The sequence below is a fragment of the Vibrio sp. T9 genome, from assembly GCF_003123985.1.
GTDB classification, from domain to species: Bacteria; Pseudomonadota; Gammaproteobacteria; order Enterobacterales; family Vibrionaceae; genus Vibrio; species Vibrio diabolicus.
In genome coordinates this window covers 802,822-860,492 of record NZ_NIGY01000001.1, presented here as the reverse complement: position 1 = coordinate 860,492, position 57,671 = coordinate 802,822, and the positions used below count along the sequence as shown (strand labels likewise).

Sequence of the window (57,671 nt, the reverse complement as noted above, 5' to 3'; positions counted from 1 at the left end):
AGACGCATTACTCGTTCATCACGGCTATTTTTGGAAAGGTGAACCTGAGCCAATTCGTGGTATGAAAGGTAAACGAATTCGTAGTCTGATCAAAAACGATATCAACTTATATGGTTATCACCTTCCTCTGGATATTCACCCAGAGCTAGGCAACAACGCCGAATTAGCTCGCTTACTTGAAATCGAAGTAGAAGGTGGACTTGAAGGACATCCTCAATCAGTAGCCATGTTTGGACGCTTGAAAAAACCGATGTCTGGTGCTGAGTTTGCGAGCAAGATCAATCAAGTTCTTGATAGAGAACCACTGCATATTGCGCCAGAGAATACCGATAAGATGATTGAGACGGTCGGTTGGTGCACTGGTGGAGGGCAGGATTTTATTGAGCTTGCTGTACAACACGGATTAGATGCGTTTATCTCTGGCGAAATTTCTGAGCGTACAACCTATACTGCGCGAGAAATGGACATTCATTACTTTGCTGCAGGTCATCATGCTACTGAGCGTTATGGTGTTCAGGCTTTAGGAAAATGGCTAGCGGATGAATACGGCCTACATGTCGAGTTTATCGATATTGATAATCCGGTTTAGTGTTCGCTATTCATATCGTGAAACGCTGAAAAGAAAAAAGGGTTGAGACAAAATCTCAACCCTTTTGTTTATCTTCTAACTAAAAAGATCATTCACGTTCGTGAAGTGGAGAAAACTCACGCTGTGTCTCACCAGTGTATAGCTGACGAGGACGACCGATGCGGTTCAGTGGATCGCTGTGCATTTCGTTCCAGTGAGCAATCCAGCCGATGGTACGAGAAATCGCGAAGATAACCGTAAACATAGAAACTGGAATACCAATCGCTTTAAGAATGATACCTGAGTAGAAGTCTACGTTCGGGTACAGCTTCTTAGAAACGAAGTACTCATCAGAAAGCGCAATGCGCTCAAGTTCCATTGCTACATCTAGTAGAGGGTCTTGAATGTTTAGCTCTTTGAGAACTTCATGACACGTTTCGCGCATTACTGTCGCACGTGGATCGTAGTTTTTATAAACGCGGTGACCAAAGCCCATTAAGCGGAATGGGTCATCTTTGTCTTTCGCGCGGTCTACATACTCAGGGATGTTATCGACGCTGCCAATCTCTTCTAGCATTCTCAAGCACGCTTCGTTTGCACCACCGTGAGCAGGTCCCCAAAGTGATGCAATACCAGCGGCAATACATGCAAATGGGTTAGCACCAGAAGAGCCAGCTAGACGTACAGTTGACGTCGACGCATTCTGTTCATGATCCGCGTGTAGCGTGAAGATTTTATCCATTGCACGAGCAACGACAGGGTTTACTTCATACTCTTCGCAAGGGTTTGCGAACATCATGTGTAGGAAGTTTTCTGCGTAGCTCAAATCGTTGCGTGGGTAGATAAATGGCTGACCGATAGAGTATTTGTAACACATTGCAGCCAGTGTCGGCATCTTCGATAGCAGACGGTACGCCGCGATCTCGCGGTGCTCGTCGTTGTTGATGTCAAGAGAGTCGTGGTAGAAGGCTGCAAGTGCACCGACTACACCACACATTACTGCCATTGGGTGAGCATCACGTCGGAAGCCATGGAAAAAGCTTGCGATTTGTTCGTGGACCATAGTATGACGCGTTACGGTCGTCTTGAATTGCTCGTATTGTTCTCGGGTAGGGGCTTCACCATAAAGAAGGATGTAACATACTTCTAAGTAATCTGCGTTATTGGCTAATTGATCAATCGGGAAACCGCGGTGCAAAAGAATACCTTTGCCGCCATCGATGTACGTGATTGATGATTCACAAGATGCAGTGGCAAGAAAACCTGGGTCAAAAGTAAAGTAACCATTGGCTCCCAGCTTACGAACGTCAATTACAGGTGTACCTAGCGTACCGTCCATAATTGGCAGTTCGATTGGCGCTTGACCTTCAACATGAAGGGTCGCTTTCTTATCCGCCATAACAATCTCCTTTGTTTATTATTTAATCCGTCCAGGATGTTTATGTGCCATTTTTGTACTGTTGTTAAAGCTTAAAGTCAATTTTTCTCCATCTTTGTGTGCACTTGTTATGATTTTTCTCATGAAAATCGTTAAAAATCTGTTCTATGTAGCATAATTTGTTACACCAATTGTATTAGAATGTTGCTCGCCGTATATTGGCTAAGAAAATTTTAGTTAAATCCTTATAAATTCGGGGCTAGAAACAAAGAGTGAGGTTTGTTGCTGGACTCCGATTGTTAACAAGTTGTTTACAATTATCTGGGTGGTTACTCGCGATATTTGTTAAATAGATGTTAACTTTTGTACGTTTGGAAGCTGAAATTGGTTATAACAATAAATGCTCAATGGAGCTGAGTGAGCAAGCCCGTGAAAGAAAGAAAGTCAAGACCTGTTAATTTAGATTTACAGACCATCCACTTTCCTATCACAGCAATCGCATCCATCCTACACCGTGTGTCTGGGGTAATTACGTTTGTTGCGGTGGGTATACTACTGTGGTTACTGTCCATTTCTCTGTCATCCCCAATGGGTTTTATGGAAGCCGCTGACATCGTCGATAGCTTCTTCGTAAAATTCATCCTGTGGGGAATTCTTACTGCACTTGCCTACCACATTGCAGGTGGTATCCGTCACTTGTTGATGGATCTAGGTCACTTTGAAGAGCTAGATTCTGGCACGATGAGCGCTAAAGTCGCGTTTGGTGCAACAGCAGTATTATCATTATTGGCGGGGATCTTGGTATGGTAAAACACGTATCTTCATTTGGTCGTAATGGTGTACACGATTTCCTACTGATTCGTGCAACTGCAATCATTATGACGCTATACACGATTTATCTGATTAGCTTCTGTGCATTTTCAGATATCTCTTACGCATCTTGGACCCAATTCTTTGGTGGTACCTTCACTAAAGTATTCACCATGTTGGCACTTGTCTCGATCCTGATCCACGCATGGGTCGGTTTATGGCAGGTATTAACGGATTACATTAAGTGCGCGAAACTTCGTGGCGCACTGCAACTTGGTGTTATTGCCGTGCTATTCGGCTATGTCTTCTCTGGTCTATTTATTCTGTGGGGTGCGTAAGTGTCTATTCCAGTTCGTGAGTTTGACGCCGTAGTAATCGGCGCTGGTGGTGCAGGTATGCGCGCTGCACTACAAATTTCAGAACAAGGCCTATCATGTGCTTTGTTGTCAAAAGTATTTCCAACACGTTCTCATACTGTGTCTGCACAGGGCGGTATTACCGTTGCTCTGGGTAACTCGCACAAAGACGATTGGCAATGGCACATGTATGATACCGTTAAAGGTTCCGATTACATCGGTGACCAGAACGCGATTGAATACATGTGTAAAAATGGCCCTGAGTCCGTTATCGAACTAGAAAAAATGGGTCTTCCATTCTCTCGTTTTGATAACGGTACTATCTACCAACGTCCATTCGGTGGTCAGTCAAAAGAATTTGGTGGTGAGCAAGCTGCACGTACAGCAGCAGCTGCGGACCGTACAGGTCACGCGCTTCTGCATACGCTTTACCAACAAAATGTGAAACACAAAACCACCATTTTCTCGGAATGGTATGCACTAGACTTGGTGAAAAACCAAGACGGCGCCGTAATGGGCTGTACTGCGATTTGTATGGAAACAGGCGAGATTTGTTACTTCAAATCGAAAGCAACGATTCTAGCAACAGGTGGTGCAGGTCGTATTTACGCGTCGACCACTAACGCACACATCAACACTGGTGACGGTGTAGGTATGGCATTGCGTGCGGGTGTACCTATGCAAGACATGGAAATGTGGCAGTTCCACCCAACGGGTATCGCTGGTGCAGGTGTTCTTGTAACAGAAGGTTGTCGTGGTGAAGGTGGTTACCTTCTAAATAAAGATGGCGAACGCTTCATGGAGCGCTATGCTCCTAACGCGAAAGACCTTGCAGGTCGTGACGTAGTTGCACGTTCAATGATGATCGAAATTCGTGAAGGCCGTGGTTGTGATGGTCCTTGGGGTCCACACATTAAGCTGAAGTTGGATCACCTTGGTAAAGAAGTGCTTGAGTCACGTCTGCCTGGTATCTGTGAGCTGTCTCGTACTTTCGCGCACGTTGATCCAGTGAAAGAGCCAATTCCAGTAATTCCAACCTGTCACTACATGATGGGTGGTGTACCGACTCAAGTGTCTGGCCAAGCAATCAAGCAAAAGGCTGACGGCAGCGAGATGGAAGTACAAGGTCTATATGCATGTGGTGAGATTGCTTCTGTATCAGTACACGGAGCAAACCGTCTAGGCGGCAACTCATTACTAGACTTGGTCGTGTTTGGTCGCGCGACTGGCTTGCACCTTGGCGAAACGCTCGCAGCGCAAGCTGAGGCACGCCCTGCAACTGAATCTGATATTGAAGCATCTCTAGCGCGTACCATGCGTTGGGAAAATAGTACTGGCGGTGAAGATCCAGTTCAAATCCGTAAAGACCTACAAGCTTGCATGCAAAACAGCTTCTCGGTATTCCGTGAAGGCGATGCAATGGCAACGGGTCTAGAAGAGTTGAAAGTGATTCGCGAACGTCTGAAAGATGCACATCTAGCGGACAAGTCTTCTGAATTCAACACGCAACGTATTGAGTGTCTAGAGCTAGACAACTTGATGGAAACAGCATTCTCTACAGCCGTAGCGGCTAACTACCGTACTGAAAGCCGTGGCGCACATGCTCGTTTCGATTTCCCTGAGCGTGATGATGAGAACTGGCTATGCCACTCTATCTACAACCCGGAAACAGAAGCGATGACTAAGCGTGATGTGAACATGACGCCAACGCATCGTGAAGCTTTCCCGCCGAAAGTACGTACATACTAAAGGGAGGATACGACTATGAAATTGAACTTCTCTTTATACCGTTACAATCCGGATGTGGATACCAAGCCTTACATGAAAGAGTATACCCTTGATGTAGACGAAGGCTCAGACATGATGGTGCTTGATGCATTGATTCTGCTAAAAGAGCAAGATCCAAGCATCGCGTTCCGTCGCTCATGCCGTGAAGGGGTATGTGGTTCTGATGGTTTGAACATGAATGGTAAAAATGGTCTAGCGTGTATCACACCGTTATCTGCTCTACAAGGCGATAAGATAGTTATTCGTCCACTGCCAGGGTTACCTGTCGTGCGCGATCTTATCGTTGACATGACACAATTCTATGATAACTATGCGAAAGTTAAACCATTCTTGATTGATGATGGTGCATTACCACCATCACGCGAGAACCTACAATCACCTGATGATCGTGCTCATTTAGATGGATTGTACGAATGTATCATGTGTGCATGTTGTACAACGTCTTGCCCATCATTCTGGTGGAACCCTGACAAATTCATCGGTCCAGCTGGTCTTCTTGCGGCGTACCGTTGGCTAATTGATAGTCGCGATACGGCAACAGATGAACGTTTGTCTGATCTTGATGATGCATTTAGCGTTTTTCGTTGCCATGGCATCATGAATTGTGTAAGTGTTTGTCCTAAGGGATTAAATCCGACGAAAGCCATCGGCCATATTAAGTCGATGCTGGTTAATCGCTCGGTTTAATTTACTCGCTCTTAGGAATGTCGCAGTGTTGCGGATCACCCGATATGACCGCTTCACTGCTTCAAGAATATTTCGAGTAAAGAATACAAAAATTGCCGACTAGTTCTGGTCGGCTCTTATAGCTCGGCAAAGACCGAAGCAAACGTGAAAACTACTGGTTAAGGGAAAATATGCACAACGGCGTGATGAAGGCATGGCTCGAGTCTTCACACTTGGCTGGCGCCAATGCAACGTATGTAGAGGACCTCTACGAACTGTATCTAAGTGATCCCGATCTGGTAAGTGAGGAGTGGAAACGTGTTTTTGAAGGCTTACCTAAGCCGTCAGAAGAAGTGGCAGAACAACCACATTCACGTGTCCGTGACTACTTCCGTCGACTCGCTAGAGAAACAAAGCATTACAATGTCCAAGTTAGTGACCCAGATGTCGATGCAAAACAAGTAAAAGTTCTACAGCTAATCAACGCATACCGTTTCCGCGGACATGAAGCTGCAGAATTAGACCCACTAGGTCTATGGCAACGCCCAACCGTGGCGGAGTTAGACCCTGCTTTTCATAATCTTACCGAAGATGACTTCGAAGAAACTTTCAACGTAGGTTCTTTTGCTGTTGGGCAAGAAACCATGAAGTTGAAAGACATCTATGAAGCCCTCAACAAAACTTACTGCGGTTCCATCGGTGCTGAATACATGCACATGACTGACACAGAGCAAAAACGTTGGATCCAACAACGTCTTGAGTCTGTCGTAGGCCAGCCATCATTCAACAAAGATGAGAAGCGCACATTCCTAGAAGAGCTAACAGCCGCTGAAGGTTTGGAGCGTTACCTCGGGGCGAAATTCCCAGGTGCAAAACGTTTCTCTCTAGAAGGTGGTGACGCACTGATTCCGATGACGAAAGAGTTGATCCGTCACGCGGGAACAAGTGGGATGCGTGAAGTGGTTATCGGTATGGCTCACCGTGGTCGTTTGAACATGCTGGTGAACGTGCTTGGTAAGAAGCCTCAAGATCTGTTCGATGAGTTTGCCGGTAAACACGACGAAACTTGGGGCACCGGTGATGTGAAATATCACCAAGGTTTCTCTGCCGACTTTGCTACCCCAGGTGGTGATGTTCACTTAGCTCTTGCATTTAACCCATCGCATCTAGAAATCGTCAACCCAGTAGTCATGGGGTCGGTGCGAGCACGTCAAGATCGCTTGGGTGATAATCAAGGTAGCAAAGTGCTTCCTATCACTATTCACGGTGACTCTGCAATCGCTGGTCAGGGTGTGGTTGCCGAAACGTTCAACATGTCACTGGCTCGTGGTTTCCAAGTCGGTGGTACGGTGCGTATCGTTATTAACAACCAAGTTGGCTTTACGACGTCTAACCCTCGTGACACGCGTTCAACGATGTACTGTACAGATATCGCGAAGATGGTTCAGGCGCCAATCTTCCATGTGAATGCCGATGACCCAGAAGCGGTTGCTTTTGTTACTCGTATTGCTTTGGATTACCGCAACGAGTTCAAGCGCGATGTCGTGATTGATTTGGTGTGTTACCGTCGCCACGGTCACAACGAGGCCGATGAGCCAAACGCGACTCAGCCTTTGATGTACCAAAAAATCAAAAAACACCCTACACCACGCAAATTGTATGCGGATATTCTGATCGATAAAAACGAATCAGATATCGAGACAGCGACTCAGTTAGTCAATGAGTACCGCGACGCATTAGACCGCGGTGAAGTGGTGGTTAAAGAATGGCGTCCAATGGCGTTGCACTCTGTAGACTGGTCCCCTTACTTAGGGCATGAATGGGATATGGAGTGGGATTCAAAATATGACAAGACGCGTCTTATCGAGTTGGGTAATCGTCTTTGTCAGTATCCAGAAAGCCATAAACTGCAAAGCCGTGTTAATAAGCTTTACAACGATCGCCTAGCAATGATGACCGGTGAAAAAGCAATCGACTGGGGTATGGCCGAAACATTGGCGTATGCAACATTAGTTGATGATGGTAAGCGTATTCGCCTTTCTGGTCAGGATTCGGGTCGTGGTACTTTCTTCCACCGTCACTCGGTTCTTCATAACCAAACAGATGCAAGTACGTACATTCCATTAGCGAATATTCATGACAATCAGGGGCCATTCCAAGTGTTTGACTCAGTACTGTCAGAAGAAGCGGTATTGGCATTTGAATACGGTTACGCAACAGCAGAGCCAGGTGGTTTGACTATCTGGGAAGCGCAGTTTGGTGACTTTGCCAACGGCGCGCAGGTTGTGATTGACCAATTCATCTCGTCAGGTGAGCAGAAATGGGCACGCTTGTGTGGTCTCACAATGCTTCTACCTCACGGTTACGAAGGTCAAGGCCCTGAGCACTCCTCTGCACGTCTAGAGCGTTACCTTCAGTTGTGTGCTGAGCAAAATATGCAGGTTGTAGTTCCTTCAACACCGGCTCAGGTATACCACATGATTCGTCGTCAAGTTGTACGCCCAATGCGTCGACCTCTGATTGTTATGTCGCCAAAATCTTTGCTGCGCCATCCTCTATGTACTTCGACAATTGAAGACTTAGCGGACGGTACATTCCAATCTGCAATTCCAGAAGTAGATGATTTAGACCCAAGCAAAGTAAAACGCGTCGTGTTCTGTTCAGGTAAGGTTTATTTTGACCTACTGGAGCAGCGCCGTAACAACGAGCAAGACGATGTCGCTATCGTGCGTATCGAGCAGCTTTATCCATTCCCGATGGAAGAAGTACAAGCAGCGATTGCTCAATACACTAACGTTGAAGACTTCGTGTGGTGTCAGGAAGAGCCTCAGAACCAAGGTGCTTGGTACTGTAGCCAACACAACTTCCGTGCCGCTATTCCTGCAGGTGCAGATCTTAAATACGCAGGTCGCCCAGCTTCTGCTTCGCCAGCAGTTGGCTACATGTCGGTGCACTTGAAACAACAAAAAGCGTTGGTTGAAGACGCTCTGAACGTGAACTCAAAAACTTCGAATTAAGAACTAGAAGTTAAAGGAAGAAACAGATATGACAATTGAAATTCTGGTTCCAGATTTACCTGAATCAGTTGCTGATGCAACCGTAGCGACATGGCACAAACAACCAGGCGACGCAGTAGAGCGTGACGAGGTTTTGGTTGACATCGAGACAGACAAAGTCGTGCTAGAAGTGCCAGCTCCGGAAGCAGGCGTTTTGGAAGCTATCGTTGAAGAAGAAGGTGCGACAGTACTTTCTAAACAAATCATTGCTAAATTGAAGCCAGGTGCAGTTGCAGGTGAGCCTACCGCAGACAAAACAGAAGGTACGGAAGCATCTCCTGATAAACGTCATAAAGCTGCGCTTAGCGAAGAAAGCAATGATGCACTAAGCCCAGCAGTACGTCGTTTATTGGCTGAGCATGGCTTAGAAGCAAGCCAAGTGAAAGGCACTGGCGTTGGTGGTCGTATTACGCGCGAAGATATTGAAGCGCATCTTGCGAACGCTAAAACTGCGCCAAAAGAAGAAGCACCAGCAGTGGTTGACGTGCCGGCAGCGGCTCGTAGCCAAAAACGTGTTCCAATGACTCGCCTGCGTAAGACAGTCGCTAACCGTCTGCTAGAGGCGAAGAACAACACGGCAATGCTAACGACGTTTAACGAAGTGAACATGAAACCAATCATGGACCTTCGTAAGCAGTACAAAGATCAGTTCGAAGAGCGTCACGGTATTCGTTTAGGCTTCATGTCTTTCTACGTGAAAGCTGTAACAGAAGCGCTTAAGCGTTACCCAGAAGTAAATGCTTCGATTGATGGTGATGACATTGTTTACCACAACTACTTCGACATTAGCATGGCGGTATCAACGCCACGTGGTCTAGTTACACCTGTCCTAAAAGACTGTGACAAGCTTGGTTTCGCTGATGTTGAAAAAGGCATCAAAGAACTGGCTATCAAAGGTCGTGATGGCAAGCTAACGGTAGACGAGCTAATGGGCGGTAACTTCACTATCACAAACGGTGGTGTGTTCGGTTCACTAATGTCTACACCAATCATCAACCCACCTCAATCAGCGATTCTTGGTATGCATAAGATCCAAGAGCGTCCGATGGCAGTGGATGGCAAAGTTGAAATCTTGCCGATGATGTACCTAGCGCTGTCTTACGATCACCGCCTAATTGATGGTCGCGAGTCTGTTGGCTTCCTAGTGACGATTAAAGAGTTGCTAGAAGATCCAGCACGTCTCCTATTAGACGTTTAATATCGCTAAAACGTCTAGTTATCGTAGGTAGCTAGACGTTAAAAATTTCAATGGCTAGACTGGCTCAACGTCTGGCCTTCATTTGAATCCCACACCATGAGGACTCGTGATGAGGGATTGATTTGAGAAGACCCTACAGACGTACAAGCAGCCAAGACTGCAGCGTTATGGAAATAATAAATCCCTTAAGGGAAAAACAAACGGAATATCGAAATGAATTTGCATGAATACCAAGCCAAACAGCTGTTTGCAGAATTCGGTTTGCCTGTGCCAGAAGGCTACGCGTGTGATACACCACAAGAAGCTTTTGAAGCCGCAGGCCGTATCAGTACAGAAAAGAAAGTAGTTAAATGTCAGGTTCACGCTGGTGGCCGTGGTAAAGCGGGCGGTGTAGAGCTGCACGATACAAAAGAAGGCGTTAAAGAGTTTGCACAAAAGTGGTTAGGTAAAAACCTAGTGACTTACCAAACTGACGCTAACGGTCAGCCAGTTACAAAAATCCTTGTTGAAGAAGCTTCAAACATTGCAAACGAATTATACCTAGGTGCGGTTGTTGACCGTGCAAGCCGTAAGATCGTTTTCATGGCTTCAACAGAAGGTGGTGTTGAAATCGAAAAAGTTGCGGAAGAAACGCCGGAGCTTATCCACAAAGCTGCAATCGATCCACTAGTAGGCCCACAAGCTTACCAAGGTCGCGAGCTTGCGTTCAAACTTGGTCTTGAAGGCGACCAAATCAAACAATTCGTTAAGATCTTCATGGGTCTTGGCACGATGTTCGCCCAGTACGATCTTGCTCTACTTGAGATCAACCCGCTTGTGGTTACTGGTGAAGGCAACCTGCTATGTCTTGATGGTAAGATCAACATCGATTCAAACGCTCTTTACCGTCAGCCTAAGCTTCGTGAAATGCACGATCCATCACAAGAAGATGAGCGTGAAGCACACGCAGCTCAGTGGGAACTGAACTACGTAGCACTAGACGGTAACGTTGGCTGTATGGTTAACGGTGCAGGCCTAGCAATGGGTACGATGGATATCGTAAACCTACACGGCGGCAAACCAGCTAACTTCCTAGACGTAGGTGGCGGCGCGACGAAAGAGCGTGTTGCTGAAGCATTCAAGATCATCCTATCAGATGACAACGTGAAAGCGGTACTTGTTAACATCTTCGGTGGTATCGTACGTTGTGACATGATCGCAGAAGGTATTATCGGTGCGGTTAAAGAAGTAGGTGTAAGCGTACCTGTTGTTGTTCGTCTAGAAGGTACTAACGCTGACCTAGGTCGCGAAGTTCTTGCTAATTCTGATGTTGATATCATTGCTGCTGAGTCGCTAACGGATGCTGCTCAGAAAGTTGTTGCTGCTGCGGAGGCTAAATAATGTCTGTATTAATTAACAAAGACACTAAAGTAATCTGTCAGGGTTTCACTGGTGGTCAAGGTACTTTCCACTCAGAGCAAGCTATCGCATACGGCACTCAGATGGTTGGTGGTGTGTCTCCAGGTAAAGGTGGCCAAACTCACCTAGGTCTACCTGTATTCAACACAGTTCGCGAAGCAGTAGAAGCAACTGGCGCAACAGCGACAGTAATCTACGTTCCAGCACCTTTCTGTAAAGATGCAATTCTAGAAGCGATTGATGCGGGCATCGAGCTAATCGTAACAATCACGGAAGGCATCCCTACAACAGATATGATCGACGTGAAAGTGAAGCTAGAAGAAACTGGCGTTCGTATGATCGGTCCTAACTGTCCGGGTGTTATCACTCCTGACGAGTGTAAGATCGGTATCATGCCTGGTCACATCCACAAGAAAGGTAAAGTAGGTATCGTATCTCGCAGCGGTACTCTAACTTACGAAGCAGTTAAGCAAACAACTGACGAAGGTTTCGGCCAGTCTACTTGTGTTGGTATTGGTGGTGACCCAATCCCAGGTTCAAACTTCATTGATATTCTAAAACTGTTCCAAGAAGACCCTGAAACAGAAGCGATTGTTATGATCGGTGAAATCGGTGGTACTGCAGAAGAAGAAGCAGCAGCATACATTAAAGAAAACGTAACGAAGCCAGTGGTTTCCTACATTGCTGGTGTAACTGCTCCTCCTGGTAAACGTATGGGCCACGCTGGTGCGATTATCTCTGGCGGTAAAGGTACTGCTGAAGACAAATTTGCTGCACTAGAAGCGGCGGGCGTTAAGACTGTGAAATCTCTAGCAGAGATCGGCCAAGGTCTACGTGAAGTAACGGGCTGGTAATTTCCAACTCGAAGCTTAAAGCTAAAAAAGCCTAGCAATTATTGCTAGGCTTTTTTGTATCAAGGTACTTTTTACGATTTTTGGCGAATAAATTGGCTAAGCATAAACAGAGATGTTGCGCTGATTACTACTGATGGGCCAGCCGGCGTATCGAAGTGCCATGATAGGCTAAGCCCCATTAGTACTGCCACAGAGCCAATAATAGATGCGAACAGTGCCATTTGCTCTGGTGATGAAGAGACCTTACGTGCTGTTGCTGCTGGGATGATCAGCAAAGAAGTCATGATAAGTGCCCCAACAAACTTCATTCCTACGGCAATCACAACACCTACCATAAGCATTAACACCAATCTAACTAAGTCTGTATTGACGCCCTCGACGGCAGCAAGCTCTTCACTAACTGTGCTCGACAATAAAGGTCGCCAAAAAACGTAAAGACACACACTAACAGCAACGACACCTGCGTAAATGAACATCAGATCTTGCGGAGATACTGCGAGTAAGTCACCGAACAAGTAACTCATCAGATCAACACGGACATTATCCAAGAAACTAACAGAAACTAGACCAACAGATAATGCACTATGGGCGAGTATACCCAGAAGCGTATCGGTTGCGACCAGTTGTTGTTTCTGTAGTGTCACGAGCAATACCGCGAGTGCTAAACAGCAAACGAGTAGGGCAAGATAAAGGTTCACGTTGAGCAGAAAGCCTAATGCCAAACCCATCAATGAAGCATGTGCCAGGGTATCACCGAAGTAAGCCATTTTGCGCCAAACGACAAATGACCCAAGAGGACCTGCAATGATCGCGATGCCAATACCAGCAAGAATAGAAGGTAGAAGAAACTCAATCATGGTGATGATGTCCGTGTTTATGGTTGGAGCATGATGTCGCATCGCCAGTTACTGGCGTTCCGGATAAATCGTGATGATGATGCTCGTGGTCGTGATGATAAAACGCGAGCGATTCTCTCGCTGCATTTCCAAATAGCGCGATGTAAGAAGGGTGCTGAGTAATCGTGGCAGGTGAACCAGAACAGCAAACATGGTGATGCAGACAAATGACATCATCTGTTTTGGCCATTACTAAATGTAAGTCGTGTGACACCATAAATACACCGCAATCGAATCGGTGACGAATGCTTTCAATTAGATCGTAGAGATCGATTTGACCTTGAATATCCACACCCTGCGCAGGTTCATCTAGCACTAACAGCTCTGGGCGTTGAAGCAAAGCACGCGCAAGTAATACGCGTTGGTTTTCACCACCTGATAAGCGATGCATGTTACTACTAATTAAATGCTCAGCGCCAACAAGCCTTAATGCATCAATACATTCTTGTTTACTGTATTTTCCTGCTAAATTTAGAAAACGGGTGACATTCAATGGAAGAGAGTCATTGAGTTTCAATTTTTGAGGAACATAACCGATTTTTAGTTTTCTTTGTCGGTTTAATTTGCCGCTAGTCGGTTTTTGAAGGCCTAAAATGACTTTGACTAACGTTGATTTTCCCGCTCCATTGGGACCAATTAGGGTTGTTATTTTGCCCTTTTGTAATTCCATACTAATGTTATCGAGAACTCTGCGGCCATCGAACTCGACGCATAAGTGCTCAAGATGGACTAAGGAAGACATGAATGAAACTCATTTGCAAATCAATAATGTTATAATGTAACATTATCACACTTTCTACACCATATCCCAAGTAAAACTATGAAAAGAGCATTAATTCTTGCTGCGTCAGCGATGCTAACGTTGCCAGCACACGCAGTAACGGTACTAACGAGTATCAAACCTATTCAGTTATTAGTGACAGAGCTTACTCAAGGGGTGACTTCGCCAGATGTATTACTGCAGTCTAACACTTCGCCCCATGATTACGCTTTACGCCCATCGGATGTTAAGAAAATCGCTTCTGCTGATTTAGTTATTTGGTACGGACATGATCTCGAACCGTTTCTGGAAAAAGTCGTGTCAGACAGATCGAATACTCTGACTATTAGTCAAATTCCAGATCTAGATTTGCGTGAGTTTGATAGTGAGCACAACCATGACCATGATGGCCACGATCATGGTTCACATGATCCGCACTTTTGGTTAGGTGTAAGTCAAGCACAACAAGTTGCCAAGGCTGTCGTGAATCAACTGGGATCACTTGATCCGGAAAATGCAGTACAGTACCAAGAAAACCTTAAAAAATTTGAAACTGAGCTCAGCCAGACGGACCTAGAGATCAAGAAGAAATTATCGCCAGTGAAAGACAAAGGTTACTTTGTGTTTCACGATGCTTATGGTTATTTCGAAGAGCGTTATGAGTTAAATCAAATGGGGCACTTCACCGTGAGCCCGGATCGTAAGCCGGGAGCAAAAACCTTAATCCAAATTCGTCAAAAGTTAAGTTCAGGAGATGTAGCTTGCGTGTTTTCTGAACCTCAGTTTACTCCAGCTGTCGTTCAGAGTGTGATGCGAGGTAGTAAAGTTGCCAAAGGAGAACTTGACCCATTAGGGAGCACAATTGAAGCAAAACCGGGCAGTTACTTTACTTTTCTCAACAATATGGCGAATAATTTTGAGCAGTGCTTGAGCCAAAAGACGGATTAAGTAGTGTTGTTGTGTAGGAATAGTCCTTTTAACGTGATCCAGTAGTAAGAATTACAACCTTTGGCAAGGCGAGCCTTTTCTCAAACAGTAATTGAGATATCATTATCAATAATTAGCAGCTCAAAATAACCGTATAAGTCCATGCTGTAGAAGATATGGACGGTGAGCGCCGAGCACAGTTGATATAAAAGGTTTTCGTCTTGCTACGCCAATTAGCCCTTGTCTTGTTGGGCTTTTTCCTATCTTTCCAAGCATTTGCTCTTCATAATGCGAATGCCATCTTTTACCCTTTGCCGACTCAGGTTAAGGGTACTTTTATTGCGGCTAAAAAATTGTTCTTGGGTGAGCAAGGAGGCTTGTGGATTCACGACGTGCATGGGCGGGTGTTGTTTTATGATGGCCAAAATATCCTACCTAAATCAGGCAGTTTTTTACAAACGTCTGCCAAGCAACTGGCTTATCATGAAGGCTCGTTCTGGACCTTTGTTGAGAATGAGGTGTACCAAACTTATCCAAATCAAGAAAGACGTTTAGTCTTTAGCTTAAACCCCGGGTCGCAAATAAGAAAAATCGGTTCTTCTGAAGATTATATTTGGGTTAGTGATGGCGCACATTTCTATACTTACAACATCGATACTAGCGAGTTAAAGTCCTTTTCTTTGTTGCAGCTCTATCAACATAGCAACAATAGCTATGTTTATATTAACGATGCAGTTCTGCTCGAAGAGAAGTGGGCACTTGCTACAACTTCTGGCTTTTATCTTTCAGAAGGAGATAAGTTTGACCATGTAGTCGCTTCAGGTCAGAACTACATTGAAAAGATCTACTACTCACACACGCGCAGAGAAATTCTGGTAGGAACGTTGCGTGGGGCATTAATTTTCAATATTTATCAACCTGATAAAGAGGTGATTAAGATTGGCGGTTCTCATGTATTGACTTTCGCTGAGACAAATCAAGAGTACTGGGTGGGGACTGAGCATGGTCTGTATTTATACTCATTCTTGTCAGGCGAAGTGACAGAAGTCGAGCCTGCAAGCTTTCTTGAGCTGGAGCTGGATAATACAAAGATCTATTCGCTACTGAGTGACAACATGGGAGGGATGTGGATCGCGACTAACCAAGGCATTCGTTATTACTCCTTGTTTAGTAAAAAGTTTGAACGAGTAACCTTCAGTAGTTATGACTCGCAAACCTTATCAGGGCGAATTCGACAAAGCTCCACAGGACCTGATGATGCGCTTTGGTTCGCGGATGACCGAAAGCTTTATCGGACAGGTGAGAGTGGCAATATCAAAGTCTTGGAGCTTGATTCGCAGATCAATGAATTTGCATTTCAAGGTGGGATGCTTTGGCTTGCGACCTCTAAAGGGCTCGAAATATTCGAGTTGAATGGTCTTAACAAAGTGACATTTCCTTATTTACAGGTTATGGCTGGACACGCAGTGGAGCACGTGACTGTAGATGGTAATGATCGTCTCTGGGTATCAAGTGGATACCATCTTTATAATGTTGATATAACCAAGCAAAGCGTAAGAAACTTTGGAAGTGAGTGGCTAGTAAGTCAGTACTTACCAGCTAAGGTTACGCGTTTATACGACACTGAAGATTCTCTATTGATAGGGACCGATCATGGGGTTTATCAATACAGCAATGAAAACATCCAGTTCATCCGCTATTCCGAAAAGTTTGGTGAATCATTAGACATGGTCACGGCGGTTGATGGCAGTCAGTGGTTTGCGTCATCTTACGGCGTTTTTAAAACGATTAAAGGAAGTGACGAGAAACGTGTTGTTGAAATGAGTGTGCCCAACGCGCGACCTGCTTGCTTGATCAGAGACAGGCAAGGTGTGTGGTTAGCCTCTTCTGTCGGATTAAGCTATTACCACCTTTCGGGTGAATTAGTGAAACATTATTCATCGGCGTCTGGCTTAATGAACAACGAGTTTCTACCAGGAATTTGCAGTGTTATACAGTACACAGAAGATGGTGAGCGAGAGCTCGTCCTAGGGTCGAAATACGGGTTGGTAAAAGCTGAAGCATCCAAGCTGCTTGTGTCCAACCCTCCAGAGTCGAAGTTTATCGTGAGCCAAGTTGTGCTTGAAAACGAGGTTCTACAAGTTGGTAGCGCCGATTTGAATGGAATAAAATTACCGTATGGCTCTTCTCTAAGTTTCTTATTTGGCGTGATGCCAAAACCAGACAGCCAAAATTTGTATTATCGATTGAATAGCGATGATCCTTGGCAAGCGCTAGAGGGAGGCCAACTGACTCTAGAGCATCTCAATTCCGGTGAATACCACCTACAGGTAAGTAATGAGTCTCAAGTCGCTGCTGGATTGGTTGGGCTCGAGTCGTATTTTATTGTGCTTAATCCTTGGTATTTATCGCAACTCGCAATTTTAGGTTTTGTGGTCGCGAGTATTGCCATGGTTGCACTACTTATGTACTGGCGTTCTCGCTATGTTGTACAGGCTAACCGTGATTTAGCTGCGCAAGTGACACTCAAAACTAACCAGTTGAGGCATCAAAGCCGAGTGTTGTTGACGAGTAACCAACAGCTACGTAAACAGATTCAAGTCAGAAACCTGTTGGTTGATCACGTGGCGCAATCTATTAAGTCCAGTGTGGATTTTATAGCGTCAAAATTACCCATACCTTTGGATGCAGCTACGGAAGATCATCTGGCGAAAACGACATGGCAATTAAATGAGTTAAAAAGTGTTCCTGGCGAAGCTAGCGGCGGTAGTCACAATTACAATTTGAGTCAGATAACTCAATCGGTGGTTGATGTATGGCAAGATGATTTTGCGAAGGCTGGGATTATGGTGGAGCTTGAAGATGAGAGAAAAACAAGTCGAATTGCTCTGGAAAGCTTTAACCTTGATGTTATCTTCAACAGCATTTTTGCCAATATCATCAAGCGTTCTTTCCGAGGCCAAACGGTGAGAATCATGCTAGAAGAGGGCAATGATATTGTTTCATTGAGTTTTCTTGATTATGGGACGCAACTGCCTAATAAAGTCACGACCGGGCGTCCATCTAATATGAACCACTCTGAATTGAGTATTGATCATCTTGCCCAGTTAGTGACAACGAGTGGAGGATACTTGGCGGTATTTACTTCCGACGCTCAAAATAAAATCGAAATTACATGGCCAACTGCGAAGGAAATGAGTTATGTGGATGAATCTTTGCAAGAATTTGAGTCTGAACCTATCGTCGAAGATAAAGTGACCCCAGAGAAAGAATGGTTGCAAAAAGTCTATCAGCTGGTGGCTGAGCATTACCATGACCCTGAGTTTGGTACTGCTTTAGCGGCTAAAATGCTGTTCATGTCAGAACGCTCTTTACAGAGGCGCTTTAAATCAGCCTCGTCAAGAACGTTAAAAGATTATGTAACCGAAGTTCGTTTAGAAACGGCGTGTGAGCAGTTATTAGCGGGCGAGAAAATCAGCGAAGTAGCGTTTAACTGCGGCTTTAATGATCCTTCTTACTTTAGCCAAAAGTTTAAATTGCATTTTGGTTTGCCTCCTTCCAAGTTTGCTTTGACTCAAGAAAGCCAAGAAACCAACTAAAAAACCTCATTACACACTCCCTAGTGAATATTCAAAAGACTGGGGAGCTGCTTATAGTGCTCTACTATTGCTAGAGCTACCAATGCAGTGATTCTCATTGCTTCTTCATCACATCTAGCCTACAAATCCATTCTCAATACGTAAGCACGGTCACGCTCTATCTGTTAGTAGCGCTGTTCTTAGCTATAACCATACATGGCTTAAGAGGACGGATTTACCTACGGCGACAAATATATGAATGGTTGTATTTTTGTATCTAGAGTGCGTTGGTTCATTTGAGTAGTGGGGGTATGCGAAATTCGTGAAAACAGAACTGTGCTGAAAGGTGGATAAGATAAAGAGTTTAGAGAGAGATGAAAAAAAATATCGTGGTATAGCCGGGGGGACTATACCACGGGTGTCAATGACACCTTCGCTTGCTGCCGGAGTGACATGTTGCCATGCCACCTCTGGAATTCATTTGAGAGGTAGCCCTCTCGATGGAGTAACTATACGAGAGGTCACTTATTTTTCTTATAAAAATAACGCCATGTTGATATGAGAAAAACGACAAAGTTTTAAATTTCATCTAACCTGTTGTTTTGTGTGGGGATTTTTATCTTTACCATTTGTTTGTGACATTTTTATTTCATTGGTCGTGATTTTTAATTGTTAATTTTGACGTAAATAACGAGAGGAAATTTACGGAGTTGACGTTTGAAAGCATGAAAACATTTATGAAATCTTTGATTTCACACAAGGATTGAAGGGTTATAGGAGAGTAATATTGGCAGCCTAAACTTATTAAATAATAATATTTCTCATTAGCAATACTCTTAAGGGCCACTATGAAGTTATCAGAGATTAATCCTGGCGATACGGTGACGATTCGGTTGTTAGATGGTCTTTCATCAGATATCAGAAAGAAACTCATGGTAATGGGGCTGCTTCCCAATACAGAAGTCAAAGTGATTCGACGTGCTCCAATGGGCGATCCTTTACAAGTCGAAGTCCGTGGTGTGTCTGTCGCATTGCGAGAAACCATTGCTCAGAAAATTGAAGTGGAGCGAGTGTAATGCAATATCAAGTGCTTACCGTAGGTAATCCTAATAGTGGTAAAACGACGCTATTTAATGGTTTGACTGGCGCAAAACAGCAAGTTGGTAACTGGGCAGGCGTCACCGTTGAAAAGAAAACGGGACAATTCAAACATGCGGGTGACGAGTTTTTGCTCACTGACCTTCCTGGTATTTACTCGTTAGACAGTGGTAATGATAGCAATAGTATTGACGAATCCATTGCATCGCGTGCGGTTCTAACTCATCCTGCCGATCTCATTATCAACGTGGTTGATGCCACGAGCTTAGAGCGCAGCTTATATATGACGTTGCAACTTCGCGAACTTGGCCGTCCTATGATTGTTGTTCTCAACAAAATGGATGCACTAAAACGTGAACGTCAAATGATTAACGTTTCAGAGCTTGAGAAAACATTAGGTTGTCCTGTAGTAAGTTTATCTGCAACCAATAAAACTCAAGTTGCAGAGTTTAAAGAAAAACTTCATAAATCCATTGTTCAAGGGGTCGCGCTTAAAGAGCTATCTTTGCATTACGGTGAAAAGATGGAGTCGGCGATTCAAACTGTTTCCGCACTTTTTAACGATCAAACCGTCGCCCATCGTGCATTAGCGATTCGTGCGCTTGAAAAAGACACGATGGTTCTCAATAGCCTTTCCGATATTGATAGAAGCAAAGTATTGGAAGTCATTGCGACTTTAGACTTGGATATCGATTTGCATGTCGCGGATACCAAGTACACATACCTGCATGAACAGTGTAAAAAAGTTCGCCGAAGCGAAGGCAAGCTAAGTCGTAGCGTGACTGAAAAACTCGACCAATTTATTTTGAACAAGTGGATTGGGATCCCATTCTTCTTTGTGGTTATGTACTTGATGTTTATGTTCTCGATTAACATCGGTAGTGCATTTATCGACTTTTTTGACATTGGTGTAGGCGCATTGCTGGTTGATGGTGGACACCACTTATTAGATGGTCACCTCCCCGTATGGCTAGTTACGGTGATTGCTGATGGTTTAGGCGGCGGTATTCAAACAGTTGCGACCTTTATCCCGGTCATTGCGTGTTTGTACTTATTCCTTGCTGTGCTTGAGAGTTCGGGTTACATGGCACGCGCTGCGTTTGTGCTTGATAAAGTGATGCAGAAAATCGGCTTGCCGGGTAAAGCGTTTGTCCCTTTGGTTCTTGGTTTTGGCTGTAACGTTCCGTCAATCATGGCAACGCGCACGCTAGACCAAGAGCGTGAGCGCAAGTTGGCTGCGTCGATGGCACCGTTTATGTCATGTGGTGCTCGCTTACCTGTGTACGCTTTATTTGCTGCCGCTTTTTTCCCAGGCTCTGGTCAAAACATTGTGTTTGCACTTTACCTACTTGGTATTGTCGCCGCGGTGTTTACCGGTTTGTTCCTCAAGCATACGCTGTATCCTGGCAGCAGTGATAGTTTGGTGATGGAAATGCCTGACTATGAGCTTCCGACGTTGCAGAACGTCGTGATCAAAACTTGGCAAAAACTTAAGCGGTTTGTACTGGGTGCAGGTAAAACCATCGTTGTGGTTGTTGCTATCTTGAGCTTCCTCAACTCGCTAGGAACTGACGGTACATTCGGTAATGAAGACAGTGATAAATCGGTTCTATCAAAAGCCGCTCAGGTTGTGACGCCAGTGTTTGCACCAATTGGTATTCAAGAGGATAACTGGCCAGCAACGGTTGGTATTATTACTGGTATCTTCGCGAAAGAGGCAGTCGTGGGCACATTGAACAGCTTATACACTACGCCAACCGATGGAGAGGATGCAGAATTTGATCTTATGGGTAGCCTAGAAGAAGCGGTGATGAGCATTCCTGAAAACCTAGCAGGGCTGAGCTATTCTGATCCTCTGGGGATTGACGTCGGTGATTTAGCAGATTCTCATGCAGTCGCAGAGGAGCAAGAAATTGATGAATCGATCTTTGGTAACATAAAAGAGAAATTTGTTTCTGGTCATGCTGCTTTTGCGTACCTAATTTTTATCTTACTTTACACTCCTTGTGTGGCTGCGATGGGTGCCTATGTTCGAGAATTCGGCAATAACTTTGCGCGCTTTATAGCGGTATGGACAATGGGGCTCGCGTACTTGAGTGCGACTTTCTATCATCAGCTTATGCATTTCGCTGATAGCCCTATCACCAGCGGCGTTTGGATTGCCGCAATTATTGCGATTTTCTTTGGCACGTACCGTGTTTTCAAGCGCGTAGGCAAGAAACATCAAGGCGAGTTTGAGGCGCAAGTCGTATGATTTTAAAAGAGCTTTATCAATATATTGCCGAAAAAGGAACGGTTTCCCAATCTGAGCTAGCAAAACAGTTCGGAATGAGTGAAGACGGTGCAGACGCCATGTTAAGTGTATGGATTAACAAAGGTCGCATTTCTCGCTTGGTAGATACAAATAAAGCTCATCATATAACGCGAATACGCTATGCAGTCACAAAGTACGATGGTTTGTCACTTACCGTAACCATGTAGTAAGAGCAATGAACCATCGCGCAAAAACAACAAAGCCGCATCAGCAATGATGCGGCTTTTTACTTTCTGCCTGAATTAAAAGTTATATAACGGTTACGCTTTACGGAAGATAGAGCTTAACGACAACACATTGCGAATTCGGTTAAGAATCTCTTCTTGTTCTTCGTCAGTACGAAACTCTCCTTTTGTATTCCCCCAAACTGGTCCTGGCCATGCCATATCGTCTTTAAAGCGCGCAATATGGTGAATGTGCAGCTGTGGCACCATGTTACCTAGGGCACCAAGGTTTAACTTGTCTGGGCGGAATGTCGCTTCGAGTGCTTGGCTTACCGCTTGAGATTCGAGCAAAAACTGTTGTTGCTCTTGCATTGGCAAGTGGTGTAGCTCTTTCAAATTTTCGCGTTTAGGCACCAAGATAACCCATGGCACAGCATTATCTTTATGAAGAAGCGCGACGCAAAGTGGGAAGTGACCAATCACCGAAGTGTCTTTTGCCAATTGAGGATGAAGTTCAAAACTCATTATTGCTGTCCGATTAATTTTTAGTTTGAAGTAGTATACGACAGATAAAACAAAAGGTTGACGCTTTCACGTCAACCTTCGTCATCATTTAGCTTGTGCTACTTAAGCTAACTACGTAAAAGCGGATTACATACGCTCTAGAGTATCGATACCCAGTAGAGACAGACCTTGCTTGATGGTCTTCGCTGTTAGCGCAGCTAGTTTCAGACGGCTTTGTTTCACTGCTTCGTCTTCAGCAACTAGGATAGGGCACGCTTCGTAGAAGCTAGAGAACTGACCTGCTAGTTCGAATAGGTAGCTACACATGATGTGTGGTTGGCCTTCGCGAGCAACAGATTGCACCGCTTCTTCGAACTGCATAAGTTTAGCAATAAGTGCTTTCTCTTTCTCATCAGTGATTTTGATGTCACCTTGGAGAGCATCCATAGCAACACCAGCTTTAGCGAAAATTGAAGCTACACGAGTGTATGCATATTGCATGTATGGTGCTGTGTTGCCTTCAAACGCTAACATGTTGTCCCAATCGAACACGTAGTCAGTCGTACGGTGTTTAGATAAGTCAGAGTATTTAACCGCTGCCATTGCAACTGTTTTAGAGATCTTCTCTTTTTCTTCCGCATCTAGTTCAGGGTTTTTAGATTCGATCAGCTGTGCTGCGCGAACTTCTGCTTCATCCAGAAGATCTGCCAAACGAACGGTACCACCCGCACGAGTCTTGAATGGCTTTCCGTCTTTACCCAGCATCATGCCGAACGCGTGGTGCTCAAGAGATACAGACTCAGGCACATAGCCCGCTTTACGAACAATCGTCCAAGCTTGCATTAGGTGCTGGTGTTGACGTGAGTCGATGAAGTAAAGCACACGGTCTGCGCTTAGCTCTTCATAACGATATTTTGCACATGCGATATCTGTTGTTGTGTATAGGAAACCGCCATCGCGTTTTTGAACGATAACGCCCATTGGTTCGCCATCTTTGTTCTTGTATTCATCTAGGAATACAACTTGCGCGCCATCATCTTCAACGGCAAGACCTTGTTCTTTTAGGTCTGCAACGATCTTAGGAAGCATGTCGTTGTACATGCTTTCGCCCATTACGTCGTCACGAGTCAGTGACACGTTTAGACGGTCGTAGTTGCGCTGGTTTTGGATCATGGTTACATCAACGAGTTTTTTCCACATTTCTGCACAGTACTCGTCACCGCTTTGCAGTCTTACCACGTAGTTTCGCGCCTTTACTGCGAACTCTTCATCTTCATCGTACAGCTTTTTCGATTCGCGGTAGAAGCCTTCAAGGTCCGCAAGTTCCATAGAAACTTCGCCAGACTCTTGTTGTACGCGCTCAAGGTTTGCGATAAGCATACCGAACTGAGTACCCCAGTCGCCGATGTGGTTCGCGCGGATCACTTTGTGACCTAAGAACTCAAGCGTACGTACCACTGCATCACCGATGATGGTTGAACGCAGGTGACCTACGTGCATTTCTTTTGCTACGTTTGGTGCAGAGTAGTCGGCAACGATGGTTTGCGCTTCTTCTTTAGCTACGCCAAGGCGTTCGTCTGCTAGCGCCGCGTCGGCTTGTTTCGCAAGGAACTCTTCGCTTAGGAAAATGTTGATGAAACCAGGGCCAGCGATTTCTGTTTTGCTCGCAATACCATCTAGGTCCAGAACATCCAGTACTTTCTGTGCAAATTCTCGAGGGTTAGTACCCAGTTTTTTAGCAACGCCCATTACGCCGTTTGCTTGGTAGTCACCAAATTGTGGCTTTGCTGATTGGCGTACCGCCGCAGGACTGCCTGCAGGTGCGCCAGCGGCTTCTAGAGCCTGAGATACTTTGTCATTAATAAGTGCTTGGATATTCACACGCGTTTCCTTCAATTCAAGGACAAAGAACTCGGCAAAATGTACGCCGAGCTCTGTTAGAGTTCACAAAAATGGGGCTAATCATAACAACTTTATTGCTTTTCATACAGAGATGAATAGGCGAAATTTATACTTTTTCGATTGAATGGAAATGAGGCTTGGTTTGCGTTTACTATTGCGCTCAGAGTAATGAGATAAATAGCCCCAAAAGAGAGCCACAATGACGACTCAACTAGTTGAAAAACGCCTAGCGCCTGAATTGATGATCCAAGATTTGGATGTATTTATGGCGAAGATTGAAGAGTTTGCATCCCTGTTAAAACTGGATCTGAGCTTTGCTCAAGCTGACCATATTGCGTTGCGTATTAACGATACTGATACCGCAAAAGCCGCGCATGAGGCTTGGAGTCAATACGGAAAGGTGATTTCACAAGCGAAAATCAACGGTCGCCCAATTATTGTTATTGAGTTCGATAAAGCGTTGGAAAGCCGTGGCTGGAAGATTGAGTGTCTGGAGCTGCCATACCCTGCGGAAGGCAAAATCTACCCAACTGAAAGCTGGGAACATGTGGAGTTTGTGATTCCGTCTCATGCCGAAACCGCAGATGAGTTTCTTGCTGATTTGAGACACACTTATCCAGCGTTTGGCGCACGCTTTAATGAGTTAGAAGAGCTGGGTGTGAAGATCAAACTATCGAGCCCGAAAGGGGAAGGCGAACGCTTGAATAACCCAACGGTGGCGTTTAAGTATCAAGGCATTTGTATCAAGCTGCACCCGCACTCACTCAAGCGTATTGTTGAGTCTGAGCAGTCGTAAACGCTAGAGTGAGAGTTGCTTAGTTGTTGGAAGTAAAAAGGGAGCCGAGGCTCCCTTTTGCAAGCTAACTATTATTTAGTTAGTGACTTGCTTTTTGGGTTTGTAATGAAAAGCTTTTTGCCTTGCAACTCTTCATCTAAAGGCAGTGTAAAAGTTTTGGCAAACGGCATTCGTTTACAATGATCCGCCTTGTCTCTAACGATAGTAATAAGAGCTTCTGTCTGTGAGCTTTGCTCTATTTTTAGGCTAAAGTCCTCGTTTTCACTGCAGCCGTTAGACTCTGTGATAAATGAAATTTGACTCTCACTTGTCCTATAAGTCTCTACCATCATTGCTTGGTGCTCAGACGTCTGGTTTGTTTGCAGTCCTGCGTTTGCTGAACATGCAGTTAAACTGATAGTGCCCAAACCAAGTAGGAATATCTTGAGTCTATGTTTCATCTCGTTACCTTTTTTTGCGTCGTACGAATGAACCTGCAGCCATTAACACCAGTAGGCCAATAGATAAACTGCCGCCTGAACTAGACTTTTTATTAACGTCGTTACCAGCATCGCCCGTATTATCTGTGCTGACTGACATATTTATGTTGCGAACAAATGCTTGCGCGCTGTAAATGCCACTTGAAAACGGGTGTTGGACGTATTCAAACGTTATCGTATTAGATGCTTTGTAAAGATCGATCTGGATCTCTTTATAATCGAGGAGTTGGTTGGTGCTATCGTAAATTTCACCATTAACTAAGATGAACAAGTAATCAAAACCATCGGACATTACTTTGAGATCCATGGTAAGTTTGCCCTTCGGAAGATCGGTCAAAACCAGCTCAGATACACCAGGATAAGCTCCCATATCCGCTGATTGCAGTTCACCATTTTCAGCCGTCCAAGCGTTTTGACCGGTATAAACATTTGCGTCTGCTAGCGGAATGGCATTACGCACTGATCTGCTTGCTTTATCTACACCTGAATACTCGAAAGTTGTTGTGAGTCTGGACAGTTTCGGATGATCGGTAAAGAGCTCTATCGTTGTTTCTGATCCCGAATAGCTAGGTTGGTAGCCGACGGTAATTTGACAGCTTTGCGAAGGCTTTAAGGTACCAGTACAAGTGCTTTTCTCGATGGTACTTCCGTATGATATTGTGCTTTGGTAGATGTTGAATGGGATAGTATCGTCATTACGAATAGTAAAGGTCTCTTGCTGCGCTTTTCGCTCAACGAAACGAAGATCTCGGTACTTAGTGAAGCTGATAGTATTGCGATGGCTATCTATCCATCCATTGTGTTGAAAATGAGCGACGTTGGCGTAAACACCATAAGCGTTTGGTTGAGCACATCCATCCCCCCAGCTGACCACGCCTAGCAATTTGTTGATACCGTTATCATCAACGATGAGTGGACCGCCGCTATCTCCTTGGCAGCTATCTTTTCCTCCCCAATAGTATCCCGCACAGATGCCATCATCTGATACCTTGGCGTAATCTCCTTTTAGGTTTTGGCAGGTCTCTCGATCCACATACTCTAAATCAACTTGTTGTAAAACAGCCGGAAATTCCCTTCCTGTCGTAGAGGTGTTTCCCCATCCTGCGACATGTACTTTATCTCCTGCGCGTACGTTAGCTAGAACTTCTGGCGTTGCAAGAGCAATAGTCGCGCTGTCGACACTGCGTTCCAACTCAATAAGAGCAATGTCATTGTTCGTTGTTATGTTGTTATATGCATCATGTGAATAGATATTTTTAATGGCGATGCGCTGTGCTTGAGACTCTCTGTTTTTGTCATAAAGACCAAGAACGATATCCAGATCGTCCGCATTGAAGTCTTCTACGCAGTGCGCAGCAGTTAATACGTATTTTCCACCAAGGAAACTACCGCCACATAAGTGACCAATAGATGCTGGCTGTCCTTTACGTACCAGTGAAGCAATAAACTTCCAGTCGGAAGTATTAGCTGGCTCACCGCCAATAATGCGAGTGGATACATCATTCTGAACAGGCTTAAGAGTATCTGCGATTGTGGTTGCTGGCAAAGTCAGCCCAATCAGAAAAGCCACTAACGTTTTTTTCATTTTAATTCCGTAATATTAACGTGGTTTATTATAAGGGGACCAAATGATAAACGGAATCATTCTCTCAGTAAATAGTTGTAGTGAAATGAAAAATTATAATATATCGGTTTAATTTTGATGGTTAGAGTCGGGGGGATATCCCTGAAAAGATGAAACCCGCCAAGTTGGACGGGTTTCATTCTCGTTGTAACTAGTGCGGAGGGATTACAGGATCACTGTTTTATTTCCATAAACAAAGACGTGGTCGTTAATGACTTTATTCAACGCTTTGCTCAACACATTCTTTTCTACATCGCGTCCCGCTTGTGCCATATCTTGGGCATTGAATGTATGGTCGACAGGAATTACGTCTTGCTTGATGATCGGCCCTTCATCTAAATCATTGGTCACGAAGTGTGCCGTTGCACCGATGATTTTCACACCGCGATCGTAAGCTTGTTGATATGGCTTCGCGCCAATAAAAGCAGGTAAGAAGCTGTGATGAATATTAATGATTTTGTGGTGGTATTTCTCAACAAATGTAGGCGTCAATACGCGCATGTATTTAGCTAACACCAAAAAATCAGCATCGTATTGGTCGATCACTTCTAGCATCTTCTGCTCGTGTTCTTCACGGCTAAGGTTTTCATGGGTCACGTGGTGGTAAGGAATGTCGAAGCGCTCGGTGAGAGTTTGAAGTTTGTCGTAATTCCCCACCACAGCGGCGATCTCAACATCTAGGCTTCCATCGTAGGTTTTCATCAGAATATCGCCTAAACAATGCGCTTCTTTTGTGACGAGAATGACGATGCGCTTACGGCGAGAGCCAACCAATTTACGCTTAGCACCTTGTGGGAGGGCTTGGTCCAAGTCGGCAAGAAACGTTTGATCGTTGAAGTATCCCTCCAGCTCCGTTCTCATGAAAAAGTGGCCACTGGTATTATCAACAAATTCGTTATTGTGAACGATGTTGAGTTGGTGCTTGTAACAGATGTTAGTGATTTTCGAGATGAGACCCGGGGCGTCAGAACAGTGGGTCAACAGTGTTTTCTTTTCCATAAATCAGGTACTTCCATGCATTAATATTTTAGCGTACGAATTTGTTATTATTCCCAGGCGGGTGTAACTGTACTGCCATGTTTCACCATAAATAATCTATTCTTACGTTGGTTTCAACAAAATATCCGTGCGTCGCCGCAAGCTGGCCAGATTGTGGGCTGATGTCACTCCTATTCCTCTGATATACTCTCGATAATTTTTCAAACTCAATACCAAGCATGATCGCAAAAACTTTTTCCTCTGATGGCGCGTTAGGTAAGGCCATTCCGGGCTTTCAAGCTCGTCAGCCACAAATCGATATGGCGGAAGCCGTCAGCAGTGCGATCAAAGATCAAACCCAGTTAGTGGTAGAGGCAGGAACTGGAACCGGTAAGACCTTCGCATACCTAGTCCCTGCACTGTTGAGTGGTAAAAAAGTGATCATCAGTACAGGCTCGAAAAACTTGCAAGAGCAGTTGTACCATCGGGACTTACCGCTTATGGTCAATGCGCTTGGTTTTTATGGCCAAGTGGCGTTATTAAAAGGGCGTTCTAATTATCTGTGTTTGGATCGTTTGAGCCGCCAAATGGTCGAAAGCCACACTAATGAATCTGACCCGACGTTATTAACTCAACTGGTTAAAGTGCGTGCTTGGTCATCAGAAACCAAAACAGGTGACCTTGGGGATTGTGATGATCTGCCAGAAGACAGCATGATCATTCCGACCATCACCTCAACCAATGATAACTGTTTAGGTAAAGAGTGTCCGAGCTACACCGATTGCTTTGTATTGAAAGCGCGTAAGCGAGCCATGGATTCCGACATTGTTGTAGTGAACCATCACTTGTTTCTTGCTGATTTAGCGATCAAAGAAACAGGATTTGGTGAACTGATTCCAGAAGCCGATGTGTTTATTTTTGATGAAGCTCATCAGTTGCCAGATATTGCGAGCGAATATTTCGGCCAGTCAGTATCAAGTCGCCAAATTCACGATCTTGCCAAAGACATTGAAATAGCCTATCGCACCGAAGCAAAAGATATGCGCCAATTGCAAAAAGTGGGTGACAAACTAATGCAAAGCGCAATGGACATGCGGATTGTACTGGGTGAGCCTGGCTTTCGTGGCAACTGGCGTGAGGCGTTGCAATCAGGCTCTATTAAGCGAGAATTATTGCGCTTAACTGATAGCCTCGAATTGGCGATTGATGTACTCAAAATAGCCTTAGGGCGCAGTCAATTACTGGATACCGCCTTTGAACGAGCCAATTTGATCAAAGGCCGCATCGACCGGGTATGTGATGTCGATATTACCGGCTACTCATACTGGTACGATACCTCGCCTCGTCATTTCGCTCTGCACATTACGCCTCTTTCTGTCGCGGACAAGTTCCATGAGCAAATAGAGATTAAACAAGGCGCGTGGATTTTCACGTCAGCAACCCTAGCCGTATCGGGCGACTTCAAGCACTTTACTGAGCGCCTTGGCCTCAAGCCTACAAAGCAATTTTCTCTGCCGTCCCCCTTTGATTATCAAAAACAAGCGCGCCTTTGTGTGCCAAGGTATTTGCCAGAGCCAAACAGTAACGGCTTAGCGGATAAGTTAGTCCGAATGCTTGCTCCGGTGATTGAAGAAAACGATGGCCGCTGTTTCTTTTTATGTACCTCGCACAGCATGATGCGTGAACTAGGCGAGAAGTTCCGAGAAGTACTTGAGCTGCCTGTGTTAATGCAAGGGGAGATGAGTAAGCAGAAAACCTTGGCAGAGTTTATGGAGCTGGGTAACGCTTTACTCGTGGCGACAGGCGCTTTCTGGGAAGGGATTGATGTTAGAGGTGATGCGCTGAGCTGTGTTATTATCGACAAATTACCGTTTACCGCCCCTGACGATCCGCTACTCAAAGCCCGTATCGAGGATTGTCGATTACGTGGCGGTGAACCATTTGCTGAAGTACAAATCCCGGATGCAGTGATTACGTTAAAGCAGGGAGTAGGGCGATTAATTCGAGATCAGAAGGATCACGGTGCGTTGATCATTTGTGATAATCGCCTTGTCACGCGAGACTACGGTGGTATTTTCCTTGGAAGTCTACCACCTATCCCAAGAACGCGAGACTTAGATGGAATCAAAGCATTCCTGAAAGCAGAACAATCTGTCACAGACGCAAGTGCTGAGGCATAACCCAATAAATGAGAGTTGTAGAGAGTTAAATGAGCGCAAAAATTCTTGCTATCGATACAGCGACTGAAAACTGTTCAGTTGCGTTGTTGGCTAATGATCAAGTGATTTCACGTAGCGCGGTTGCACCACGCGATCACACCAAAAAAGTACTGCCAATGGTTGATGAAGTACTCAAAGAAGCTGACCTGACTCTACAAGAGCTAGATGCGTTAGCGTTTGGACGTGGTCCAGGTAGCTTTACTGGCGTTCGTATCGGTATTGGTATCGCACAAGGTTTGGCGTTCGGTGCTGACTTACCTATGATCGGCGTTTCAACGCTGGCTGCGATGGCTCAAGGTAGCCATCGTTTACATGGTGTGACCAATGTCGCTGTTGCCATTGATGCACGTATGAGTGAAGTTTATTGGGCGCGCTATTCTCGTCAAGACAATGGTGAATGGGTTGGTATTGATGAAGAGTGTGTTATTCCACCAGCACGTCTAACTGAAGAAGCACAAGCAGACGACAAAACGTGGACGACAGCAGGCACGGGTTGGGATGCCTACCAAGAAGCGTTAGCAGATTTACCGTTTAACTTGACGCATGGTGAGATTCTGTACCCTGATTCACAAGACATCGTGATTCTTGCTGAACAAGAATTTAAAAAGGGTAATACTGTGCCGGTAGAAGATTCTAGCCCAGTTTATCTACGCGATAATGTGACATGGAAAAAACTTCCTGGTCGCGAATAGTCCGTTTTTCATTAACCTGACAAAAAGCAGGGCGTTTGCCCTGTATTTTTATGGAGTGCTATGGCGTCGATTAATGGCTTGCCTCCTTCTTTGATTCCCGGTGCAAATCGCACTAATAAAGTCAGCAAAAAGAAGCAGGTAGATAAATCACAAACAAAGCAGCCTGTAGGTCAGCCTTCAAAGGTTGCTAACGCTGTGGCGCACTCCATAAAACACGTGGATGAGTCCCAAATTCACCGAGCTCAAGTGCAATATGACCTTCCTGAAGGGAGCGCACGTAAAGCAATGGAGCAGTACATGGATGTCATGAATCGAGCTAAAAAAGAGGAACTGGCTCAATTACTTGGTGTCGATATTTACGTGTGAGATCTCCCCTGCTTGGGGTTACTAATATTGAAAGGTGGTTTATGAAGGTTTTTGGACGGTTTTTTCTCGCATTATTTGCTACGGTTGGTTTGTCTGCGTGTAGCTCGTTGCCAGAGGAGCTAAATGCAAGCACAGAACAAGTCGTTACAGACTATAAAGCTTTTGCTGAGTCTCAGGGGCAAGTGAGTGAAGATGTTCGCCTTGGTGGAATCATCGCTAAAGTGGATAACTTTAAAGATAAAACGCGTCTAGAGATTGTAAATCTTCCAATCAGTAAGTCTGGTAAACCGGATATTGATGAAGAGCCTACGGGACGTTTTGTCGCCTATTTTGATGGCTATTTAGAGCCTGTCGCCTTTAGTGAAGGCCGCTTGTTGACGGTTGTAGGTAAAGGCGCCGGAGAAGAAGAAGGAAAGATTGGTGAGCACGAATACGTATTCCCGATCATTAAGGGGCAAGGCTACCGTTTGTGGAAAATTGAAGAACGTGTACGCATGTATGACTCGCCAACCTACTTTTACCCATGTTACTCGATTAACTGCCGCATGTGGCGTAATGATTTCCCACAAGACGGTAAAGTGATAAAACAGGTCAAATAATCTGCGATGCATGAGCGTCAATTCGAGCTTCCTGCCGGCAAAATGGCAGCCCTTGAGATAGGGAACGAGAAAACGGCTGACTTGTCAGTCGTTTTTCTTCATGGGTGGTTAGATAATGCGGGCAGCTTTAAAGCGCTCATGGAGCAGTTGAACCAACTTAATCCTCACTTACACCTCCTCGCCATCGATCATTTTGGTCACGGTTTATCGAGTCATAAATCTCACGATAACTATTACCCCTTTCACGACTATATTGCCGATTTATATCAGTTGTTGGACGAATTATCGCCAAACAGACTGATATTAGTAGGGCATTCACTTGGTGCTTTAATCGCAAGTTGCTATAGTGCTGCGTTTCCAGAGCAGGTCGAAGCTCTTGTGCAAATTGAGGGAGCAGGACCTCTTACTGAAGATCCTACTAACAGTTTGCCTCGTCTTCGCGATGGCGTTTTAAGTCGAGTAAGACAGCAAAACAAGCCAGAGCGAGCCATTGCCTCCTTCGATCTGGCGTTAAAATTACGCGTGCAAGCCAACCAATTAACCGCTGAGCAGCTTCTGCCGATAGTCGAGCGAGGAACGGAGCAGCGAGGAGATAAATGGTATTGGCGGCATGACACCAAGTTAAAATGTGCGTCGCTTTACCGAATGGCGCAAGCGCATGCTAACTCGATTACCAGCCAAATACGTTGTCCTCATTTGATCGTATTAGGCGATCAAGGATTTCAGAATTTACCATCTAACCAAGCTGATTGGGGAGAGAACCCGCCGCAAGTGGTTTCTGTCAAGGGTGGTCATCACTGTCATTTAGAGCAAATACTCGAGGTCGCAACGCGAATTCTTGGTGTAGTTAACAAAATTTAAACAAGTGTTTGAGAGTTGCGTGCTCAAGCACGTTCGCTGTGCTGTAATAGCTTTCAAAATAAAAAGGACGCTATTTTTTAGCCAGTTATAAACGAGGAGTAACATCGTGGATAAACCATGGCTTTCACGTTATCCAAGTGACGTACCTGAAACCATTAATCCAGAGCAATATGAGTCTTTGGTAGAAATGTTTGAGCAGTCTGTACAAAAATATGCAGACCAACCAGCATTCATGAACATGGGCTCGGTTATGACCTTCCGTAAATTGGAAGAGCGTAGTCGCGCATTCGCAGCGTATCTGCAAAACGAGTTAAAACTGCAAAAGGGTGACCGTGTTGCTCTGATGATGCCAAACCTACTGCAATACCCAGTGGCGTTGTTTGGTATTTTGCGTGCAGGTTGTATCGCCGTAAACGTTAACCCACTTTACACTCCTCGTGAACTTGAACACCAATTGAATGACTCAGGTGCGACGACGATTGTTATTGTGTCTAACTTTGCGAATACGTTAGAACAAATCGTCGATAAAACACCAGTTAAACACGTTGTGTTAACCAGCCTTGGTCAAATGCTGCCACGAGCGAAAGGTACGATTGTCGATTTTGTCGTGAAGTACGTTAAGGGCATGGTGCCTAAGTACGATTTACCTGGTGCGATCTCAATGCGTCAGGCATTGCGTAAAGGTCGTCGTCTACAATACGTTAAACCGTTTATGTCAGGGGATGACATTGCGTTCCTGCAATACACGGGCGGTACGACAGGCGTCGCGAAAGGCGCGATTCTGACTCACCGTAACATGATTGCGAACGTTTTACAGGCGAAAGGTGCGTACGGGCCGGTTTTATCTCCAGGCCGTGAATTGGTCGTGACAGCGCTACCGCTGTATCACGTATTTGCTCTTACCGTAAACTGTCTGCTGTTTGTCGAAATGGGTGGCCGTAACCTACTTATTACCAACCCTCGAGATATTCCAGGATTCGTGAAAGAGCTACAAAAGCATCCGTTTACTGCGATCACGGGCGTGAATACCTTATTTAATGCTTTGATCAACAACGAAGACTTCCACGAGTTGGATTTCAGTAACCTACGTTTAGCCGTTGGCGGCGGCATGGCAGTGCAGCGCTCAGTAGCAGAAAGATGGCAAAAGACCACGGGTTGTTACCTACTAGAAGGTTACGGCCTAACCGAGTGTTCTCCATTGGTTGCGGCATACCCGCATGACCTTGTTGAATACAATGGATCGATTGGTCTGCCTGTGCCATCAACGGAAGTTCGCATTGTGGACGAAGAAGGCAACGCTCTTGCGAATACTGAAACTGGTGAACTTCAAGTTCGTGGTCCTCAGGTTATGCAAGGCTACTGGCAACGACCTGAAGCAACGAAAGATACGATCAACGAAGACGGTTGGCTATCAACGGGCGACATTGTTAAGTTCGATGACGAAGGCTTCTTGCACATCGTTGACCGTAAGAAAGACATGATCTTAGTATCAGGCTTTAATGTTTACCCGAACGAAATCGAAGACGTTGTAGCGCTACACGGCAAAGTCCTTGAAGTGGCTGCTATTGGTCAACCGCACGAAGTCTCTGGTGAATTAGTGAAGATCTACGTCGTGAAGCGCGACCCGAGCTTGACCAAAGATGAAGTGATTACGCATTGTCGTCAGCACTTAACTGGCTACAAAGTACCTAAGTTGGTTGAGTTCCGTGAAGACCTCCCTAAAACCAATGTCGGTAAGATCTTGCGTCGTGTTCTGCGTGAAGAGAACGACGCTGAACTCGCGAAGAAAAGCGCATAAGCCGATTTCGTCGAGTCGAGAGATTTAAAAAATGATAGAATGCCAGCGTTTTGCTGGCATTTTTTATAGCGAGAAGTATGTGAATTATCAAATTATTACCAAAAACAAAGACCTAGAAGAAGTTTGCATTCACGCCCGAGAGGCAGATGTAGTGATGCTGGATACCGAATTCGTCCGTATTCGCACTTTCTACCCGCAGTTAGGTCTGATTCAGCTTTTCGATGGTAATCGCCTCTCGCTGATTGATCCGACCGAATTAACGGATATGACGCCGTTCGTAGCGCTATTAAAAGATACTTCCGTGTTAAAAGTGCTGCATGCCTGCGGTGAAGATTTAGAAGTTTTCCAAAATGCATTTGGTTGTACGCCGTTCCCTATGGTAGATACTCAGTTGATGGCGGCCTTTCTTGGCCACGGTCTATCAACAGGCTTCGCATCGCTGGTGGAAGAATATTTAGGCGTAGAGCTCGACAAAAGTGAATCACGTACTGACTGGATGGCTCGACCGTTGACGCAAAAGCAATTAGATTATGCTGCTGCAGACGTGCATTACTTATTACCGTTATACGAAAAGCTTTTCGATAAGGTGACGCAAGCAGGTTGGTGGGAAGCCGTACAACAAGAAAGTGATTTACTCGTTTCGAAACGTATTCGTGTAACCAATGAAGAGAATGCCTACCTTGATATTAAGGGCGCTTGGCAATTAAAACCTTCTGAACTGGCTATTTTAAAGCCTCTAGCGACGTGGCGTTACCGTGAAGCAATCAAACGAGATTTAGCGCTGAACTTTATCTTCAAAGAAGGTGACCTATTAACAGTCGCTCGTCTTGGCTTAACTAACTTTAAGAAGATGGAAGCGGAAGATATTGATATCCGAGCGATTAACCGCCATGGCGCGAAGATTGCCGCTATTGTTAAACAAGCGAAGCAAACACCTTCTGAAGAGTATCCAGCGAAAATTGAACGCTTAATGGATTATCCAGGTTACAAACAAGTCTTCAAAAATATGAAAGACATAGTGAAATCGGCGTCGCAGAAGTCTGGCTTAGCGACGGAGTTCCTTGCTTCTAAAAAGCAGATTAATCAGCTGATCAGTTGGGTGTGGAAAAAAGATCGCGATCCAGAAGTGTTGCCTGACTTGATGCAGGGCTGGCGCTTGGACCTGCTCGGCGACAAGATGAACAAAGCATTAAAGTAATAAAAGATTAAAAGGTTGGCCTCGGTGCCAACCTTTTTCATTCAAATCTGAGCATTCGATCTCGCGAGGAAAAGTGGTTTACTTCTCGTCGTCTGGTAGCTTCACATTGAGCTCAAGAACTGAGATATCGTCGTCTTTGTGCTCAAATGTTAAGTCAACCATATTTGGATCAATTGCCACGTACTTACTGATCACTTTCAGGATGTCTTCTTTCAATTGAGGCAAGTAAGAAGGCGCAGGATCATTTTGGCTGCGGCGCTCAGCAACAATGATTTGCAAACGCTCTTTAGCTAGATTCGCAGAAGTTTTCTTCTGTGGGCGGAAAAATTCTAATAATGACATGTCTAGCCTCCAAAGAGTCGTTTAAAGAGTCCTTTCTTCTCCTCAGTAAGGAAACGAAATTCAACCTGATTGCCTAATAAGCGATCAACGGTGTCAGAATAAGCCATGCCCGCATCGGTGTTATCGTCAAAAGTAACCGGTACACCTTTGTTTGACGCGTTAAGCACGGCTTGGCTTTCTGGAATCACGCCTAGTAGTGGAATATGTAAGATCTCCTCTACGTCTTCAACGCTTAGCATTTCGCCTTGAGTGACGCGAGATGGGTTGTAGCGAGTCAGTAGCAGGTGCTGTTTTACTGGCTCTAGCCCTTGTTCTGCGCGCAGGGACTTAGAATCTAAAATACCGAGAATGCGGTCAGAGTCACGCACAGAAGAGACTTCTGGATTCGTTGTGACAATGGCTTCATCGGCGTAGTACAAGGCCATCAATGCGCCTTGTTCGATACCTGCTGGTGAATCACAAATAATGAAATCAAAGCCCATTTCATCAAGTTCGCCGAATACGCGCTGAACACCATCTTTTGTCAGTGCGTCTTTATCACGAGTTTGAGAAGCAGGAAGAATGAATAGGTTGTCCGTGCGCTTATCTTTGATCAGCGCTTGGTTTAATGTCGCTTCGCCGTTAATGACGTTTACAAAGTCATACACGACACGGCGCTCACAGCCCATGATTAGGTCGAGGTTACGCAAACCGATATCAAAATCGATCACCGCGGTCTTTTTTCCCTTCAGAGCTAGACCAGAGGCGATGGCTGCGCTTGAAGTGGTTTTACCAACGCCACCTTTACCAGACGTTACTACAATAATGCGTGCCATTTTTTTTCCTTTTTAGATTAAATCGCGAGAACTTCTAAATGTAATGATTCATCGGCTTTACTGATCATTACTTTCTTTTGCCAGTACTCGCTTTCAATTTGATCGCTTAACCAGTAGTCACCCGCAATGGATACCAGTTCTGCTTGTAAATCGTGGCAAATAATACGCGCTTCCTGCTGACCACTTGCGCCTGCAATCGCACGGCCTCGAAGTGTGCCATGGATATGAATAGAGCCGTCAGCGATGACTTCAGCACCAGCACTTACGTGCGCTAACACCACCAAATCACCATCTTTCGCGTAGATCTGTTGTCCTGATCGAACAGGCGTGCGAACTACTTTCGTTGGTGCCATTTTGGCTGGCGCCTGGCTTGGTGATTTGCTTGCCGACATAATGGCGAAGCCAGCTTCGGAAGCAAGATTTTGTACACGCTTGTCTTTACAGCCCGTTACACCGACCGGAATAAAACCAGCATCTGAGATGCCTTGTTTAAGCTTAGGGAAATCAATGTCGCCTTGTACTTTTGCTATATTGATTACCAAAGGCGCGGATGCAAAAAAAGAAGGTGCTTGAGAAACTTTTTCTTGCAAAAATTCGACAGTCTTTGCGATCTCATTGTCAGAAAGGTGTAAAACTGACAATGTAAAACTGCTACCTTTAAGGTCTGGTGAATGGGTCATCGTGGACTTCTTGCCTTTATTGAAAGAGCGTTGCCTTAAACTAGGTCTGTCATGTTATATTTCATCCTTTGACGCAGCAAGTTCTCTCGTGGGCAAATAGGTGAATTAATCTCAAATTTGCTATTAAGTTTGCGAGAATTTGACGTTTTCAACCTAATCCGCACTCAACGCGGCTAAATCAGCATAAAAGGCGTGTCATGCTTTGTTCTATTTATAAAAGCTCGAAAAAAGAAGGTACTTATCTCTATATTCCGAAAAAGGATGATTTTTCACAGGTTCCTGACACCTTAATGCAGATGTTCGGTAAGCCTATCGCTGTTATGACGATTAAACTTGATGGCCGTAAATTGGCACAAGTTGATATCGAAAAAGTGAAGGCTTCATTGCAAAATGATGGCTTCTTTTTGCAGGTTCCGCCTCCGCCGGAGAACCTACTAGAAAAGTACAAAGAACAAAAAGCCCAGCAGAAAGGCGAATAACGTCATCGTTTTTCATCTGGGATTTCTGCCTTGCTCAAGGAGGGCAATATGAAAAAAATACTGGCTACCATGCTTAGCGTTGGTGTGTGTACCTCGGCTTTTGCAAGTAGCGAGGGTTTCGATGAATACTTGAATAAGCTGCGTGCTGAAGCGCGTGATAAAGGTATCTCAGAGCAGGTCATTAGTGCTGCTTTTGCGAATGTTGAGTACAAGCCTCGAGCAGTAAAAGCGGACCGAAACCAACCAGAGAAGAAACTGACGTTGGATGAATACATTCCTCGCGCGGTGCCTGAATGGAAGGTCAAGCAAGCCAAACAACTCTATAAAGAGCATTACACCGAGCTAAAGCGTATAGGCGATGAGTACGGTGTGCAGCCTCGCTTTATCGTAGCGTTGTGGGGTGTAGAAAGTAACTTTGGTAAATTTACGGGTAACTTCAAAGTGATTGACGCGCTATCGACAATGGCATTTGAAGGTCGTCGTGAAGAGTTTTTCCGTAAAGAGACCATGTCGGCATTGCAGATCCTTGATCAAGGCCATATTGAACTAGAAAACTTCAAGGGGTCATGGGCTGGTGCGATGGGGCAATGTCAGTTTATGCCAAGCTCTTTTCTTCGTTTTGCCGCTGACGGCAACGGGGATGGTAAAAAAGACATTTGGCAATCTGAAGCCGACGTATTTGCATCAACTGCTAACTATTTGAGCAAGTCCGGCTGGGATGACAAATACACTTGGGGTCGCCAAGTGAAAGTCCCTAAAGGCATTGATCGTAGCTTAGAAGGGCGCACGGCTGAAAAAGGTAAATACCTTCAGGAGTGGAGCAAACTTGGCATCACAAAATACGATGGTAGTCCGTTGCCAAAACTGGATGAAGACATCAAAGCCTGGTTGATCATGCCGGACGACGAAAATGGTCGTACGTATCTGGTTTACAATAACTACAACGTACTGATGAAGTGGAACCGCTCTTACTACTTCGCACTCGCCGTGAGTCACTTGGCTGACCGAATTAAATACTGAGCTGTTATCAAATAATCACTTGGCATCCAGTATGAGGGCTCTTCGGAGTCCTTTGTTTTTCCTATAATCAAATCGAGGTAAAGCGTGTTATCTGAACGTGCTGCACAAATGGTGATCTTCTCCGCTCTTCTTAAACATAAAAGTTTCACGGCTGCTGCAAAGAGCTTAGGCGTGTCGGTGTCTCATGTGAGTAAGCAGTTGAGTCAGCTAGAAGCGTATCTTGGTATCAAGCTTGTTCAACGCACTACGCGAAGCTTTACGCCGACTGAGGCAGGAAAAACCTTTTTTCATCACTGTGAGCAAGTGGTACAAGCGGTGAGCAGCGCCACATTAGAGATGGAAACCCAGCGGGATGAAGTGGCAGGTTTGGTACGTCTTGGATTGTCGCAATCATTTGGTACCTTACACATTATCCCAGCGATTCAAGAGTTACGCGAACTGTATCCTCAACTTCAAGTGGAAGTACATCTGTTTGACTATAAGGTCGATATGTTAGCCGAAGGGCTCGATTTATGGGTAACCAACAACGAGCATTTGCCTGAAGGCTACATTGCGCAGCGTTTGACGGATTGCCAGTTTGTTGTGGCGGCATCACCAGATTACTTATTGAAACATGATACGCCAACAGAGCCGGATGACTTGTCTTCTCACAACTGTCTTATATACAGAAGCTGGGAGCGTGACTATACGGGGTGGGCGTTTACTAAAGATCAGCAGGAGTTGAACGTAAAAGTTTCGGGCAACTATTCAGTGGATCTGGCAGAAGCCGTTCGGGATGCCGCTATTGCAGGTTGGGGCATTGCCTACCTTGCCACTTACTTACTGGGTGATGAGTTTAGAACGGGTAAGTTAATACAGTTGTTACCGGACTGGAAAGCAAGCCAGTCGATGCCGTTTTATGCGGTGTATCCAAGCCGCCAACATATGCCCAAAAAAATATCCGCAGTGATTAACTTCATCAAACAGAAGATCGGTAACCCGTGTCATTGGGATCAACGTCTAGCGCCTTACATATCTATTCCTAAGTAACAGGATCAATGACGTTATTGAACGGCACATAAGGTGATTCACTTCACAAAAATTTTTCCAGAACTAGAAACATCTTTTCTATATAGAAATAATAAAAATAAGCAAACGTTTATATTCTTATAATTCAATGCCTTATAATTAAGGTCAATTATTGGGCGCTTAAACTTTTCACACTGTTAACATCCTCAACTTGCAGCATTTTGAGTCCGCTATACAATCCGGTGCCTTCCATATCCCCCTTCTGTCGGATTCATTTTATGAACTCAATTATTGGTATCGTAGCCATACTATTCGTAGCATGGCTACTTTCTACAAATAGAAAAAATATAAAGCTGAGAACAGTGTCGTTTGCGTTTGCTTTGCAGGTACTGTTTGCGTTGTTGGTTTTATATGTACCAGCAGGACGAGATGCGCTGAATTCAGTGAGCAGCGTAGTGTCGAATTTGATCAACTATGGTCAAGAGGGCATTGCGTTTTTATTCGGTAATTTGGCGACAGGGGGCTTCACCTTTGCGATCAATGTTCTGGGTATCATCGTTTTCTTCTCCTCTCTTATCTCAGGTCTTTATCACATTGGTGTGATGCCAAAAATCATTAACTTTATCGGCGGTGGTATTCAAAAGCTGCTGGGTATCGGTCGTGCAGAGTCTTTGTCTGCTACGGCGAATATCTTTGTTGGCACCATTGAAGCGCCATTGATGGTAAAGCCATACCTAAAGCACATGACCGACTCGCAGTTCTTTGCGGTGATGACAGGTGGTTTGGCTTCTGTTGCTGGTGGAACGTTGGTCGGTTACGCGTCACTGGGCGTTGACCTTAACTACCTGATCGCTGCCGCATTTATGTCGGCACCTGCGGGCTTGTTAATGGCAAAAATCTTAATGCCAGAAGATACGGATAAAGCAGCAGATATCGACATTAGCCAAGTTGAAATTCCACGTGCAACCAACGTAGTAGAAGCATTAGCCGATGGTGCAATGGCGGGTGTACGCATTGCTGTATCGGTAGGTGGTACGCTATTGGCGTTCATCAGTGTCATTGCAATGTTAAACGGCATGCTAGGTTGGATTGGTGACCTTGTTGGGACGCCACTAAGCTTCGAGTTGATCCTAGGGTATGTATTCGCACCTGTCGCTTGGTTATTAGGTGTACCATGGCAAGAAGCAACCACAGCTGGCTCGCTGATTGGTAATAAGATTGTGGTGAATGAGTTCGTTGCCTTCATCCAGCTTGCTGAAGTGAAGTCTCAACTCAGTGAACACTCACAAGCAATCGTGACGTTTGCTTTGTGTGGTTTTGCTAACATCTCAAGCATGGCGATGCTGATTGGTGGGTTGGGCTCATTGGTACCAGAAAAGCGTGCATTTGTTTCTAAGCATGGTTTCCGTGCGATTATCGCTGGTGTGATGGCGAACTTAATGAGCGCTTCGATTGCGGGCGTGATTTTAAGTCTGTAATTGAAATAGATATCTAAAATTAGCAAAAAGGCTCCTTGCGGAGCCTTTTTCGTATCTGAAGTTTTACGTTATTTGTCTGTGTGGAACTGTTCGCAAGCGAGCATAGTGTTCTCGATTAAACTTGCAACGGTCATTGGGCCAACACCACCAGGGACAGGAGTAATAAAGCTCGCACTTTCACGTGCTTTATCGTATTCCACGTCGCCAACTAGCTTGCCTGAATCAAGACGGTTAATGCCGACATCGATAACCACTGCACCTTTCTTAATCCACTCTCCAGGGATGAAGTTTGGCTTACCAACCGCAACCACGACAACGTCAGCTTGACGCACATGACTCTCTAGGTCTTTGGTAAAACGGTGACATGTTGTTGTCGTGCAGCCCGCAAGCAGCAGCTCAAGTGTCATAGGACGACCAACAATGTTTGATGCACCGACCACAACAGCATGTTTGCCACGAAGCTCTATGTTGTAACGGTCTAGTAGGGTAATGATGCCCTTTGGCGTGCAAGAGCGAAGCTTTGGAATACGTTGCGCAAGACGACCAACGTTATAAGGGTGGAAGCCATCCACGTCTTTCTCTGGGTGAATGCGCTCTAAAACATGTGTTGTGTCGATGCCCGCAGGAAGGGGTAATTGCACTAGAATGCCGTCAATTTCATCATCGTTGTTTAATTCATCAATCAGCGCTAGTAACTCTTCTTCTGAGCTAGACGCAGGAAGGTCAAAAGACTTAGAAACAAACCCAACTTCTTCACATGCGCGGCGTTTGCTACCGACATAAACCTGAGAAGCAGGATCTTCACCAACTAGAACCACTGCTAAACCAGGAGCACGTAGCCCAGCTTCAACGCGCGCTTTAACACGTGCTGCCACTTCGGATCGAACAGTTTGGGAAATGAGAGTTCCGTCTATATTTTGAGCAGTCATGACTTTCCTTATAAATTAAGAAGGCAAATTATCTGCGGCGCATTGTCGCAGAATTTCTTATTAACATCCATACGCAAACGTTTGCTTTGTGGTGTTTTTGAACATTAAGCGTTTTGATGGACTTTTTTTAGGCATTCAGATCAGAATGTTATGAAAACCCGTTGATTTACCCGTTTGAACTCGTATAATCCTTTCCCTGTAGCGCGCCCTTAGCTCAGCTGGATAGAGCACGTCCCTTCTAAGGATGTGGTCATTGGTTCGAATCCAATAGGGCGTGCCATTTATTTAAAAGCCCCGATAACTCTTTGAGTTGTCGGGGCTTTGTCGATCTTGTCTCAAATGTATTAACTTAGCTCTGTTACATGAGCTTTATTTTGATGCTTAAACTCATGAAAAAAATAATTTTTACTGCATTGATTGTTACTCTTTTAAGTGGGTGTGTCACACGCAAAGTTCGTGTTTTACCCCAAGCTATAAATATTACCCCAATTACTGATATTGCAATTAAAAACCTTAATTGCAGAATGGTTGACTCTTACACGATCGAGGATGTTCATCCAAACAATGTAGATCGTATACTTAAGAATCAAACTTACGCATCTGGTGGAAACCGGTACCATATCGCAACTGTTCTAGATACTAGCCGTGGACGCCCATCTAGTGTTGTTGCGGAGCTTTATGACTGCCAGGTTGCCAAAATCAGTTTAGAAGCTGAGAAAGTTAAATTACTACCTGGTGCAAATGAAGTTCAACCCATCTCGTTTGCAGAAGTCGAAAACAATGAGTGCAAAGTGATTGGAAACAAAGTTGTATCAGAAAGCCAGAAAGGCTCTCTTTTTGATGAGTTGTCTAACCAAGTCTACATGGCGGGTGGTAATCGATATCATGTGACTAATATTATTGAGTCTGAAGGACAAACTCCAACATCTGTTTCTGCTGATATCTATCGTTGCAAGCACCGTTCAGTTGCCTTCAACTAACAAAAAAGCGCTGGTTAACCAGCGCTTTTGCATTTATTAAGGGCATTACATCTTTTTAAAGATGATGGAGGTGTTGATGCCGCCAAAGGCGAAGTTGTTACTCATCAAATATTTCACGTCCAGCTCTCGGCCTTGTCCGGCGATGTAGTCTAAATCACCACATTGCTCGTCGAGGTTTTTTAGGTTGAGCGTTGGGTTGAACCAGCCTGTGTGCATCATTTCTAAACCTAGCCACGCTTCAATCGCGCCACAGGCGCCTAGTGTGTGGCCAAAGTAGCTCTTGAGTGAACTTATTGGCACTTTGCCCAGAGCATTCGCTGTTGCGTTGCTTTCCGCAATATCGCCGCGGTCGGTGGCAGTGCCGTGAGCAGATACATAGTCGATCTTCTCAGCAGGAATGCCCGCGTTTTGCAAAGCCATTTCCATACAGATTTGCATGGTTTCCATCTGTGGTTGAGTGACGTGTGCGGCATCACAGTTGCTGGCAAAACCGATGATTTCTGCATAGATTTTCGCGCCACGAGCGACGGCGTGTTCGTACTCTTCCAGAACTAGCGTTCCCGCACCTTCACCAATCACCAAACCATCGCGATCGGAGTCATAAGGTCTTGGTGTGCTTTTCGGGTCTTCATTCTTCAGACTGGTGGCAAAAAGGGTATCGAAGACAGCGGATTCCGTTGGGCACAATTCTTCAGCGCCACCCGCAACCATGACCGTTTGGTAGCCGTGTTTGATCGCTTCGTAGGCGTAGCCGATTGCTTGGCTGCCAGAGGTACATGCACTGCTGGTTGGGATCACTCGGCCTTTCAAACCGAAAAATAGACCAACGTTCACCGCCGTGGTATGTGGCATCATCTGCACGTAAGTCGTTGCGGTGATCGCTTTAGTGGTTTTCTCATTCAGCATGACACCAAATGCGCCGATTGCGTCAGTACTGCCTGTTGATGAGCCGTATGCGATACCCGTTTGGCCATTGGTGAGTACGTCGTTACCAATCAAACCTGCTTGGCTTAGTGCGTTTTCTGTTGCGACGGTCGCCAATTTGGAAACACGCCCCATGCCGCGTACTTGCTTGCGCTTGTAGTGCTTTGGCAGTTCAAAATCTAAAATGGGTGCCGCGAGCTTGGTGTTCAAACCATCATACTGTTCGTAAGAAGGCATGTATTGCGTCGCGTTCTGGCAGTCACGCAGTTTTGGCTCGACAGATTGCCAATCGTTACCAAACGCAGTCACACCCGACATTCCGGTTACAACAACTCGACGGCTCATACTAGGCCTCCGTTTACCGAAATGACTTGGCGAGTTACATAGCCTGCGATGTCAGACATAAGGTAACTGACTAAACCAGCGACTTCTTCTGGTTCTCCCATGCGGCGCAAAGGAATTTGCGGCATCGCGTGTTCTTTTACGTGTTCGTCTACCATGCCTGTGTCGATAAGTCCCGGTGCAACGCAGTTAACGGTGATTTTGCGTTTTGCCAGTTCAAGTGCGAGTGATTTTGTTGCACCAATTACGCCCGCTTTTGCTGCGCTGTAGTTGGTTTGACCACGGTTACCCATCAGGCCAGAGACTGATGCAAGGGTAACAATTCGGCCGCCTTTGCGCTTTTGCACCATAGGCATAACACAAGGGTGAAGAACGTTGTAGAAGCTATCTAGGTTGGTATGAATCACACCATCCCATTCTTCTTCGGTCATCGCAGGGAAAGCGGTATCTTTTGTGATGCCTGCGTTGTTCACGACGCCATAGTAAGCGCCGTGTTCGGCGATATCGGCTTCTAGCTTCTCACGACAATCTGCACGGTCACTGATGTCGAATTGGATAAGACGACCGCTACCACCATGCTGTTCGATGGTGTCTAGGGTGTCTTGCGCGCCTTGTTGATCGCCCATGTAATGGACAATGACTTGGAAATCATCTTTGGCTAATTGAACGGCAATGGCTTTACCGATGCCTTTGCTGGCACCTGTAACGAGGACTTGTCGGGTCATTGTTGACTCCTGATTTTCATTTCTTGTAATTTTTCTTCTGATGGAACGTAAACGTTCAATTGGCAAGTCGCTACAACAGTTCCTTGTAGCTCAATACGGGCTGAAAAAACCGCCATACCGTTATCTTCCATGACTTTTTCAGCATACACATCGAGCACCTGTCCGCGAGAAAACGTATCGCATTCAGACGTGTATCGACGGCTACCAAGCAAAAAGCCAATCGGTGGCGCTTGTTCTTTCATTAATGCGTGGTAACCAGACCACGCCGCGACAGATTGCGCCATAAACTCAATGCCAACGTAAGCTGGCACAGTTTGAGAGGCCAAGTCGAAGAACGGGTTGTGTTCTGCGATATCAACCTGGCAGTGAATCGTATCTTGTTGAACATCCATCGCACGATCGACCAAGATCATTGGTTTGTCGTGTGGCAAAAGTTGTTCGATGGGAGGAAGTTTAGTCATGAGCGTAACCAAAAATAAGACTAATATTGTTGCCACCAAAAGCAAAAGAGTTGCTGAGAATCGCTTTGTTACCCAGTTTGGTTGGCGTCTCAACTAACGATATATGGATATCGTCTGCTTTGGTTTCGCAGTGTTGCATTGGCAAGTCAAGGTTGTACTTGAGAATATGCCAAGCGATCGCGGCTTCCGTTGCACTTGCAGCGCCTAATGTGTGTCCGGTAAGTGGCTTTGTTGAACTCACAGGGACGGAGTTACCAAAGCAGCGGTGAATGGCTTTGCTTTCCATCACATCGTTTAACGGCGTTGCTGTGCCATGCGCGTTGATGTAACCAATGTCTTGCGCTGTAAGTCCTGCATTGGCCAACGCTTTTTTCATCGCTTCTTCTGCGCCTAACCCTTCTGGGTGTGGTGCGGAAATGTGGTGCGCGTCTGAGCTATCGCCAGCTCCGAGAAGAGCAACGGGCGCAGGTGTTTTGCTTAGCAACATTAATGCTGCGGCTTCGCCGATATTGATGCCGTTGCGATGTTGGTCAAACGGCTTACAAAGGGTATCGGATAGAGCTTCTAAACCGTTAAAGCCGTTTAGTGTGAGGCGACAAATGGTATCCACGCCACCCACAATGACCGCATCAACAATGCCAGAGCGAATCAGGCGTTGCGCGGTTAAAAAGACACGACCACTAGAAGAGCAAGCGGTTGAAACTGAGTAATGTGGGCCGCTCAAATCAAAGTAGGCGGCAATAAAATCGCTGCAGTTGCCAAGCTCTTGTTTGGTGTAATGGTAGTCGGCAGGAAACTCACCGCTTGCCAGCTTTTCGCCAAATGCGATTTCGCCATCTGAAATGCCAGACGTGCTGGTGCCGATCACGACTGCGATACGGTCACGACCATATTTAGCAATGGCTTCACGCACGTCGCTTTCGATTTGCTGCAAAGCCGAAAGTGCGAGGCGGTTGTTTCTCGTATCAAACTGGCTGAGTGCGGTCGGTAATTGCGGTAACGTCTGTGCAATTCGACCGATTACTGTTTGGCGGCCTGAATTTAAAATATCTTGGTCAACCACCATGTTGGATGGTTTCGCTCCTGATAAACACTGGTGGATGATGGCGTCATCTTGTCCCATGGCAGAGTGAAAGCCACAGGCCTGAATATACAAAGGTTGAGAAGAGCGAATAGGCATATTGTTATTCTAAATTGTTCTTAATTAATCTGATGTTGCAGTGTTTGAATAGAAATTGAAAACTGATGTTTGAGGTGATGAAAATCAATCTCACCCTCTAACTTGTTCGAAGAGCTGTATTGAATCTCAATGATCTTTTCACCGTCGCTATCAAAGATGGCGCGAGAATTATTTTTATCAATAATTCGCCACCTTACCTCATTTAACGATCCTTCCCAAGCGGAACTCGGCCAGAGCGTGATCATCAGGTTAAATAATACCTGTTCTGGCTGCGGTAGCGAACCTTGTAAACCGTTGAGCACTTCGGTTTGAATTTGTTCTCCATCGTAAGACAATGACAGTACTCTTGTCCCCCAGGATGAGAAGCCTGCCAGCACCACTTCGTTGTTGGTCACTTGCAGTTGTACCGGAAGTTGCTCAGATGTGGTTTTACCATCTATTGCCCAAGAAGCCGTAATTAACTGACTGGCAGACAACTGATAGCCCAAGCTTGCGGGAGTGGGTAAGCTAACTTGGGTGTGCTCGTCAATGTCGACCTGAGGCGTCGATTGGTGAGGGACCAAGCTGCATGCACTTAAAAACAGGCTCAGTGCGAATAACGTCGCGCAGCGAAAGGCGTGATTGAAAATCATGACGTCGTTTCCTCTGTTTTAATTGCAACCGGAGAGAGCAGCCAAGCGACAAAAATACCACTTAACACCGTAATGCCAAAACTGTGAATTGCGTGAGTTTGGCTGAGTGACAGCAACCCAAATGACAACACAGTGGTGATTGCCGAAAGGGTGATCGCCAATAGTGTGCTCACACTGCGGGCTTTCTCGGCAAAGAACAGAGTGTAATCGATCCCGATACCAAGAATGAGCACCAAGCCAAGCAAGTTGAACAGGTTTAATGTTGTTCCCATCGCGACAGCAGTTGCCAGACCGCAGGCGCAAGCAATCAATGATGGTAGTAAAACTCGCCAACTGTGTTGCAGACCGTACCGCTTGATTAATACCAGAAAGATCACAGCACTGGCGGCTACCAATAGCTCCATGATTTTGATTCGGTATTCACCAAATAGGGTGGATATTTCTTCTGCTTTATTTAGGTAGGCAACGTCAGGCTGCGATTTGGCAAATGACTTAACAACGGCGGAGTCTTGCAATTGGTTTAACACCACTACCGTTGCCGATTTTCCTTTGATCTTACCCAAATGAAGAAAACGCACAGGCGCTGATACTGGGTTTTGCAAGTACTGATCAACCGTGACAGGGATAAAGTCGGCGTCCATTTTCGGCTTTTTATTTAAGCCCAGTCCGGATGCAAGTGGGCTGGATTGTGTTGCGTAAAGATCGCGAATCAATTGATAGTCTTGTTGCTGACGTTCCACTGAGCTCAAGTAGCGGCTCAGACTCTGGTAGCTTTCGATGGTGCTGTCCGCTTTCCACGCTTCTAATGTTGGCGTCAAAGACTCCAGTTTTTTCATTAGGTTTTCGTCATCGTCGGCGGTAACGACCAACATTTGCTGCGAAGATTGCATGCCACTGAGCGTCGTAATCAAGGTTTCTTGCTGCTTGAGATCTTTCGGCATCGTTTGCAGCAGACGAATGTCGTCATCGTAGTTCAATTGCAGCAAGAAAAAACCACTCGCAACCACACATAACATCGGTAATCCGACTTTAATTCGAGGTTGATTCCAAAGTGTTAACCATTTCGCCAACAGTGATTGTCCCGGTAAATTCGAAATGGTGCGCGATGGGTTACGAGCCAGTATCGGATACCAAGCCACCACTGTGATGTAAGCAGCAATCAGACCAATGGATGAAAACAGCGCAAGCTGCTGCAAACCAGGAAACGGCGCCACTAACATGCCCAAATAGCCGATCAAACTGGTGATTAAGCCAAGTGTGATAGCTATGAAAATATGCCTTAACCCTTGCTCGCTATCCCATTCATTTCCCGCCGCAAGGCGCTCGGTTAGGTAGTGGAATGCGTAGTCGATAGACACGCCGATTAAACTTGCGCCAAACACTAAGCTGAACAGATGGACTTTTCCAAAAATCCACGTCGTAACGGACAAAGCAACGAGCAAACCAATGGTGATGGAAAGCAGTGCCAGAGACAGTGGCATCACACTACGAAAGACCAACACGAGCAATGCAATGATACCGAGCAGAGAGAACACACCGATGGTACTGATCTCCGATTTGGCACTTTGCGTACCAAAGTCGGCGTAAAATAGAACGCCAGTATGTGAGACTTCAGCACCATATTTCTGCGCGACGCTTTGTTCTAGCGATTGAATATCAGGGACTGCAAGCTGCCCCGTTAGGCTATAAGGCGAGTCTTTTAGCTCAGCAGTAATAAGCAAGTATTGAGCACCGTCTTTTTCGACGGACAGATAGCCGTTATCCAATCGGAAAGAGGACGATTGCTGGGTAACTTGGCTTAAATAATCACGAAATAGCAAGAAAGGGTCACTTTGTAACTCTTGCCCGGTCACTCCAGAAAACGGGTTGTACAGCGACTGAATCACACGCTGCACTTGCTGTTCTGGATTTTGGCTTAAACGTTCTCGTTGTTCAGGCGTCAGCAATTGGAAGCGGTGCTTAAAGTAGTAACTCGCCCAAGCTTGCTGTTCTTGAGGTGAGATTTTCCCTACCACATCGCGAAAATGATTACTTTGGCGTAACCCCTTATCAAATTCAGCGGCCGCTGCAAAAAGGGCATTTTTGTCCGGCGCTGTGATCACGAAAATGACTTTGTCGCTCATACTTGCCGAGACCGACTCAAAGGCTTGCTCAGCCATCGGGTTTTGTTGGTTCTTCGGCAGCAGTTTTAAAATGTTGGTCTCAATCGGAGATTCTGCACTCCAAACCCATTGTTTGAGTAGCAACGCGCCCGCTAAAACAACGAGATTGAGCCAAACAATAGCAAAGGTGTGAGTGCCGAGACTGAGTTTAGAAACGGAATTGAGCGTCTTCGGCATCCGTGAGTTCCTGAGGTAGAGAGGTCTGGTTCGTAAACGTGATTTCGGTTTTATCGCCGCGCAGCTCTTGTAGGGTTAGGCGATCAATGTGCGTTTTACCGGAAAGAGTGATGGATTGAAACACCGCATTTAATGGCGACTGTTTGGGCACTAAAACGAGCTGCCACTGATTGTTCTCAACTGAAAAATCGAGTGTGAATTGTTCTTGCAGTGCAGAAGTATCCCCGTGGAACACGGATAAAAACACATGGCTAAAGTAGAACGCCATTGGGTTTTCTTCAGCAGAGATCGTTTTTGGAGCTTGGTCTGCAAAAGTCTGACGAAGTTTGTTTTCCGTCAATACCAAATTGACTGCGAAAGGTTCTGTTTGTTGCCACAACAAGCCATGTGTTTTGCTCAGTGTGAACTGACCTTTAGAGGTTAAAGGTTGACTAAACATTTCCAGATGACGCTGCTGCGTAAAATCTCCGCGTACGATTTCATGCTGAGACAACTGCTGTTGAAGCGATGCCAAATCCGTTACGTTTGCTGTCGGTGTGGCCAGTGCTGGAACAGAAAATATCAACAAAAAAGAGAGTAACCACTTTTGCATTAGTTCAGACTCCCATGGTTGTGCCATTGCTCTACTTTATCTAAAAAAACTGCTGGAGAAACAAAGCACATCTCTTGCTTTTCAATGGATACGGCGACTTGCGTTGTATGCGCTTTGCACATACGTTGATTCGTTTCGGCGTCGTAAATCACGTAATCCACACGCAAGCGGTTTTCCCACTCAGTGAGTTGCGCGGTAATACGAATGGTGTGATTAAACGGAATCGCCTTGACGTATTTAACGCGCGTGTCGATGATCGGCCACATATACCCAGAGTCTTGCATATCGCGATAGCTGTATTGAATCTTCTCCATCAGCACACGACGCGCTTCTTCAAAATACCGAAAGAAGTTACCGTGATAAATCACGCCCATCGGGTCAGCATCTTGGAATGAGGTGACCATAGTCACCTCCGCTTCTAATGGGTAGAGAACCTGCTCTTGCATTATACCTCCGCGTAGAGTGGCCAATGACGTTGCTGAATGCGTTCAATGAAATGACGCAAATCTTGTTCTAATGGGCGATCTTCAATCACAAATTCAAACTCGCTCAGTACGGCGTCACGAATTACTCGCAAACTCTGACTCATGTGGTGTTCGTCCAATTCGTTATGACGGCGACGAATCTCAACCGCTTGAACGCTTGCTAGGAGTGAAGCCGCAGCAACTTGCTCTGTTAACTCAAGTACGCGTAGGCAATCACGAGCCGCAATGGTGCCCATGCTCACTTTGTCTTGGTTGTGACATTCGGTTGAGCGAGAAAAAACGCTTGCTGGCATGGTGTTTTTCAACGCTTCTGCCGTCCAAGCTGAGATACCAATCTGAACCGCTTTAAAGCCGTGGTTGATCGGTTTACGCTCGCCTTCTGCACCGGTTAAGTTAAACGGCAAGCCGTTATTGAACTTGTAATCCATCAGTTGCGCCATCTGACGGTCCAGCAAATCAGCTAAGTTGGCAATGTTCACTTTCAACGTATCCATCGCCATTGCGATATGACCACCGTAGAAGTGACCGCCGTGCAGAACGCGCTCGTTGTCGCCATCGATGATTGGATTGTCGTTGGCACTATTTAGTTCATTCTCAATCAATTGACGTAGCCAAGGCAGTGAGTCTTGCACCATGCCAATCACGTGTGGTGCACAACGCAGCGAGTAGCGATCTTGCAGTCGGTCGCTATTGCGTGGCGGACGTTCAGCATTGAGATCATCACGCAGCCAAGCCGCAACTTGCTGTTGACCAGGGTGAGGTTTTACCGCAAACAACGCTTCATCAAAGTGGAAGTCATTACCTTGCATACCCACAGAGACCATCGCGGTAATCTTGGTGCAAAGCTGCGCTAGGTATTCTGCGCGTTTGTAGGCAAGACAGGCGAGGGCCGTCATCACGGATGTACCGTTCATTAACGCCAAACCTTCTTTTGGTTTTAGGCGAATTGGCTCAATGCCCAGCTCTGCAAACACTTCTTGTGTTGGTCGCACATCACCTTTGTAAAGCACTTCACGCTCGCCAATTAAGGTCGCCGCTAGGTAAGACAGAGGCGTTAAATCGCCGCTTGCGCCCACCGAGCCTTCTTGTGGAATACGCGGCGCAATATCGTGATTGATAAGCGTAACGATTTGGTTCAACAGATCGTGAGACACGCCAGATACGCCTTGCGACAATGAACATAAACGGGTTGCCAGCACCGCGCGAGCTTGCTCATGAGAAAGGATTTGACCTAAGCCACAGCCATGGAAGCGCGTAAGGTGCAACGGAAGTTCATCCACAAGAGCGGGTGGAATCGCCACAGTACATGAATCGCCGTAACCCGTAGTCACGCCGTAAATAACGCCTTCTTCTTTCAGTAATCGTTCCAGAAACGCCACGCCACGATCGATTTTCGCGGTAAATTCTGGCGAGGTGTTCATCTTTGCCTTTGCACCTTGAGCAATGGCAACGACATCTTCGATGGTTAAAGATTGGGCACCAAAAGTGATGTTGTGATTATTGTTGTTTGTCATGTGGCTGATTACTTAAAGTCCAGAAGTTAAAAAAGTTGTACCACTGTAACGGCGCTTGCAGTGTGTGGTGTTCTAATCTGTGTGCGTACTGTTGAACCACGCGTTCTAGTGCCTGCTGACGCTCCTTGCGCGGTAGCGTGATTTGGTCACTAAAGTGTTCAAAGTACACATTAAAATGCGGAGTGTTTGCTTCATCGTCGCGTAGGCCGAAGAGTAGATAAACCGGCGCTTTTAATACTGAGGCCAGCATGAATGGGCCTTGCGGGAATGGTGCAGGTTTACCAAGAAAATCTGCCCAAACGACACGATTTTCTTTGCTGGTAGACGTGCGATCACCAACGATCACCACCCATTCGCCTTGCTCGATTTTTTGTTGAAGCAGAATCGCGGTGTCTGGTCCCATTGAGCTGACTTGAATCAAATTCAGTTCCGAGTTTGGGTTTACCGCCTTCATTACCGCATTAAATTGTTCAGCGTGTTGGGTAAATACCAAGGCATTGATTTTGACATGAGAATGTCGACGACCAAGCGCGCGGCAGAGTTCGATGTTGCCAAGGTGCGAGCCCAAAATGACCACGCCTTGTTTTTTCTGCGCCATCTCTTCGAAATGATGTTGGCCGTGAATGGTTAGGTTGTCGACATTAAAGTCACCTTGCCATGCTGCCAGTTTGTCGAGCATGGTTTGCCCAAAAGAAAGCAGATGATGATAGCTGTCCAACTGTTTTGGCAGTGCGATGTTCTGCTGCGCTGCGTAGCGCTGCAAGTTTTGCAGGTAAATCTCAGACGCTTCACGGGCAGATTTACCCGTGAAGTGGTAGTAGCGCATGACTAACTTCAAAATCAGGTCGAACGCTTTTCTGCCGAATAAGCGGTAAACCGCGAGTAAGGTTTTGATGCCTAAAATCGTGCCTTGTTCTTTTCGTTTCGACCAGTGGGCATTACTGTCGTCTGTGTGACGGCACTTTCTTGCGAGTAGCGAAGGGATGCGCGGCAACATGCCAAAAAATAGTCGAGTGTGCATCCAGCTTATCTTGACGTTATCCCACAATGCGTCGAAGTGGGAAATGCCACCTTCAGGGTAGATCACGCGCGTTGGAACAAAAGCAATATCGACGCCTTCCCAGTACATTCGCACCAGAATTTCGATATCAAAATCCATGCGTTTGCCGATGTTGTACTTGTTCAACACGGCGACCGTTTTCGCCACTGGGTAGGCGCGAAAACCGCACATGCTGTCTTTGATAGACAGTGACAAGGTTTCTATCCACACCCAAACGTGCGTAGCGTAGCGACCATACAAACGGGATTTAGGTACGCTCTCGTCGTATATCGGTTGGCCCGAAATCAGGTTATCTGGTTTTGTTTTGCTGGCGCTGAGCAACTTCGGCAATGCTTCTAGGTCGTGTTGACCGTCTGCGTCGATTTGAATGGCGTGCGTAAAACCAAGCTGGTGAGCTTGATGTAGGCCTGCCATTACCGCGCCACCTTTACCTTGGTTTTCGCTCAAACTAATCAGTTTTATCAGTCCTTGCTCACTCAAAGCTGAAAGCGCTTGTTTGGTGTATTCATTGCTGCCGTCGTCCACGACCAGCACTGGCAAATCGAAAGAGGATAACGACGCAACCACGTCTGCAATTGTGCTGCCGTGGTTGTAGCAAGGAATTAAAAAGCAGGGACGGTAATCACTCACGTGACTCACCCAGTTTCATTTTTCCTGACGAGTGAGTCACCAAGGTTTCACCGTTTTTCGATGTGTACTTAAAGGTCAATTTCTCACGCTCATTGTCCCAAGAGAGTGAGAGGCAAACGTCGGCGTTTGGCAGAATCGGCTCTTGAAATTTGATGACTTCCATTCCTTTAAATACCTTGGGAGTATTCAAATATTGAACGGCGTAGAACAGCGCCCAATCAATTTGAGTGACGCCGGGTAAAAGAGGGAAGTGACTGAAATGACCTTGGAAATCTAAGATGTCAGCATCCACACGCAGCGATAGCTCCGCGGTGTGGTCGCTCACTTCAATATTCTGAATAGTTGGTTTTCTTTTTTCCATGTTACTAGCTTTATTGGAATAGTTTTTCAATTTCAGCAACTTGGCGTTTGCCTTGGCTGTTCAATGGAATTTCGTCGACCACTCGGAATTTTCTCGGGATAGCGATCGGCTCTAGCCAATTGCGCAGAGCCTTGCGAAGCTCAAGCCAAAACTTGCCTTTACCGAGTTCATTAAGCACATCACCGCCTTTATCGTTAAGTACGATGATCGAGACTAACGTGAGGCGACCAGATTCTTCCATTGGGATCACCACGCTTTCTTGAACCCACGGCAGTTGCTCTAAACGTTTTTCCACTTCGACAAGAGAAATACGCTTTTCTTCGACTTTGACGATTCGGTCAGTGCGTCCACGCAATTCAAAAGAAATACTATCATGGAAATAGCATTCATCCGCAGTTTGGTACCAAGTGTTTTCATCAATGTGTGGCGAGCGGAGCTTTAAACAATTTTCATGGTTAAGCTCGGCTTCAACACCAGGGAATAACGTCCAGGGAGTACTGGCTTCGTGCTGCTGACGGTAAGCGATGCCGCCAGTTTCTGTGCTGCCAAAAACTTCAATAGGAAGTGACCCAAACAACAGCTGGCTGTGTTGCGCGGCTTGGTTTGGCAAGGGGCCTCCAGAAGAGAATACGCACCGAATTGCAACCGGATTATGCTCTTCACTGAGTCGTTTTAGTAACGCAGGGCTGCTTACTAGCGTGGTGTCAGCATCGGCGTGATGGACAATTTGCTCTGGGAACTCAAGGTTGTGTGCTGAAAATGGACGTGCAGAGCACAAAGGCCACAATACGCGGAACAGCAAGCCGTAAATGTGTTGATGAGAGACGGTGCTTTCAACGCGTGTGTTGGCAACCGTGTCGCCCCATAGGTTGTCTAGAATAGACAATTCGATATCGAGCTGTTTCAGCGTTTTTGCAATGGCTTTTGGTTTGCCGCTTGAACCAGAAGTGAATAGCGTCACTGGTATTTGTGCCAGATTCAATTCACGCCAAACATAAGGTTGGTCTACCTGTTGCTCGTGAATCAAGGTGGTGTCTACCAATGATTGAGCTTTTACTAGGAGTGAACTCACCTGTTCTGGAACAGAGACATCGGCATCATGCAGCAATAAATCGTAGTGCTCACTGAGTTCTTTGAGTGCTTCTGGTTGGTAATTACCAGGCAATACAATGGATTTTCCTGCGTGACAACAAGCAAAAAAGCCAACGGCAAACAGGTAGCTGTTGCCAAAACACAACGCAATGTTTTGCGTTGGTTGGGTTTCTAACTGCTGAGCAAGTGTTGCGACGTGCTGCTGGAAATCACCCCAAGTGATAACTGTGTCGCGATCGTAAGAGACAGGGGATTGCTCAGACCTCTCTGCGACGAACAAGGTCGCTAGGGAGGTAAAGCTCGAATACGTTGTATTCATACGATTAGTGTTCCTTTCGAACAAATTGACGCACGATCCATTCTCCAGCGAACAAGCCACCAGCAAGTAAGTAGCTGATGAGGCCGTTATAAAGCGTCCATATTTTTACTGGTAGGAAACAGGTATAGAGCGCAAAAGCGGCATTCAGTACAAAAAAAACGCACCAAACCATCGTGACTTTGCGTGTGTAAGCCACGCCACTAGCCGGAAGGTCAGGCTCTTGCAAGCGAGCAAGCCTTTCAATGATTGATTGCGGCTGTTTTAAGCTCAGTCCAAAGACACACAGCATACATACATTGACAACCACAGGGTAAAAGTGAAGCCACCCGTGTTGTTTAAACACCATGCCAAGTGTAATTAGAACAATGCCAACAGCGCCCGTAGCGAGCGCCAAGAATTTAAACTCTTTTAGTGGGGTCTTATTTGCGATGAAAACACGCAAAAGTAACGCAGCAATTAACAAGCCCCCGACTAAGTTCAAGCCAAATTTATCTATACCGAAATAGACGGCGAAGGGGTAGGCAAACAGTACAATTGCAGACAGACCAGTCAGCAATTGGCGCATTAACTTTCCTTCAATAACTCAGTGACGGCGTTAACCACATCGTCAACGGTTCTTACAGCACTAAACTCTGCTGGCTTGATTTTTTTGCCAGTGACATTCTGTAGGTGTACGACCAAATCAACGGCGTCAATGCTATCAAGGTCGAGATCTTGGTATAAGTGCGCATCTGACTGAATGTCGGCTGCGTCAATTTCGAACAGCTCAACAAGCGCATCTTTAACTTGTTCAAATACTTGATCTTTATTTACATCAGTCATGAATATACCTACAACTTATTCATTAGTTTGAGAAGAAACGTATTTCGCTAGGTTTGCTACAGAAGCAAAGTGTTCGCGCGTGTTTGAGTCGTCGGCATCAATAACGATGTTGTATTGTTTTTTAATTGCGAGTCCAAGCTCAAGTGCATCGATAGAATCTAAGCCAAGTCCATCACCAAAAAGTGGTGCATCCGTTTCAATATCATCTACGGTTAAATCTTCAAGGTTTAAAGCATCAATAATAAGTTGCTTAATGTCGTTGTGTAACTGTTCCACTGGGACCTGCTTATTAATAAAAGTTTTCTGGAAAAATGTTTTCAGCTAGGTGCTGTTGTAAGCGTCGCGCCGCTATTGTCGGCGACGTAGTTTGCTTTATAAAAGGGTCAATCTCAACTTTATCCTTAACTTCAACCCTGAAAAAAGGCTTTGTTGCCGGTACTTGATACCATTTTTTCTCTTTTGTGAGGAAACTTGGCGTTACCGTAATATGGACAACCCTTAAATCTCGTTCTGTTCTTACCGCAATTTGTGCAGCGCCGCGTTGTAATTTGGGTTCTACACCTGGTGTTGTTCTTGTCCCTTCAGGAAATATAAGCAACACGTTGCCTTTGTTAAATCGTTTATCACAAAGTGCTAA

The 57,671-nt window shown here is 45.6% G+C and carries 55 protein-coding genes and 1 tRNA gene (2 of these 56 only partly in view); 28 read left to right on the top strand and 28 right to left on the bottom strand.

Annotation, left to right across the window (positions count from 1 at the left end):
* On the top strand, window positions 1–589 hold the 3' portion of the coding sequence (locus CBX98_RS03945; protein WP_005393019.1) for a Nif3-like dinuclear metal center hexameric protein. Its footprint begins 170 nt before the window's first position; the window shows 589 of its 759 coding nt (coding positions 171–759); the start codon falls outside the window, past its left edge; the stop codon is at window positions 587–589.
* 88 nt (window positions 590–677) lie between these two features.
* On the opposite strand, the gene CBX98_RS03940 is transcribed toward CBX98_RS03945, so the two are convergent.
* Window positions 678–1,967 (bottom strand): citrate synthase, encoded by a 1,290-nt coding sequence (locus CBX98_RS03940; protein WP_005382163.1) that lies wholly within the window; start codon window positions 1,965–1,967, stop codon window positions 678–680.
* 396 nt (window positions 1,968–2,363) lie between these two features.
* Between CBX98_RS03940 and sdhC the strand changes: the two genes are divergently transcribed.
* The 8 genes from sdhC to sucD all read left to right on the top strand — a co-directional run bounded on the left by sdhC (window position 2,364) and on the right by sucD (window position 12,072).
* Complete coding sequence (gene sdhC, locus CBX98_RS03935) at window positions 2,364–2,756, top strand: succinate dehydrogenase cytochrome b556 subunit (protein WP_017634811.1); 393 nt, start codon at window positions 2,364–2,366, stop codon at window positions 2,754–2,756.
* A complete protein-coding gene (gene sdhD / locus CBX98_RS03930) occupies window positions 2,750–3,094 on the top strand; it encodes a succinate dehydrogenase, hydrophobic membrane anchor protein (protein WP_005382169.1) in 345 nt (114 codons plus the stop codon). Before sdhC ends, sdhD begins: the two co-directional genes overlap by 7 nt.
* Window positions 3,095–4,861 (top strand): succinate dehydrogenase flavoprotein subunit, encoded by a 1,767-nt coding sequence (gene sdhA / locus CBX98_RS03925; protein WP_005393016.1) that lies wholly within the window; start codon window positions 3,095–3,097, stop codon window positions 4,859–4,861. It abuts the gene before it with no gap.
* Window positions 4,862–4,876: 15 nt separating this feature from the next.
* Complete coding sequence (locus CBX98_RS03920; protein WP_109168617.1) at window positions 4,877–5,587, top strand: succinate dehydrogenase iron-sulfur subunit; 711 nt, start codon at window positions 4,877–4,879, stop codon at window positions 5,585–5,587.
* Between the two features lie 170 nt (window positions 5,588–5,757).
* Complete coding sequence (gene sucA, locus CBX98_RS03915; protein ID WP_005393014.1) at window positions 5,758–8,583, top strand: 2-oxoglutarate dehydrogenase E1 component; 2,826 nt, start codon at window positions 5,758–5,760, stop codon at window positions 8,581–8,583.
* 28 nt (window positions 8,584–8,611) lie between these two features.
* Window positions 8,612–9,820 carry a 2-oxoglutarate dehydrogenase complex dihydrolipoyllysine-residue succinyltransferase gene (gene odhB, locus CBX98_RS03910; RefSeq protein ID WP_047009527.1) on the top strand — a complete coding sequence of 403 codons (1,209 nt, stop codon included), beginning with the start codon at window positions 8,612–8,614 and terminating at the stop codon, window positions 9,818–9,820.
* Between the two features lie 213 nt (window positions 9,821–10,033).
* Window positions 10,034–11,200: an ADP-forming succinate--CoA ligase subunit beta gene (gene sucC / locus CBX98_RS03905; RefSeq protein ID WP_005393009.1), complete on the top strand. Its 1,167-nt coding sequence runs from the start codon at window positions 10,034–10,036 to the stop codon at window positions 11,198–11,200.
* Entirely contained in the window at window positions 11,200–12,072 is an 873-nt protein-coding gene (gene sucD, locus CBX98_RS03900) for a succinate--CoA ligase subunit alpha (protein ID WP_005382181.1), read from the top strand. Before sucC ends, sucD begins: the two co-directional genes overlap by 1 nt.
* 71 nt (window positions 12,073–12,143) lie before the next feature.
* On the opposite strand, the gene znuB is transcribed toward sucD, so the two are convergent.
* Entirely contained in the window at window positions 12,144–12,929 is a 786-nt protein-coding gene (gene znuB / locus CBX98_RS03895) for a zinc ABC transporter permease subunit ZnuB (protein ID WP_005396067.1), read from the bottom strand.
* Window positions 12,922–13,710: a zinc ABC transporter ATP-binding protein ZnuC gene (gene znuC, locus CBX98_RS03890; protein WP_006742704.1), complete on the bottom strand. Its 789-nt coding sequence runs from the start codon at window positions 13,708–13,710 to the stop codon at window positions 12,922–12,924. Before znuC ends, znuB begins: the two co-directional genes overlap by 8 nt.
* Window positions 13,711–13,788: 78 nt before the next feature.
* Between znuC and znuA the strand changes: the two genes are divergently transcribed.
* From znuA to CBX98_RS03860, 5 genes are all read left to right on the top strand, one after another.
* The gene (gene znuA, locus CBX98_RS03885; RefSeq protein WP_109168616.1) at window positions 13,789–14,676 is read left to right on the top strand and encodes a zinc ABC transporter substrate-binding protein ZnuA; all 888 of its coding nucleotides are present in this window, start codon (window positions 13,789–13,791) and stop codon (window positions 14,674–14,676) included.
* Between the two features lie 200 nt (window positions 14,677–14,876).
* Window positions 14,877–18,254: a helix-turn-helix domain-containing protein gene (locus tag CBX98_RS03880; protein ID WP_109168615.1), complete on the top strand. Its 3,378-nt coding sequence runs from the start codon at window positions 14,877–14,879 to the stop codon at window positions 18,252–18,254.
* Between the two features lie 827 nt (window positions 18,255–19,081).
* Window positions 19,082–19,309: a FeoA family protein gene (locus CBX98_RS03870; protein WP_005382190.1), complete on the top strand. Its 228-nt coding sequence runs from the start codon at window positions 19,082–19,084 to the stop codon at window positions 19,307–19,309.
* On the top strand, window positions 19,309–21,585 hold the full coding sequence (gene feoB / locus CBX98_RS03865; RefSeq protein ID WP_109168613.1) for a Fe(2+) transporter permease subunit FeoB: 2,277 nt from the start codon (window positions 19,309–19,311) through the stop codon (window positions 21,583–21,585). Before CBX98_RS03870 ends, feoB begins: the two co-directional genes overlap by 1 nt.
* Window positions 21,582–21,812, top strand: a complete 231-nt coding sequence (locus tag CBX98_RS03860; protein WP_109168612.1) for a FeoC-like transcriptional regulator — start codon at window positions 21,582–21,584, stop codon at window positions 21,810–21,812. Before feoB ends, CBX98_RS03860 begins: the two co-directional genes overlap by 4 nt.
* 93 nt (window positions 21,813–21,905) lie before the next feature.
* Here CBX98_RS03860 and CBX98_RS03855 read toward each other — a convergent pair whose 3' ends face one another.
* Together CBX98_RS03855 and argS are read right to left on the bottom strand one after the other, a co-directional pair.
* Window positions 21,906–22,334, bottom strand: a complete 429-nt coding sequence (locus tag CBX98_RS03855; RefSeq protein ID WP_012842045.1) for an HIT domain-containing protein — start codon at window positions 22,332–22,334, stop codon at window positions 21,906–21,908.
* Window positions 22,335–22,460: 126 nt separating this feature from the next.
* Window positions 22,461–24,194, bottom strand: coding sequence for an arginine--tRNA ligase (argS, locus tag CBX98_RS03850; protein ID WP_046874243.1), 1,734 nt, complete (start codon window positions 24,192–24,194; stop codon window positions 22,461–22,463).
* Between the two features lie 220 nt (window positions 24,195–24,414).
* On the opposite strand from argS, the gene CBX98_RS03840 reads away from it, so the two are divergent.
* Complete coding sequence (locus tag CBX98_RS03840) at window positions 24,415–25,011, top strand: VOC family protein (protein ID WP_109168610.1); 597 nt, start codon at window positions 24,415–24,417, stop codon at window positions 25,009–25,011.
* A 71-nt stretch (window positions 25,012–25,082) separates the two neighbouring features.
* Here CBX98_RS03840 and CBX98_RS03835 read toward each other — a convergent pair whose 3' ends face one another.
* From CBX98_RS03835 to purU, 3 genes are all read right to left on the bottom strand, one after another.
* Entirely contained in the window at window positions 25,083–25,451 is a 369-nt protein-coding gene (locus tag CBX98_RS03835) for a hypothetical protein (RefSeq protein ID WP_010645551.1), read from the bottom strand.
* Window positions 25,452–25,455: 4 nt separating this feature from the next.
* Window positions 25,456–27,075 carry a serine protease gene (locus tag CBX98_RS03830; protein ID WP_046874241.1) on the bottom strand — a complete coding sequence of 540 codons (1,620 nt, stop codon included), beginning with the start codon at window positions 27,073–27,075 and terminating at the stop codon, window positions 25,456–25,458.
* Between the two features lie 204 nt (window positions 27,076–27,279).
* The gene (gene purU, locus CBX98_RS03825) at window positions 27,280–28,113 is read right to left on the bottom strand and encodes a formyltetrahydrofolate deformylase (protein WP_005382206.1); all 834 of its coding nucleotides are present in this window, start codon (window positions 28,111–28,113) and stop codon (window positions 27,280–27,282) included.
* Between the two features lie 218 nt (window positions 28,114–28,331).
* On the opposite strand from purU, the gene CBX98_RS03820 reads away from it, so the two are divergent.
* The 7 genes from CBX98_RS03820 to rnd all read left to right on the top strand — a co-directional run bounded on the left by CBX98_RS03820 (window position 28,332) and on the right by rnd (window position 35,825).
* Window positions 28,332–30,272, top strand: a complete 1,941-nt coding sequence (locus tag CBX98_RS03820; protein ID WP_005382210.1) for an ATP-dependent DNA helicase — start codon at window positions 28,332–28,334, stop codon at window positions 30,270–30,272.
* A gap of 29 nt (window positions 30,273–30,301) precedes the next feature.
* Window positions 30,302–31,003 (top strand): tRNA (adenosine(37)-N6)-threonylcarbamoyltransferase complex dimerization subunit type 1 TsaB, encoded by a 702-nt coding sequence (gene tsaB, locus CBX98_RS03815; protein ID WP_109168609.1) that lies wholly within the window; start codon window positions 30,302–30,304, stop codon window positions 31,001–31,003.
* Between the two features lie 60 nt (window positions 31,004–31,063).
* Window positions 31,064–31,369: a hypothetical protein gene (locus CBX98_RS03810; protein WP_012842040.1), complete on the top strand. Its 306-nt coding sequence runs from the start codon at window positions 31,064–31,066 to the stop codon at window positions 31,367–31,369.
* Between the two features lie 41 nt (window positions 31,370–31,410).
* Window positions 31,411–31,968 carry a Slp family lipoprotein gene (locus CBX98_RS03805; RefSeq protein ID WP_048626136.1) on the top strand — a complete coding sequence of 186 codons (558 nt, stop codon included), beginning with the start codon at window positions 31,411–31,413 and terminating at the stop codon, window positions 31,966–31,968.
* Between the two features lie 6 nt (window positions 31,969–31,974).
* Window positions 31,975–32,829, top strand: a complete 855-nt coding sequence (locus CBX98_RS03800; protein WP_109168608.1) for an alpha/beta hydrolase — start codon at window positions 31,975–31,977, stop codon at window positions 32,827–32,829.
* A gap of 106 nt (window positions 32,830–32,935) precedes the next feature.
* A complete protein-coding gene (fadD, locus tag CBX98_RS03795) occupies window positions 32,936–34,627 on the top strand; it encodes a long-chain-fatty-acid--CoA ligase FadD (protein ID WP_005396044.1) in 1,692 nt (563 codons plus the stop codon).
* A 79-nt stretch (window positions 34,628–34,706) separates the two neighbouring features.
* A complete protein-coding gene (rnd, locus tag CBX98_RS03790; protein ID WP_082244853.1) occupies window positions 34,707–35,825 on the top strand; it encodes a ribonuclease D in 1,119 nt (372 codons plus the stop codon).
* A 78-nt stretch (window positions 35,826–35,903) separates the two neighbouring features.
* Here rnd and minE read toward each other — a convergent pair whose 3' ends face one another.
* Genes minE through minC form a run of 3 tightly spaced genes read right to left on the bottom strand, consistent with a single transcriptional unit; the run spans window position 35,904 to window position 37,662 of the window.
* A complete protein-coding gene (gene minE / locus CBX98_RS03785) occupies window positions 35,904–36,167 on the bottom strand; it encodes a cell division topological specificity factor MinE (protein ID WP_005396037.1) in 264 nt (87 codons plus the stop codon).
* A 2-nt stretch (window positions 36,168–36,169) separates the two neighbouring features.
* Window positions 36,170–36,982, bottom strand: coding sequence for a septum site-determining protein MinD (minD, locus tag CBX98_RS03780; RefSeq protein WP_005388331.1), 813 nt, complete (start codon window positions 36,980–36,982; stop codon window positions 36,170–36,172).
* Window positions 36,983–36,999: 17 nt separating this feature from the next.
* Window positions 37,000–37,662, bottom strand: coding sequence for a septum site-determining protein MinC (gene minC / locus CBX98_RS03775; protein WP_005382304.1), 663 nt, complete (start codon window positions 37,660–37,662; stop codon window positions 37,000–37,002).
* Window positions 37,663–37,859: 197 nt separating this feature from the next.
* On the opposite strand from minC, the gene CBX98_RS03770 reads away from it, so the two are divergent.
* From CBX98_RS03770 to CBX98_RS03755, 4 genes are all read left to right on the top strand, one after another.
* Window positions 37,860–38,141, top strand: a complete 282-nt coding sequence (locus tag CBX98_RS03770; RefSeq protein WP_005382303.1) for a YcgL domain-containing protein — start codon at window positions 37,860–37,862, stop codon at window positions 38,139–38,141.
* Window positions 38,142–38,189: 48 nt separating this feature from the next.
* Complete coding sequence (locus CBX98_RS03765) at window positions 38,190–39,161, top strand: lytic murein transglycosylase (protein WP_109168607.1); 972 nt, start codon at window positions 38,190–38,192, stop codon at window positions 39,159–39,161.
* Window positions 39,162–39,245: 84 nt separating this feature from the next.
* Window positions 39,246–40,190 carry a LysR family transcriptional regulator gene (locus tag CBX98_RS03760; protein WP_109168606.1) on the top strand — a complete coding sequence of 315 codons (945 nt, stop codon included), beginning with the start codon at window positions 39,246–39,248 and terminating at the stop codon, window positions 40,188–40,190.
* Window positions 40,191–40,447: 257 nt separating this feature from the next.
* Window positions 40,448–41,647, top strand: a complete 1,200-nt coding sequence (locus tag CBX98_RS03755) for a NupC/NupG family nucleoside CNT transporter (RefSeq protein ID WP_031780514.1) — start codon at window positions 40,448–40,450, stop codon at window positions 41,645–41,647.
* Window positions 41,648–41,715: 68 nt separating this feature from the next.
* Here CBX98_RS03755 and folD read toward each other — a convergent pair whose 3' ends face one another.
* The gene (gene folD, locus CBX98_RS03750; protein WP_005396027.1) at window positions 41,716–42,576 is read right to left on the bottom strand and encodes a bifunctional methylenetetrahydrofolate dehydrogenase/methenyltetrahydrofolate cyclohydrolase FolD; all 861 of its coding nucleotides are present in this window, start codon (window positions 42,574–42,576) and stop codon (window positions 41,716–41,718) included.
* 203 nt (window positions 42,577–42,779) lie between these two features.
* Between folD and CBX98_RS03745 the strand changes: the two genes are divergently transcribed.
* Together CBX98_RS03745 and CBX98_RS03740 are read left to right on the top strand one after the other, a co-directional pair.
* Window positions 42,780–42,856: transfer RNA gene (locus tag CBX98_RS03745), tRNA-Arg, on the top strand.
* Window positions 42,857–42,965: 109 nt separating this feature from the next.
* Window positions 42,966–43,556 (top strand): membrane lipoprotein lipid attachment site-containing protein, encoded by a 591-nt coding sequence (locus tag CBX98_RS03740; RefSeq protein ID WP_048626525.1) that lies wholly within the window; start codon window positions 42,966–42,968, stop codon window positions 43,554–43,556.
* 45 nt (window positions 43,557–43,601) lie between these two features.
* On the opposite strand, the gene CBX98_RS03735 is transcribed toward CBX98_RS03740, so the two are convergent.
* The 16 genes in view from CBX98_RS03735 to CBX98_RS03660 are tightly spaced (at most 20 nt apart) and all read right to left on the bottom strand, a layout consistent with a single transcriptional unit that may run on beyond the window.
* On the bottom strand, window positions 43,602–44,825 hold the full coding sequence (locus CBX98_RS03735; RefSeq protein ID WP_005382295.1) for a beta-ketoacyl-ACP synthase: 1,224 nt from the start codon (window positions 44,823–44,825) through the stop codon (window positions 43,602–43,604).
* Window positions 44,822–45,547, bottom strand: coding sequence for a 3-oxoacyl-ACP reductase FabG (gene fabG / locus CBX98_RS03730; RefSeq protein WP_109168605.1), 726 nt, complete (start codon window positions 45,545–45,547; stop codon window positions 44,822–44,824). The genes CBX98_RS03735 and fabG overlap by 4 nt, the downstream gene beginning before the upstream one ends.
* Window positions 45,544–46,008: a hotdog family protein gene (locus CBX98_RS03725; RefSeq protein WP_109168604.1), complete on the bottom strand. Its 465-nt coding sequence runs from the start codon at window positions 46,006–46,008 to the stop codon at window positions 45,544–45,546. Before CBX98_RS03725 ends, fabG begins: the two co-directional genes overlap by 4 nt.
* A complete protein-coding gene (locus CBX98_RS03720; protein WP_109168603.1) occupies window positions 46,001–47,188 on the bottom strand; it encodes a beta-ketoacyl-[acyl-carrier-protein] synthase family protein in 1,188 nt (395 codons plus the stop codon). The genes CBX98_RS03725 and CBX98_RS03720 overlap by 8 nt, the downstream gene beginning before the upstream one ends.
* A 20-nt stretch (window positions 47,189–47,208) precedes the next feature.
* On the bottom strand, window positions 47,209–47,820 hold the full coding sequence (locus tag CBX98_RS03715) for a DUF3261 domain-containing protein (RefSeq protein WP_047724393.1): 612 nt from the start codon (window positions 47,818–47,820) through the stop codon (window positions 47,209–47,211).
* Window positions 47,817–50,159, bottom strand: coding sequence for an MMPL family transporter (locus CBX98_RS03710; protein WP_109168602.1), 2,343 nt, complete (start codon window positions 50,157–50,159; stop codon window positions 47,817–47,819). Before CBX98_RS03710 ends, CBX98_RS03715 begins: the two co-directional genes overlap by 4 nt.
* Entirely contained in the window at window positions 50,131–50,751 is a 621-nt protein-coding gene (locus CBX98_RS03705) for an outer membrane lipoprotein carrier protein LolA (protein WP_017634795.1), read from the bottom strand. Before CBX98_RS03705 ends, CBX98_RS03710 begins: the two co-directional genes overlap by 29 nt.
* Complete coding sequence (locus tag CBX98_RS03700) at window positions 50,751–51,197, bottom strand: acyl-CoA thioesterase (RefSeq protein WP_005388315.1); 447 nt, start codon at window positions 51,195–51,197, stop codon at window positions 50,751–50,753. The genes CBX98_RS03705 and CBX98_RS03700 overlap by 1 nt, the downstream gene beginning before the upstream one ends.
* Window positions 51,197–52,750, bottom strand: a complete 1,554-nt coding sequence (locus CBX98_RS03695; RefSeq protein ID WP_109168601.1) for an aromatic amino acid ammonia-lyase — start codon at window positions 52,748–52,750, stop codon at window positions 51,197–51,199. Before CBX98_RS03695 ends, CBX98_RS03700 begins: the two co-directional genes overlap by 1 nt.
* A complete protein-coding gene (locus CBX98_RS03690) occupies window positions 52,734–54,440 on the bottom strand; it encodes a glycosyltransferase family 2 protein (RefSeq protein WP_172605918.1) in 1,707 nt (568 codons plus the stop codon). The genes CBX98_RS03695 and CBX98_RS03690 overlap by 17 nt, the downstream gene beginning before the upstream one ends.
* The gene (locus CBX98_RS03685) at window positions 54,433–54,801 is read right to left on the bottom strand and encodes a 3-hydroxyacyl-ACP dehydratase (RefSeq protein WP_005460551.1); all 369 of its coding nucleotides are present in this window, start codon (window positions 54,799–54,801) and stop codon (window positions 54,433–54,435) included. Before CBX98_RS03685 ends, CBX98_RS03690 begins: the two co-directional genes overlap by 8 nt.
* Window positions 54,802–54,811: 10 nt before the next feature.
* Window positions 54,812–56,212 carry an AMP-binding protein gene (locus CBX98_RS03680; protein WP_109168599.1) on the bottom strand — a complete coding sequence of 467 codons (1,401 nt, stop codon included), beginning with the start codon at window positions 56,210–56,212 and terminating at the stop codon, window positions 54,812–54,814.
* A 4-nt stretch (window positions 56,213–56,216) separates the two neighbouring features.
* Complete coding sequence (locus CBX98_RS03675; protein WP_109168598.1) at window positions 56,217–56,777, bottom strand: hypothetical protein; 561 nt, start codon at window positions 56,775–56,777, stop codon at window positions 56,217–56,219.
* Window positions 56,777–57,034 carry an acyl carrier protein gene (locus CBX98_RS03670; RefSeq protein ID WP_005382279.1) on the bottom strand — a complete coding sequence of 86 codons (258 nt, stop codon included), beginning with the start codon at window positions 57,032–57,034 and terminating at the stop codon, window positions 56,777–56,779. The genes CBX98_RS03675 and CBX98_RS03670 overlap by 1 nt, the downstream gene beginning before the upstream one ends.
* Before the next feature lie 15 nt (window positions 57,035–57,049).
* Entirely contained in the window at window positions 57,050–57,310 is a 261-nt protein-coding gene (locus CBX98_RS03665; protein ID WP_005382278.1) for a phosphopantetheine-binding protein, read from the bottom strand.
* A gap of 13 nt (window positions 57,311–57,323) precedes the next feature.
* Window positions 57,324–57,671, bottom strand: partial view of a lysophospholipid acyltransferase family protein gene (locus CBX98_RS03660; protein WP_172605919.1) — the final stretch only. 420 nt of this gene lie beyond the right edge of the window; the window shows 348 of its 768 coding nt (coding positions 421–768); its start codon lies beyond the right edge, outside the window; its stop codon occupies window positions 57,324–57,326.

Excerpts from the sequence above, each read along its gene's own strand:
- CBX98_RS03725 (WP_109168604.1), bottom strand. The coding sequence starts at position 46,008 with ATGACTAAACTTCCTCCCATCGAACAACTTTTGCCACACGACAAACCA.
- CBX98_RS03710 (WP_109168602.1), bottom strand. The coding sequence starts at position 50,159 with ATGCCGAAGACGCTCAATTCCGTTTCTAAACTCAGTCTCGGCACTCAC.
- CBX98_RS03820 (WP_005382210.1), top strand. The coding sequence starts at position 28,332 with ATGATCGCAAAAACTTTTTCCTCTGATGGCGCGTTAGGTAAGGCCATT.
- CBX98_RS03810 (WP_012842040.1), top strand. The coding sequence starts at position 31,064 with ATGGCGTCGATTAATGGCTTGCCTCCTTCTTTGATTCCCGGTGCAAAT.
- sdhD (WP_005382169.1), top strand. The coding sequence starts at position 2,750 with ATGGTAAAACACGTATCTTCATTTGGTCGTAATGGTGTACACGATTTC.
- CBX98_RS03835 (WP_010645551.1), bottom strand. The coding sequence starts at position 25,451 with ATGAAACATAGACTCAAGATATTCCTACTTGGTTTGGGCACTATCAGT.
- CBX98_RS03805 (WP_048626136.1), top strand. The coding sequence starts at position 31,411 with ATGAAGGTTTTTGGACGGTTTTTTCTCGCATTATTTGCTACGGTTGGT.
- CBX98_RS03670 (WP_005382279.1), bottom strand. The coding sequence starts at position 57,034 with ATGACTGATGTAAATAAAGATCAAGTATTTGAACAAGTTAAAGATGCG.
- CBX98_RS03800 (WP_109168608.1), top strand. The coding sequence starts at position 31,975 with ATGCATGAGCGTCAATTCGAGCTTCCTGCCGGCAAAATGGCAGCCCTT.
- CBX98_RS03755 (WP_031780514.1), top strand. The coding sequence starts at position 40,448 with ATGAACTCAATTATTGGTATCGTAGCCATACTATTCGTAGCATGGCTA.
- CBX98_RS03840 (WP_109168610.1), top strand. The coding sequence starts at position 24,415 with ATGACGACTCAACTAGTTGAAAAACGCCTAGCGCCTGAATTGATGATC.
- CBX98_RS03770 (WP_005382303.1), top strand. The coding sequence starts at position 37,860 with ATGCTTTGTTCTATTTATAAAAGCTCGAAAAAAGAAGGTACTTATCTC.
- CBX98_RS03740 (WP_048626525.1), top strand. The coding sequence starts at position 42,966 with ATGAAAAAAATAATTTTTACTGCATTGATTGTTACTCTTTTAAGTGGG.
- purU (WP_005382206.1), bottom strand. The coding sequence starts at position 28,113 with ATGGAAAAGAAAACACTGTTGACCCACTGTTCTGACGCCCCGGGTCTC.
- fabG (WP_109168605.1), bottom strand. The coding sequence starts at position 45,547 with ATGACCCGACAAGTCCTCGTTACAGGTGCCAGCAAAGGCATCGGTAAA.
- folD (WP_005396027.1), bottom strand. The coding sequence starts at position 42,576 with ATGACTGCTCAAAATATAGACGGAACTCTCATTTCCCAAACTGTTCGA.
- CBX98_RS03720 (WP_109168603.1), bottom strand. The coding sequence starts at position 47,188 with ATGCCTATTCGCTCTTCTCAACCTTTGTATATTCAGGCCTGTGGCTTT.
- CBX98_RS03680 (WP_109168599.1), bottom strand. The coding sequence starts at position 56,212 with ATGAATACAACGTATTCGAGCTTTACCTCCCTAGCGACCTTGTTCGTC.
- CBX98_RS03735 (WP_005382295.1), bottom strand. The coding sequence starts at position 44,825 with ATGAGCCGTCGAGTTGTTGTAACCGGAATGTCGGGTGTGACTGCGTTT.
- sucA (WP_005393014.1), top strand. The coding sequence starts at position 5,758 with ATGCACAACGGCGTGATGAAGGCATGGCTCGAGTCTTCACACTTGGCT.
- znuA (WP_109168616.1), top strand. The coding sequence starts at position 13,789 with ATGAAAAGAGCATTAATTCTTGCTGCGTCAGCGATGCTAACGTTGCCA.
- feoB (WP_109168613.1), top strand. The coding sequence starts at position 19,309 with ATGCAATATCAAGTGCTTACCGTAGGTAATCCTAATAGTGGTAAAACG.
- minE (WP_005396037.1), bottom strand. The coding sequence starts at position 36,167 with ATGTCATTATTAGAATTTTTCCGCCCACAGAAGAAAACTTCTGCGAAT.
- CBX98_RS03705 (WP_017634795.1), bottom strand. The coding sequence starts at position 50,751 with ATGCAAAAGTGGTTACTCTCTTTTTTGTTGATATTTTCTGTTCCAGCA.
- minC (WP_005382304.1), bottom strand. The coding sequence starts at position 37,662 with ATGACCCATTCACCAGACCTTAAAGGTAGCAGTTTTACATTGTCAGTT.
- CBX98_RS03860 (WP_109168612.1), top strand. The coding sequence starts at position 21,582 with ATGATTTTAAAAGAGCTTTATCAATATATTGCCGAAAAAGGAACGGTT.
- tsaB (WP_109168609.1), top strand. The coding sequence starts at position 30,302 with ATGAGCGCAAAAATTCTTGCTATCGATACAGCGACTGAAAACTGTTCA.
- CBX98_RS03765 (WP_109168607.1), top strand. The coding sequence starts at position 38,190 with ATGAAAAAAATACTGGCTACCATGCTTAGCGTTGGTGTGTGTACCTCG.
- CBX98_RS03700 (WP_005388315.1), bottom strand. The coding sequence starts at position 51,197 with ATGCAAGAGCAGGTTCTCTACCCATTAGAAGCGGAGGTGACTATGGTC.
- CBX98_RS03940 (WP_005382163.1), bottom strand. The coding sequence starts at position 1,967 with ATGGCGGATAAGAAAGCGACCCTTCATGTTGAAGGTCAAGCGCCAATC.
- CBX98_RS03715 (WP_047724393.1), bottom strand. The coding sequence starts at position 47,820 with ATGATTTTCAATCACGCCTTTCGCTGCGCGACGTTATTCGCACTGAGC.
- CBX98_RS03695 (WP_109168601.1), bottom strand. The coding sequence starts at position 52,750 with ATGACAAACAACAATAATCACAACATCACTTTTGGTGCCCAATCTTTA.
- minD (WP_005388331.1), bottom strand. The coding sequence starts at position 36,982 with ATGGCACGCATTATTGTAGTAACGTCTGGTAAAGGTGGCGTTGGTAAA.
- sucC (WP_005393009.1), top strand. The coding sequence starts at position 10,034 with ATGAATTTGCATGAATACCAAGCCAAACAGCTGTTTGCAGAATTCGGT.
- CBX98_RS03870 (WP_005382190.1), top strand. The coding sequence starts at position 19,082 with ATGAAGTTATCAGAGATTAATCCTGGCGATACGGTGACGATTCGGTTG.
- CBX98_RS03855 (WP_012842045.1), bottom strand. The coding sequence starts at position 22,334 with ATGAGTTTTGAACTTCATCCTCAATTGGCAAAAGACACTTCGGTGATT.
- CBX98_RS03685 (WP_005460551.1), bottom strand. The coding sequence starts at position 54,801 with ATGGAAAAAAGAAAACCAACTATTCAGAATATTGAAGTGAGCGACCAC.
- CBX98_RS03920 (WP_109168617.1), top strand. The coding sequence starts at position 4,877 with ATGAAATTGAACTTCTCTTTATACCGTTACAATCCGGATGTGGATACC.
- sucD (WP_005382181.1), top strand. The coding sequence starts at position 11,200 with ATGTCTGTATTAATTAACAAAGACACTAAAGTAATCTGTCAGGGTTTC.
- odhB (WP_047009527.1), top strand. The coding sequence starts at position 8,612 with ATGACAATTGAAATTCTGGTTCCAGATTTACCTGAATCAGTTGCTGAT.
- CBX98_RS03675 (WP_109168598.1), bottom strand. The coding sequence starts at position 56,777 with ATGCGCCAATTGCTGACTGGTCTGTCTGCAATTGTACTGTTTGCCTAC.
- znuB (WP_005396067.1), bottom strand. The coding sequence starts at position 12,929 with ATGATTGAGTTTCTTCTACCTTCTATTCTTGCTGGTATTGGCATCGCG.
- znuC (WP_006742704.1), bottom strand. The coding sequence starts at position 13,710 with ATGTCTTCCTTAGTCCATCTTGAGCACTTATGCGTCGAGTTCGATGGC.
- CBX98_RS03830 (WP_046874241.1), bottom strand. The coding sequence starts at position 27,075 with ATGAAAAAAACGTTAGTGGCTTTTCTGATTGGGCTGACTTTGCCAGCA.